The following is a 57,671-nucleotide window of genomic DNA, read 5'->3' as shown; positions in this document are numbered from 1 at the left end:
TGACGGAGGCTATCCCGGCCGCAAAGAGTTCCGGCAACAGACTTAAGGTATTGAGGCTGGTGGGGGATTCGAGCACATGGCTTGGCTGCGGTTGGGCGGTGTCCGGGGTTTCAAACCGTCCTTTGCACAGGGTCGGATAGCCGGCTTTTTCACCCGGTTGATAACGGTCAATCAGGATCCCGTTCAGGCGAGATTCCAGCCCTTGCGAGGTTTCCTGCCAGCGGACGTATTTTGCGGGCGAGCAGGCACCGGCTGTGTTCGGCGATTCCCCGGTCAGATAGGACGACAGATAGCAGCGACCCTCCGCCATAATGCACAGGCTTCCGAAGGCAAAAACTTCAAGCTCAACGTCGGCATTGCGGGCCAATTGTTTCACCTGATGAATGGACAAAACGCGCGGCAGGACAACGCGTTTCACGTTGAAGTGATCGCGGTAAAACGCAATGGCTTCGGTATTGGTGGCGGACGCCTGCACCGACAGATGCAGCTCGAGATCCGGATAGCGCCGGGATGCGTACGCCAGCACAGCCATGTCGGCGACAATCAGTGCATCCACGCCCAGAGCGGCTGCTTTATCAACCGCCTGTTGCCAGCGGGTGAAACCGTCCGGATGGGCAAAGGTATTGAGCGCGACATGGATTTTCCGGCCATGCGTGCGCACATAGTCGACTGCCTGCTCCAGTCGTTTTCCTTCGAAGTTTAAGCCTGCAAAATGCCGGGCATTGGTGTCGTCTTTAAAGCCGATGTAAACCGCATCGGCACCCTGATCAATGGCTGTTTTCAGGGCGGGCAGATTCCCTGCCGGGCAGAGCAACTCCATGGTGGGGTCCTGAGTGAGATGCAAATGAATGCGCCACAGCTTAATGATCTGATGAAAACCGATCTTGATATGACTCATTTTTTCCTGAATTGACAGCCGTTCGTCGTGACCAGCGGTGAAGAGTGTCCTGTTCTTTGATTTATCGCAGGAAAGGGAGCGCGCTGTTGGCCTAGGATGGCCGCCGACTGAATTGATCACGAGGAGAATTTGGTGACCCTGAACCCATTGAATCTGATGTACCGGATCGCGCCCCGGCTGCTGAGCCTGCACTGCCGGGTGGCACCATTCGCACTTCATCAAACTTGCCTGGAGCCGGTTTTGCGGCGGATTTTTGCAGACGCACTGGCCGCAGGTGAGCTCGATTTTCTGACCGACAGAACGGTCACGCTGGCGATACCGGATATTCAGTGGCAGTTTACCCTGACCCTGCGTGACGAAAAGCTGTGTATGCTGCCTGCAGTGACCGAACCCGATGCCGTGATGCGGGCCGACAGTACCGATTTGCTGCAAATCGCCGCCCGGCAAGTGGACCCGGATACGCTGTTCTTCCAGCGCCGGTTGTCTATGGAAGGCGATACCGAACTGGGACTGGCCGTGAAGAACCTGATCGACAGCCTGGAAGCGGAAACGCTGCCCAAACCCATGCTGCGAGCGCTGGAAATCGCAGCCAGCGGCATGAGCCAGCCCGGCTAATCTCCGGTCAGATGTTGTTCCCTGTACTCTCCGGCGGCAGGCTCTGGTGCGGACTGCCCGCCGGCGTGGTGTTCCCCCCATCTGCAGCGCGTTTCAGCGGAAAGACAGAGTGACTGTTTCTTTGCGTCTACTTTGCGTATAATTCGGCCATCTTAATCTCCGGGTATCCTGTCAGGGCCTGGAATTCAGTCATCCCATCGCCGTGATGGCACAGAAGCGCACAGAGGCCAGGATGTAACCACAGGTTAATCAGCCAACCCGGCTTGTACCGGGGCACACTCAAACGGATATACCGGGTGCGATCACATGAATGTCGCGTCTGGGCTGACTTAATTCGATAACTGGATCTTCACTGATTATGTCTTTTTTAACTGAAGTGGGTAAACGCCGTACGTTTGCCATCATTTCTCACCCGGATGCGGGTAAAACAACCATTACTGAAAAAGTCCTGCTGTTCGGAAACGCGCTACAGCGCGCCGGTACGGTGAAAGGCCGTGGCTCCAACCAGCATGCCAAGTCAGACTGGATGGAGATGGAAAAAGAGCGGGGCATCTCGGTGACCACCTCTGTGATGCAGTTTCCTTACAACGATTGTCTGGTGAACCTGCTGGATACACCGGGACACGAAGATTTCTCGGAAGATACGTACCGGACCCTGACGGCGGTTGATTCCTGCCTGATGGTCATTGATGCCGCGAAAGGTGTTGAGGACCGGACCCGGAAACTGATGGAAGTCACTCGTCTGCGTGACACGCCAATCGTGACGTTCATGAACAAACTGGACCGCGATATCCGTGATCCGATGGAACTGATGGATGAAGTGGAAAGCGAGCTGAGCATTGCCTGTGCACCCGTCAGCTGGCCGATTGGCTGTGGTAAAGAGTTCAAAGGTGTTTACCACATTCACCGCGATGAAACGATTCTCTATGCAACCGGCCAGGGCCACACCATTCAGGATGTGCGTATCGTGAAAGGTCTGGACAATCCGGAGCTGGATGACGCTGTGGGTGCCGAACTGGCAGAACAGCTGCGCGAGGAACTGGAGCTGGTGCTGGGTGCCTCACACGAGTTTGATCGTGAACTGTTTCTGAAAGGCGAACTGACGCCAGTTTTCTTCGGGACGGCACTGGGTAACTTTGGTGTTGACCATATGCTGGACGGCCTGACTGAGTGGGCGCCTGCGCCGATGCCACGTCAGGCAAACGAGCGTGATGTCGCAGCGACGGAGGAGAAGTTCTCTGGTTTCGTGTTCAAGATTCAGGCGAACATGGACCCGAAACACCGGGACCGGATTGCCTTCATGCGGATCGTGTCGGGAACCTACACACAGGGCATGAAAATGAACCACGTGCGAACCGGCAAGAACGTCAGCATTTCGGATGCCGTGACCTTCATGGCGGGCGACCGTGCCCGTGCTGAAAATGCGTATGCAGGCGACATCATTGGTTTGCACAACCATGGTACGATTCAGATCGGTGACACTTTCACGCAGGGTGAAAACCTGAAGTTTGCCGGTATCCCGAACTTTGCCCCGGAACTGTTCCGCCGTATCCGCCTGAAAGATCCTCTGAAACAGAAGCAATTGCTGAAAGGTCTGGTGCAGTTGTCGGAAGAAGGTGCGGTGCAGGTGTTCCGTCCGTTGCAGAACAATGATCTGATTGTCGGCGCGGTCGGTGTGCTCCAGTTCGACGTGGTGGTTGCCCGCCTGAAATCTGAGTACAACGTCGAAGCCATCTATGAAAGCGTGAATGTTGCCACGGCCCGCTGGGTTGAGTGTGACGATGCGAGGAAACTGGATGAGTTCCGCCGTAAGAGCGAAGTGAATCTGGCGCTGGACGGTGGGGATAACCTCACTTATATCGCGCCGACCATGGTGAACCTCAATCTGGCCAAAGAACGTTTCCCGGAAATTGATTTCCGCGCGACCCGCGAGCACTAATCACAGACAGCCGAGTTAACATGAAGCCCCTGAATGCAGGGGCTTTTTTGTGCGTGGGCGCAATCTGAAAAGCCCCTCAGAAATGAACCTGAGGCTGAATCAGACTGTCGCAGTATGCGCTGTTCGTTGCCGGGTTGAAAAACGCCTTGTCGACTGCGGCATAGCCAAAGGAAGCCACCTGACTGCTGGCTTTGCTGCTGTAGGGTTGCCCCATCAGATCCAGATACGGGCGGTAATCGAGCCCGGTCGCGTAACTCGCCGCAATCAACAGCCAATCATTGTTATCCAGGCTTTTCGCCTCGCTCAGCGAATAGGTACTGAACCCGATGCTGGCTTTTCGGCTCTGCCAGTTTTCTTCGCTGTTATCGGCATCGGCAAAGGCTTTATCCAGCAAATGCAGCCGGGCAATCAGATGCCAGCCGTTGCTCAGTTTTCCCTTGTGCTGCGCATGCATCATCATCTGAACGATCAAAGCCGCCCCCTGACTCCAGCTGCGGTCATTGCGTCTGGCCATATAAGCTGCCGGATCAGCGCTCAGCTGACTCTGACGAATATCGGCCAGCATCTGATCAAAAGGCAGCGACTGACACTGATGTGCATAACCGCTTTCCTGCACGGCTGCGAGGGATTTCGGGTAATAAGAGTAGAAGTTCGTGGTTGCGTGGCCTTCATATCCATTGAACTTGAAGCGACCACTCTCGACATTGTGTCCGACTTCATGCAGATCGCCGTGGCCGAGTACACTGAATGCCCAGCCCGCATCATAAGGATTACCGGAACAGCCATAGCCGCAGGTGGGCTGATCGGCGTTCATGTGCTGCACCTGATCCCACACCGGTTGTGTCAGCCCATGCTGGGTTGCAAAAGACCGGACTTCCGCAATCGGCGTGATGTTCTCCCCCTGATAGCCAGCCAGTGCCCGCAGGGCGCTGTGGTGATAACGGGTCAGTCGCGGCGCGACGTCACTGGCACTGTCCCAGCGGCTGTTTTCCGACAGCGTGGTCAGCATCCGGTCATTCCGGGAATGGATCTCGAAGTGCTCGGTTGTCAGTTCAGCCCAGTCGAACGCTTTGCTTTCCAGCGCGGCCTGAAAGGCTGCATCACTCATCCCCGGTTGCCAGTAAGGATGTTGTGCCACCTGACGGAAAGAGAACGTCATCGGGGTGCCCAGATCGGAGAAACCGATCTGAACCGGCCCCCCGTAAGGTGAGGTCAGGGTGATGGTTTCACCGGCCTGAATTGTCACCGGGTTGGACTGCAGATACTTCGGCCGGTGATAGCCGTTGGCCGGTGACATCGGCTTGGTTGACGTAGCGCGCTGGGTATTGATGAACACCGTCGCAGCCACGTTGGTGTGATTGTCGGTTCGTGTCACGGTAAACCGCTGGCCGGGCAGGGCATAGACACCGGCTGCCCGCCACGGACGACGGCTGGTCAGGCGGACCGTTTTGCTGATTGGCGTGACATGGCTGAAATTCGTCCGGCTGAAGTTGCCCAGATCTGACTGTGCCGGATTGATCTGACGTGAGTAATAGGTCAGATGATCAGCAAAATAGCTTTTCAGAAACGGGACCGTTGCCGTGGTGTTTTTCGACATCGGGAACTGCACCTGCTGACGGTACTGGTCGGCCAGCAGGATCAGGTGTTTCTCCAGGGGATATTCATGCGGCAGCGCAAAGATATCTGTACCGCTGGCATCGACTTGCCGCACGATCTGGCGCAGCGATGTCACGGGCGTCAGGAATTCCAGTTCAAAGGCCGTGATATTAGAACAGCTCTGATTGTCGTCTTCACAATCCTGAATGCGGAAACTGAAATCATGCTTGCGGAAGTGCTGGATCAGTCCCGCGATCCCAGACAGGACATCGGTACTTTGCCGCATGTCTGCGGCAGATGCCCAACTGGCTTTGTCCTGCGCAAAATAGTTCCCGGCACCGCCGACCGCTTGTGTCTGCACACCGAAGTAACTCAGGATCAGGTTGGTATCCGGGGTTGAGTTCCAGCTGTTGGTATGGACATACAACAACGGCTGTTTACGGGCCGCCACACCGTCCAGCGCGGCGGCAACGGATGCCTGACTGAACGGGCTGCTGGTTCCGGTAATCACCAGATCCGCCGATGACAGACAGTCAGCCAGATGAGCTTCAACCGTACACAGAGAAAACGTCATATGCGGGTAGCGGCTTTGCAGCCAGCGCTTCGACTGTTCGGAATGACTGTGGCTGATCAGCATCAAAGCCACATGCGGATTTGCCGGGCGGGACGACAGTAACCAGTCCATGACTTTGTTCATCTGGGGTGCAAATGCGCTGTGTTCACCCGCATCCAGTTCGCGCAGGATATTGGTGCCGAAGGCTGCACTGCGCCGTCCATCCTGTTCACTCAGGGTGGCCAGCAGATTGCCTTTCACACCGCTGAGCAGTGTCTGCGCACTGGTCAGATATTGCAGCGTGAAAAAACGGGAGTGTTGTCCCGGATCATATTCAATGCGTTCGTGACCGAAAATCTGGGCCTGAATTTCGCGCTGGCGGTGTTGTTCTGTTGCGATCAGGCTCGAAATTCGTTGTTCCAGCACGGATGGATCTGCGGGTAAAAGTCGGGGATCGCCCGCTTTGACTGCCCGTTGAATGGCATCTGAGGACTGGCCGTTGCCTGCATCACTGCTGCCGGAGTTACCGGCTGTTTGGTTGCTGCTGTCTGAGCCACCGCCGCATGCCGTGAGCGATAAACAGAGCAGAAAAAGACTGAATGGTTTCATGGGATTGTGTCTGTCATTTGTTTTTATCCTGAATAACATAAACGACAGATTTGAATGTGAAATGCGGGAAAAACTGGCATCCACAGAGAAAAAAATGCCGGTTTTGTCTGTGTGCTAGGCGCTGTGTCTCTGAACAGGACGAAACGAAGAGGGGATAGGATTCCACCTCAAACCCTGAAATAATCCGGACAGATGAAAATGAACAGGATTCCCGCATGCTGAAACACATCCGAGTCTGGGTCGCACGTTATGATGCCTGGTGTGGGCGAATGGGTTTTGTCCCAGAAAACCGCCGTTGTTGTGCGCCGGTCCGCTATGATGAAGAGGATGCCCGCCATCCGGCAAACCGGGCAGCCCGACGTCAGGCGACCCAGAAAACAGAGGACGAACAGGCCCGTGCACTTGATTGACAGTCATTGCCATTTTGACTTTGCGCCTTTTTCGCAGGCCCCGGCGGCTTACCTGAAAGATGCACAGCGGGCGGGTGTCAGTCATATTGTCATCCCGTCTGTCGGTGAGAAGAACTGGCAACGCATTCAGGCGATATGTGAGCAACAGTCGCCGGAAACACAACCGGCACTCTATTATGCGCTGGGGATGCATCCGTTTTTTGCTGCAGAGCACAGCCCGCAGACGCTCACCCGGTTGGAACAGGCATTGGCTCAGGCCGGACCACGCTGTGTTGCGGTGGGTGAATGTGGATTGGATTTTGCCATTGCGGATGCCGATCGCGCCCAGCAAGTCGAGTGGCTCTCGGCGCAACTGTCGCTGGCCAATCAGTTCAACCTGCCGGTGATTTTGCACTGCCGAAAAGCATTTCCAGAAATAGTGACCTGCCTCAAATCCTGCCCGCCAATTCGGGGAGGCATCTATCATGCTTTCAGCGGGAGTTTGCAGCAAGCCCATCAACTTCTTGATCTGGGTATCAAAATTGGCGTAGGTGGTACGATCACCTATCGCAGAGCAAACAAAACTCGCACTACAATAGCTCAGTTGCCACTTGATGCACTGTTACTGGAAACGGATGCGCCAGATATGCCACTGGCGGGTTTTCAGGGAGAGCCGAATCGACCCGACAGAGTGGCTTTGGTTTGTGAAGCGTTGGCCGAACTTCGGTCGGAATCTGCTGCTGACATATCGCGGGCCTCTAGCAAAAATGCCTGTGAATTGTTTGCACTGCCTTCTCAAAAATGAAGATTCTGACATTGATTTAGCTTTTTATTGTGCATCAGGTAGAACTATCGTGTGACCATTGTCACACTTGATGTTCAACTTTCACTCGGTTGCCAACCAAAGTGTGACGTGTGCATTACATGCTGTTAGTTGCCATGCGTATAATGCGCCCGACTCCTTGAGAGCCGAATTGTCGAGACGCCAAAATTTAACTATAGGGATGCCATAAACCATGAGCCTGTTTATGAGCCTGGTTGGGATGGTTGTGCTGCTGCTGGTAGCCGTGCTGCTGTCTGATAACCGCAAAGCAATTAATTTACGTACTGTTGGTGGCGCGTTTGCCATTCAATTCTTCTTTGGTGCATTCGTACTGTATGTACCTGTCGGCCGTGATGTGCTTTATGGTGCATCTCAAGCTGTTGCTAATGTGATTAGCTACGGTGACGAAGGGATTTCTTTCCTGTTCGGTGGCCTGGTTTCTGGCAAAATGTTCGAAGTTTTTGGTGGCGGTGGTTTCGTCTTCGCCCTGAAAGTTCTGCCAGTCATCGTGTTCTTCTCCGCGCTGATCAGCGTGCTGTACTACCTGGGTGTCATGCAGTTTGTGATTAACATTCTGGGTGGCGCACTGCAAAAAGCACTGGGAACGTCCCGTGCCGAATCCATGTCTGCAACAGCAAACATTTTCGTCGGTCAGACTGAAGCACCACTGGTTGTGCGTCCGTTTGTACCGAAGATGACTCAGTCTGAGCTGTTTGCGGTCATGTGTGGTGGCCTGGCATCTGTTGCTGGTGGTGTACTGGCTGGCTACGCGTCGATGGGTGTTCCGCTGGAGTATCTGATCGCAGCTTCGTTCATGGCAGCACCAGGTGGCCTGTTGTTTGCAAAAATCATCAAACCTGAAACCGAAACGCCAGTGGATCAATTGGGCGCAGATAAAGATGATGAAGGGCACGATGACAAGCCTGCCAACGTGATTGACGCAGCGGCAGCGGGTGCATCTTCCGGTATGCAACTGGCCCTAAACGTGGGTGCGATGCTGCTGGCGTTCATCGGTCTGATTGCGCTGATCAATGGTATCCTGGGTGGTATCGGTGGTTGGTTCGATATGCCTGAACTGAGACTGGAACTGATCCTGGGTTATGTCTTCCAGCCGCTGGCTTTCCTGATTGGTGTGCCTTGGAATGAAGCACAGATTGCCGGTTCTTTCATCGGTCAGAAAATTGTTGTGAACGAGTTCGTTGCTTACCTGAACTTCACCCCTTATCTGAAAGATGTGGCTGATGGCGGTCTGGTCGTTGCTGAAACGGGTGTCGCGATGTCTGAGAAGACCAAAGCGATTATCTCCTTCGCACTGTGTGGTTTCGCAAACCTGTCTTCGATTGCTATCCTGCTGGGTGGTCTTGGCGGTCTGGCACCAAGCCGTCGTCACGATATCGCTCGCTTCGGTATGAAAGCCGTTGCCGCAGGTACGCTGTCGAACCTGATGTCTGCAACCATTGCAGGTCTGTTCCTGTCTCTGTAAGACAGACACAGAACGCTTCATCTCTGAAACGCCGCGGCTGATTGCCGCGGCGTTTTTATTGGTTTTGCCTTGATACCAATCGCAGTAAATAACTGGTCATCCTAGCTTGCTAAAATGTTCGATATCTGCGTTAGATTTTTTGATTGTAGAATAACTACTTATCTAAAAAATCCGCCTTGTTCTCAAACATTTTTCCGGCGCTACTTCTGATCATTGACTTACTTTGATTGGTATGAGTCCCTCCCGCTGCAGACCCTGCCAACAGAATCAGTAACTATCTGGTTTATTTTCGGAAAAAAGTCGAAAAATGCCCACTCCCGGCCTTTCCTCTGCGGTATCAGACGCGCATCCTTAGCAGACACTTCATGGCCTTGGGTCTACACTCTGTGTGGGTTTATGGTGGGCGATTTGCAACGCGGCCACCGAATCAACAGGAGCAGGCAATGTACGAAGTGATGATCGCGCTGCTGGCTGGCGTTATTGTTGGTTTGCTGTTTTCCGCACTCAAGCTGCCTATTCCGGCGCCACCGGTTTTATCGGGGGTGATGGGGATTGTGGGTGTGTTTTTAGGCGGGCAGTTGTATCAGTGGATCCTCGAGCGATTTTTCTCCGGATAAATCGGACCTGTGCGGACAGAGACCGTCAATAGCACTGAAATCGCTCAGTCAAAGATTAGGGTCATTCAGTCAACACATTATCCACTCAGGGAAACGTTTAGGTGATGGTTTGGCTGATTTTCGCTTGGTAAGATGGCTGAGTAATGTCGCAGGAGGATGAAACCTGCGTGAATGCATTCTGATATTTTTGTGAATTAGGGTGTGTTTTGGATGGCTGGTAAGGGACTTCACTGCCCTTACGCGGTGAAAAGGATGTCAATCAGGTGCCGAAAGGTGAACCTGAGTCTTCACGGAGTCAAGTCCGCTTCTGTTTCTCTGTGGCTACAATCGCCGATTGAACATCGGTCAGCCAGGCGCAAACAGGACACTTGGTAGAACAATTTCGACTGGAGAAAGTCATGAGCGATTTAAAAACTGCTGCACTGCGTGCGTTAAAACTGATGGACCTGACCACACTGAATGATGACGATACGGATGCCAAAGTCATTGCGCTGTGTAAGAACGCAAAAACGCCAGTGGGCAACACCGCTGCGATCTGTATCTATCCGCGTTTTATCCCGGTTGCGAAAAAGCAGCTGCGTGAGCAGGGCACGCCGGAAGTCCGCATTGCAACTGTGACCAACTTCCCGCACGGTAATGACGACATTGAGATCGCCGTGGCTGAAACCAAAGCGGCCGTTGCTTACGGTGCAGATGAAGTGGACGTGGTTTTCCCCTACCGTGCACTGATCGCGGGTAATGAAGACGTGGGCTTCGCGCTGGTGAAGCAGTGTAAAGCTGCCTGTGGCGATATTCTGCTGAAAGTGATCATCGAAACCGGTGAGCTGAAAGATCCTGCCCTGATTCGTAAAGCGTCTGAAATCTCTATTCAGGCGGGTGCTGATTTCATCAAAACTTCGACCGGTAAAGTTCCTGTGAACGCGACCCCGGAATCCGCTGAGATTATGCTGACCGTGATCAAAGACATGGGTGTGCAGGACAAAGTAGGCTTTAAACCAGCGGGTGGTGTCCGGACTGCAGAAGATGCGGCGCAATACCTGGCCATGGCTGATCGTATTCTGGGTGCTGACTGGGCTGACAACATGCACTACCGTTTTGGTGCATCCAGCCTGCTGGCAAATCTGCTGCATACGCTGGGTGAAGGCGATAAAGCAGCGGAAGGCGGCTACTAAGTCATTCCGAGATCCTTACGGATACTGGTCTGCAGCAGTCGGTTGTCCTGACTGCTGCAGGAAACAGCCCAATACAGGGAGGGGCAGTGCTCGTCCGCCGAGCTGCTGATGAAGCGCGAGTGCCGCTCCCAAGCCAAGTCGAGGCACCTTATGTACTTACCTCAGGAAATCATCCGCAAAAAACGCGATAACATCGCGCTGACCCAAGAAGAAATTAACTTTTTTATTCAAGGCATTGCCAAAGATCAGGTGTCTGAAGGCCAGATCGCAGCCTTTGCAATGGCAGTGTACTTCAATGACATGACCATGGACGAACGCGTGGCACTGACTTGTGCGATGCGCGATTCAGGCATGGTGCTGAACTGGGACCACATGAACTTCGGTGGTCCGATTGTCGACAAACACTCCACCGGTGGTGTGGGTGATGTGACCTCGCTGATGCTCGGCCCGATGGTGGCCGCATGTGGCGGCTTTGTTCCGATGATCTCCGGTCGTGGCCTGGGCCATACCGGCGGCACACTGGATAAGCTGGAGTCCATTCCGGGTTATAACATCATGCCGTCGAACGAGGTATTTGGTCAGGTGACCAAGTCGGCCGGTGTGGCGATTATCGGTCAGACCGGCGATCTGGCACCAGCCGACAAGCGCGTGTATGCAACGCGCGATATTACCGCGACAGTCGATAATATTTCACTGATCACCGCGTCGATTCTGTCGAAGAAACTGGCTGCCGGGCTTGAGTCGCTGGTGATGGACGTCAAGGTAGGCTCCGGCGCATTTATGCCGACGTATGAAGCTTCGGAAGAGCTGGCGAAGTCGATTGTGGCTGTCGCCAACGGTGCGGGCACCAAAACCACAGCGCTGCTGACAGATATGAATCAGGTGCTGGCCGCCAGTGCTGGTAATGCAGTAGAAGTGCGCGAAGCCGTTCAGTTCCTGACCGGTGAATACCGCAATCCGCGTTTGTTTGAAGTCACGATGGCGTTGTGTGCCGACATGCTGCTGAATGCAGGTCTGGCTAAAGATGACCAGGAAGCGCGTACCAAACTGCAGGCGGTGCTGGATAACGGTTCGGCTGCAGAGCGCTTTGGCAAGATGGTCCACGGACTGGGTGGTCCGGCTGACTTAATTGAAAACTACAACAACTATCTGGCGACTGCCGAAATCGTGAAGCCTGTTTTTGCGGCGCAGAGCGGTTTTGCCGGTGCGATGGATACCCGTGCACTGGGCATGGCTGTGGTAGGCATGGGCGGTGGCCGAAAAGTGGCAACCGATACGATTGATGACGCTGTGGGTCTGACCGATATGATCCGTCTGGGTCAGTTCGCAGACAGTCAGACACCGCTGGCCGTGATCCATGCACGCAGCGAAGCACAGTGGCAGGAAACAGCCCAGGCAGTCCGTCAGGCAATCACAATGACAGAACAGGCACCAGCGGCAACCCCTGAGGTTTACCGCCGTATCCGTGCTGAAGATGTTTAAATTGGAGCAATGATGAAAAGAGCAATTATCCTGGTACTCGACTCGTTTGGTCTGGGCGCAACCGAAGATGCGCACAAGTTTGGAGATGTTGGCTCAAATACCATGGGTCATATCGCCAAAGCTTGTGCGGAAGGTCGTGCTGACAATGCTGATCGCAGTGGCTTGCTGAATCTGCCGAACCTGACCCGTCTGGGGCTGGGGAAAGCGGCGGAAGAGTCCTGCGGTGAGTTTCCTGCTGGTCTGGATCCTCTGGCTGAAATCACCGGTGCTTATGGCCATGCTGCAGAGATTTCTTCAGGCAAAGATACACCGTCCGGCCACTGGGAAATCGCCGGTGTGCCTGTTCTGTTTGACTGGGGTTACTTTACGGACACCAGCAACAGCTTCCCGCAGGAACTGCTGGATCGCATTGTGGCGCGGGCCAAGCTGCCGGGTTATCTGGGTAATTGCCACGCATCCGGCACACAAGTGCTGGATGATCTGGGGGAAGAACATATGAAAACCGGCAAGCCGATTTTCTACACTTCCGCAGACTCCGTGTTCCAGATTGCTTGTCATGAAGAAACCTATGGTCTGGATAACCTGCTGGCATTGTGTCAGATCGTGCGTGAAGAGCTGGAAGACTACAACATTGGCCGCGTAATCGCCCGTCCGTTTATCGGTCCGGCGAAAGGCCAGTTTGAGCGCACCGGCAACCGCCGCGATCTGTCGATTGAGCCGCCTGCAGCCACCGTGTTGCAAAAGCTGGTGGACGAGCAGCAGGGCCAGGTGGTGTCTGTCGGTAAGATTGCTGATATTTACGCTCACTGCGGCATCACCCGTAAAGTGAAAGCCACAGGCCTGGAAGCGCTGTTTAATGCCACGCTGGCTGAAATGGACACTGCGGGTGAGAAGACGATTGTTTTCACCAACTTTGTCGACTTCGATTCTGCCTATGGTCACCGTCGTGACGTTGCCGGCTACGCCGCAGCGCTGGAATATTTCGACCGTCGTCTGCCGGAGCTGCTGGCACAGCTGAAAGAAGACGATGTGCTGATTATCACGGCGGACCATGGTTGCGATCCAACCTGGCCGGGCACAGACCACACCCGCGAGCACATTCCTGTGCTGGTGAGTGGTCCGAAAATTCCGGCGGGCTCTCTGGGACGTCGTGAAACCTTCGCCGATATCGGTCAGAGTCTGGCAAGCTACTTTGGGACGTCTGCCATGGATCACGGGACTTCTTTCCTGTAACCGCGCGACCAGGCGGTGAAGTCTGACGCTGAATGCGCAATGTGCCCTGTCCGGAGACAGTCAGGGCACCTCAACAATGATTAAGGAGCGAACAGATGGCTACTCCACATATTAATGCCGAAATGGGTGATTTTGCGGATGTTGTCCTGATGCCGGGGGATCCCCTGCGCGCTAAATTTATTGCCGATACATTTCTGCAAGATGTGAAAGAAGTGTGTAATGTCCGCAATATGTTTGGTTACACCGGGACTTACAAAGGCCGCAAAATCTCTGTGATGGGCCATGGTATGGGCATTCCGTCCTGTTCTATTTATGCCACAGAGCTGGTGAAAGATTTCGGTGTGAAGAAGATCATCCGGGTCGGCAGCTGCGGCGCAGTGCGTGATGACGTGCACCTGCGTGATGTGGTGATTGGCATGGGTGCGTCCACCGATTCAAAAGTGAACCGTATCCGTTTCGGTGGCCACGATTTCGCAGCGATTGCAGATTACGGCATGGTGCAGAACGCGGTAGAAGCGGCGAAAGCCAAGGGCATCAAAGTGAAAGTCGGGAACCTGTTCTCGGCGGATCTGTTCTACAACCCGGATTTCGATTTCTTCAAGACCATGGATAAGTACGGCATCCTGGGTGTTGAGATGGAAGCGGCGGGTATCTATGGCGTGGCTGCAGAGTTTGGCGCCAAGGCTCTGACAATCTGTACTGTGTCCGATCATATTCTGCGTGGCGAAGCGACGACCTCAGATGAGCGTCAGACCACGTTCCTGGAAATGATGGAAATCGCACTGGAATCTGTGTTGCTGGGCGACAAAGACGCAGCATAAATTCGAATCGTTCACCCTTGAACGCAAAGACGACCCGCGGGTCGTCTTTTTTGTGGCTGTGAGGCAGAGTCGGCGGCTCATACCAATCAAAGTAAGTCAATGATCAGAAGTAGCGCCGGAAAAATGTTTGAGAACAAGGCGGATTTTTTAGATAAGTAGTTATTCTACAATCAAAAAATCTAACGCAGTTATCGAACATTTTAGCAAGCTAGAATGACCAGTTATTTACTGCGATTGGTATCAGTCCTTCGCGTTGGCGGTCAGCAGGAATGGGAAATGCCAGACATCTTTCCGGCGACCGAAGGTGTAGGCCAGAATAAAGCCAATCAACAGGGCGGCCAGAACCAGTCCGCGGACTGTGTTGGTCATATTGTCGATTTGATCCGCGGCATGCTGAACCAGCTTTCCGTGCTCCAGCGTCAGTCGCAGATAGCCCACGATCTGGCCGTCATCCGTCAGTACCGGCTGCACAATCTGCTGGCGGCCAATGCTGGCAGTCGACAGCGGTGTCGTCAGGCCGGACACCTGTTCCAGTGGCATGGCATCTTCGGTTTGTGCCAGCGGGGTGCCTTCCACATTATAAATGCTGGCATCGAGAATCAGCGGCTCGTCAGAAATGCGGTTCACCAGTGCCTGAAGTTTGTCCTGCTGATTTTCAAGAATATCGTCTGTTGCTGTGCTGGCGGCCTGCCGGGCAATAATGCGGGACAGCGACTGCGTCTGCTCACTCAGCATGTTGAAGTTGTTCTGATTCAGGCGGGCGCCATATTCCAGCATGGTGATGAGACCAGCAAAGCTGAAAACCAGTACCAGAAACTGCCAGATACGCTGCATGCGTACAGTTTTGAACTTAAACATAGTCGTGACTTCTTTGATCAGAATAACCAACCAATATTGGGACTTGCCCTGATAAATTGCAATAGGGTACTTTGTGGGGAGTTGAAAATGCATTGACATGGATGTGAGAGACCGTGCTGACGATAAAAAAACATACTTCGCTACATACCCGCTTTCCGGAAAGTGTTGCTGCAACCAATCTGGACGTGAAATACGTCTCGGCGGTGGTGTACAGCCAGGCGCTGACTCCGGAGCGGATTGACCGGATAGAACATCACTGCGGTGAGACGTTCTCGGTGATCGCCGCCTGGAAAGTGGGCCAATACGATGTCCTGCTGTTGCGTAATCCGTTGACCGCTCCTTTGATTGAGGCACTGGAAGCACATCGGGTGGATTATGCGCCCTTCAGAGATCTGCCTGATTTATCTCAACCCGGTCTGGCCGTGTTTGATATGGATTCGACCGCCATCCAGATTGAATGTATTGACGAAATTGCCAAACTGGCTGGCGTCGGTGAGCAGGTGGCGAAAGTCACCGAGCGTGCCATGCAGGGCGAGCTGGATTTTGAGCAGAGTCTGCGTGAGCGGGTTGCGACTCTGGCAGGAGCAAGTGACGACATTCTGGAACAGGTGCGTCAGCAACTGCCCCTGATGCCGGAGATACGTGAGCTGATTGCAGCGTTGCATCAGTACGGCTGGAAAACTGCCATTGCTTCCGGCGGCTTTACCTATTTTTCTGATTATCTGAAAGAAGAACTACAGCTGGCGCATGCGCAATCGAACCAGCTTGAGATTGTGGACGGCAAGCTGACCGGTCAGGTGCTGGGCAATATTGTTGATGCCCAGGCGAAGGCCGATATCTTACTTGAGCTGGCTGAAGCCTATGATATTGCACCTCACAATACACTGGCGGTCGGCGACGGTGCCAATGATCTGGTGATGATGTCTGCTGCCGGACTGGGTCTTGCCTATCATGCCAAACCCAAAGTGGTGGCCACAGCGCCTGCGGCTGTTCGCTTTGCCGATCTCGGCGGGGTCTTGTGCCTGTTGTCGGCTTCGCTCTGGCCTCAGAAAATTGGCTGGTAAGCAGCCACTGCTATTGAGCGATTGGGTCCCCGTTTGTGCGGGGACTCAATGGGTCGATAGAAACGCACGGGGTCACGTGCCTCCTGCACAACCGGGGTCTCGTCCCGTGTTACAGCCCCAGCCTCAGTAAGACTTCATCGGTAATATCGTAAAACTCACCAAAGCCCATCAGAGAAGTAAATTCGATTTCCAGCGAGCGTGCCCGGTGCATAGCGACTCTGGACAATTCGGCCAGTTCCTGCGCGATCAGCGCCGTGGTCGGATCCAGTAACGGCACCGCCGTGATCCGGACAGCCAGAAAATGCCCTTGTTCACGTGCCTGCCGGGCAAACTGACGACGGCTTTCTCCGGTCTGAAAATCACTGAACAATTTGCTGATCACTCTGGGCGTCTGGCCGGGTTGCGGCAAAATAGCCAGATACAGCTCATGAACATAGGGCTGCGTGACTGCGATGGGACGCATGGTTTCGCTTAACAGCTGTTTCACCCGGTGCTGGAAAATCGGGGCCAGTGACAGTTGTTTTTCGTCTCCGGATTGCTGCAGTAATTTACCCAGGGTCGGTAAGGGCTTGTTGGCCCCGATTGCCCGGACTTTGACCTGATTTTCAACCTTTTCGCAGAAATACGGCAGACAGTTCAGGCGGGTCAGCAGCATCTGGTGCATGGCCAGCAGCAGCGGACCGGCCGGCATGATTTCTTCACTGACTGGCAGCCTTGCTTCGTTGTGTTTGATTAACCGGCGCAGGAAATGCTCGCTGCGGGCGGCATCTTCGCCACGACCAGCAGTCAGCTGAACATTGCGGCAGTCCGGACTCAGCCTGATAACCTGATAAGGAATCCGCCGTAAAGGTGCCTCTTTGGCCATTTGCAGCAGTTCATCAAAAGTGACTTTGAGTTGATCTCCCCGTTTCGCCATCAGGGGTTCATCCAGCCGCAGGTTCAGGCCCCGGGTTGAAATATCAATGGTATGACCGACGAGCGTGCCTCCTTCCTGTTCTGGTGTGGCGGGCACTTCCAGCGCGACCGGGGTTTTGAACAGAAAACGGGACTCACTTCGCTGCGGTTTGGGATCGAAATATACCGCACGGGTTGCTGCAACCGGATTGCGCGGGTGACGGAACACTTGCAACTGCTTGCTTGGCAGTGCCGGTTTTTCGGTCAGGCGGTAATCGTTCTGGCCCGCGCGGTTGGTTAAATCCTGAAGCACCCCGATGTGCGTCAGGGTCGAGAGGGTATCCAGCAATTCCGGGGCAATTTCCTGTAACTGGTTCCGGTCATCCTGACTGATGGGATACAGCGATAGCCGAATCACCCGCCAGCTGTCGCGGGCAGCACCGATGTGCCAGAACAGCTGACGTTCTTCAACGCGCATTTCCGGCAGCGCGGCAGAATAAAAATAAGATTTGCCTTCATGCTGATGGGTAAAGCTGTAGATCAGCGTACTGCACTGACTCATGCCTGCTTTGCCCAGCGTTCGGATCCGCTCTTCCGACAACAAATGATTGATGACGGACTGATTCCGTTCGTCATGCCAGTGTTCCCAGACATGGCGATTGTGTTCGGTGAGTAAACAGTATTTCAGTTCAGTTCCGGCAAAAAACAAGGGAATACTGCTGGTGTGTTTCAGAAAACAGTGTTCATAGCCGCGGGCCCGCGTTTGAATAATTTTGTCTTCATAGTTACGCCGGGAGCGGTTTGCTGCTTGTTGTCTGCTGGCTTCAATGGCATCTTTGATGGCGTCATTGGGGGCCACCAGCACCAGTCGTAGCCAGGTAAAACTTTCATTGTCATGCGGCGTCACACCTAAGACCCGGTAATTCATGCCCTGCATTAACCGCTCGTCTTTCAGTTGCTTGGCCAGCTCCGGGAAATAGGCCGTTACCATCTGGCCTTCAACATACCGGAAGGCGGACGAGACCCGAAAACGGGCACCCGACGGTGAGATATCGGCGGAAATTCCGTTCACTTCCTGTGAATACGGCAGACTCAGCACCACCGGGGTCGAAATCTGGATCCGTTGTTCACTGCGGTTCAGATGGTAGCCAAACCGTAAAAGTTCGGCTGAAAAAGGGGGGGCGTCTTCAACCTGAGGCGCTTCCGGCTCTACGGCTTGCTGGGGCTCCGGCTGCTGTTGTCGCATCACCCGGAAATTGTTACGGGTGGTCATCAGCGATTCATAAACGCCGACCCGGAATTGATCGCCGTAGGCTTTGATCCGGCGACGATAGACATTCATCGCGACATCATCCAGCCAGTGCGTCATGCCGTGCAGTTCATAAGGGCGGCATTCGCCACTCACTTTGCCTCGCAGATCAACGGGTTGCCTGCACGGTGCCATCAAGCGGTTCAGTTCCATTTTGACCTGCAGCCGGGTCGGGCCGTTGAGATCATTGGTTAGATGCTGAAACAGATCGTTGAAATCCTCGCTGTCATAAGCGGGCAGCAGTTGTTCTATCAGTCCTTTGTATTCGTCCAGCAACATAGTGGTTTTAGCAACAGGTCTCTATCGGGTATGATTTCCAATTGTGCAGTAAAATTGAAAATTGTCATAAGTTTGTGGACGGAAAGTCTGGCCTGGCGCATGTCCTGGCGGTTTCTTCATCATTTTGTTGCTTGGATTCTCTTTTCCAAAGCAGCCATTCACAGGCTTAGGTTATGCAAGGGTTATCATGGCAAAAACCAAAAGAGCTTACGTCTGCAGCGAATGCGGCGCTGACTTCCCACGCTGGCAGGGCCAGTGCAGTGCCTGCGCCGCCTGGAACACCATTACCGAATTTACCATTCCGAAAACCAAATCGGCTCTGGGCGGGGCGGGCAACGGCAGTGCGGCAAACAGCTATGCGGGTGCGGCGACCAAAGTGCAGAAGCTTTCTGAAGTTGAAAGCAAAGATCTGCCCCGGTTCAGTTCGGGAATTTCGGAGTTGGATCGAGTGCTGGGGGGCGGGATTGTCCCAGGCTCCGTACTGTTGTTGTGTGGCGACCCGGGGGCCGGTAAATCGACGCTGTTGTTGCAGAGTATTGGTTCTGTGGCGGGCTCACGTGAGGCGTTGTATGTGTCGGGTGAAGAATCCATTCATCAGATTTCCCAGCGGGCAAAGCGGCTGGGGACACCAAACATCGACCGGATTCAGGTGGTGGCGGAAACCTCAGTCGAACAAATTCTGCATCATGTGCAGGAGCAGAAAGCTGAATTTGTCATTATCGACTCCATTCAGACCATGACAGTGGCGCACAATGAGTCGGCGGCCGGAAGCCCGAGTCAGGTCAAAGAATCAGCTGCTGCGCTGACCCGGTTTGCCAAGACGGAAGGGGTAACCTTCATGATTGTCGGCCACATCAACAAAGATTCCAACGTTGCCGGTCCGATGCAGCTGATCCACATTGTCGATGGCTTGTTCGCACTGTCGTCAACGTCCGATGAAAAGTTCCGGGTATTACGAACCTCGAAGAACCGTTTCGGGGCCGATTCTGAGTCCTGCTTCTTTGCCATGACAGAAACCGGCATGAAACAGGTGAAGAACCCGTCTGCGATTTTCCTCAGCCGCTCGAATAAGAACCATGCCGGGTCGGTGTGTACCACGCTGTGGGAAGGGACCCGGCCTTTGCTGGTGGAGATTCAGGCGCTGTGCAACCAGTCACTGACCGAAGTGCCGCGACGTTTGAGTGTGGGCTACGATTCCAACCGGCTGGCGATGTCGATTGCGGTGCTGGCCCGCCACGGCGGCGTGATGCTGTCGGATATGGATATCTTCGTCAATTGCGTTGGCGGGATCCGAATTGAGGAAACCTCGGCGGACCTTTCCGTGCTGCTGGCGATTTTCTCCAGCTTCAAAAACGCGCCGATCCCGCAGGATGTGCTGGTGTTTGGTGAAATTGGCCTCAATGGCGATATCCGGCCCTCGGCCAATGGTGTTGAGCGGATCCGTGAGGCGGCGAAGCAGGGCTTTACCCGGGCGATCATTCCGAAAGCGAACGCCAGCCGTCCGTTGCCGGGCATCGAGATCATTGCCGTTGAAGATCTGCAGGAAGCACTGACGGCGTTCGAACGGGTTGCCGTTTAAGCGCTATTCATCTGCAGCCAGATCGGTGAGATGTTCCAGCTCGCGATGCAGCAGGGCATCATCACCCAGATTGAGCTCAATCAAACGGCGCAGGTGCGACAGGCTGTCGATATCAATGTGGGCGATTTTCATCCGCAGCGTGGTTTCGTCCTGCTCGATCAGTTCAGCGGCCATGGTCAGATGAACATCGGTCTGCGGTAACACGATATCGACGTCAAATGTGTTGTCCTCGCGCTGTGGCCAGTCTACGGGGCGGGAGAGCAACACGCCATGCAGGGAAATATCTTTCAGTGTAGTGTGCCATGTCGCACCTGCCTGTTGCAGCGTTGCCGGTGCCTGATACACAATCCGGATAAACTGACGTCGTTCTTTCATCATCTGCGCGTCCTCTGGGGTCCATGCTTCGAGTGTAGGGCGATCCGGCCCGCTTACCCAAATAGAGAAAAAGCTTTGTTGAGAGTGCTCTCATACCAATCGCAGTAAATAACTGGTCATCCTAGCTTGCTAAAATATTCGATAACTGCGTTAGATTTTTTGATTGTAGAATCACTACTTATCTAAAAAATCCGCCTTGTTCTCAAACATTTTTCCAGTGCTATTTCTGATCATTGACTTACTTTGATTGGTATCACTCTGATGTCAGAACCAAAAAAAGGCTGCCCAGAGGCAGCCTTCGGTTCAATCTTTCTGGATTGTTTACTTGGCAATTCGCTTGTACTTGATGCGGTGTGGCTCTGCAGCCTGCGCACCCAGCGTCTTTTTCAGCCAGTCGGTGTATTCGGTGTAGTTCCCTTCGAAGAAGTTCACCTGACCTTCATCACGGTAGTCCAGAATATGGGTCGCGATCCGGTCCAGGAACCAACGGTCGTGCGAGATCACCATGGCACAGCCCGGGAATTCCAGCAGCGCTTCTTCCAGTGCACGCAGGGTTTCTACGTCCAGGTCGTTGGTTGGCTCATCGAGCAGCAGCACGTTGCCGCCAGCTTTCAGCAGTTTGGCCAGATGGACACGGTTCCGCTCACCACCCGAGAGTTCACCGATGCGTTTTTGCTGATCGCTGCCTCTGAAGTTGAAACGGGACACGTAAGCACGGGACTGGATCTCGAAGTTGTTGATGCGAATGACATCATTGCCTTCAGAGATTTCCTGATACACGGTGTTGTTGTCGTTCATGCTGTCGCGGAACTGTTCTACAGAAGCCAGTGTCACCGTGTCGCCCAGTTCAATGCTGCCTGTATCCTGCTGCTCGGTGCCACTCAGCATTTTGAACAGGGTTGATTTACCCGCACCGTTGGCACCGATGATGCCCACGATCGCACCTTTCGGCACGCTGAAAGACAGATCGTCGATCAGCACGCGATCACCGAAGGATTTGGTCAGGTTGCTGACTTCAATGACTTTGTCACCCAGACGCTCACCCGGCGGGATAAACAGTTCGTTGGTCTCGTTTCGCTTCTGATGATCTGTGGTGTTCAGTTCTTCAAAGCGGGCCATACGCGCCTTGGATTTCGCCTGACGGCCTTTCGGGTTCTGACGTACCCACTCCAGCTCTTTCTCGATGGTTTTCTGACGTGCTTTCTCCTGAGAGGCTTCCTGCTTCAGACGGGCATCTTTCTGCTCCAGCCAGGACGTATAGTTGCCCTGCCATGGAATGCCTTCACCCCGGTCCAGCTCCAGAATCCAGCCTGCGGCGTTGTCCAGGAAGTAACGGTCGTGCGTGATGGCCACGACGGTCCCGGTGTAATCAACCAGGAAGCGCTCCAGCCAGCCCACAGATTCTGCATCCAGGTGGTTGGTTGGTTCGTCGAGCAGCAGCATGTCTGGTTTTTCCAGCAGCAGACGGCAAATCGCAACCCGGCGGCGCTCACCACCGGACAGGTGTTTGATCTGAGCATCCCACTCCGGCAGACGCAGGGCATCTGCCGCACGCTCCAGGGTGTTTTCCAGGTTGTGGCCGTCTTTGGCCTGAATCAGGCTTTCCAGTTCGCCTTGCTCTTTTGCCAGGGCATCGAAATCGGCATCCGCATCTGCGTAAGCTGCGTAAACGGCATCCAGACGTGTCAGGGCATTAGCCACGTCAGAAACGGCCTCTTCGACCACTTCACGAACCGTTTTTTCTTCATCCAGCACAGGCTCCTGCGGCAGGTAGCCAACATTCAGGCCAGGTTGTGGACGGGCTTCACCTTCGATATCGGAATCAATCCCGGCCATGATACGCAGCAGGGTCGATTTACCCGAGCCGTTCAGGCCCAGTACACCGATTTTGGCGCCCGGGAAGAAGCTCAGTGAAATATCTTTCAGGATCTGTCGTTTCGGTGGCACAACTTTGCTCACCCGCGACATGGTATAGACGTATTCAGCCATTTCCGTAAGTCATCTCTGATTATTGGAGAAAGGGGTATTTTAACCATTCTGGGCCTAAGTTTAACAGCAATGTCTCAAAATGATGGTTAAGATGAATACAAGGTGACCTGAGGAAATGGATTGAATGGGGGGGGGGATTTTGTCTGCTGAATCATTGCCACAGTTTCGGTGCAATTTCAGTGATACAGTGCCAGAAAAACAGGGCCGCCTGTGCATTCTGACCTCCGCCTGACTTCAGGCTGACGCAGGTCATTCCCCCTGAGGCTAGGATATTGGCCTGCAGGGGCTTGAAGCCCACAGATTGAATGAGTTGATAAAGGGGACATATGCAGTCTGAAGTAGTGTTGCGCCATCCGAGTCGCTGGCTGTTGGGTCTGGGGCTGTGGATGCTGCTGGGAGGAAGCGCAGCGCAGGCTGCGACGTTGGAGCAGCAACGGGCGTGGTATGAGGCCGCAAAAGAAGCGCTGGAAAAAAATAATCAGTCCGCTTATCAATCTTACCGGAAAAAGCTGGATGATTATCCACTGACGCCTTATCTGGATTACCGTCAGTTTCAGGAAGGCCTGGCAAAACGCCAGCCGAAAGAAGTCCGGGCATTTCTCGACAAATACAAGGATCTCCCATTTACCATCAAGCTCGGATATTCCTATCTGGATGAACTGGCTGATGCCGGGCGTTGGCGCGATCTGGTGACATTTCAGACCGAGCCGCCTTACCGGGAAAGCTATCAGTGTCAGTACTATTATGCGCTGAGCAAAACCGGGCAAACGAAAGCCGCGTGGGAAGGGGCGGAATCGCTCTGGCTGACGGGGGCATCGCTGGATGATGATTGTGATCCGATGCTGGAAGCCTGGGAAAAAGCAGGCAAGCGGACCAATGCGCTGATCCTCGATCGCATGCTGTTAGTGTTTGAAGCCGGTAATCAGGGATTGCTGAAATATCTCGACAAACAATTGTCCGGTCAGGCCAGAGCGAAGGGCGATACGGTTTTGGCCCTGTTCAATCAGCCCGAAGGGGTGGCTGAATTTGCCAAAAAGAGCCAAGTGACCGACTTTAACCGTCAGCTCAGTACACTGGCGTATCAGCGTCTGGTGCGTGTGGATACTGCCGAAGCGCGGAAGCAACTGGAGCGGGTGGCGGATGGCCAGAAACTCACTTCAGATCAAAAACAGGCGCTGGCGAATTATACCGCCGCCCGGCTGATGGATTCCGATAACCCTGAGCAGATCCGCTGGCGGGATGCCACACTGCGGCTGAGCAAAGATGATGATCTGATCAGCCGACGGATTCGTGTGGCATTGCGTGAAGGCAACTGGACGGAAGCGCAAGCCTGGATCCCGGCGTTGTCGAAGGAAGAACAGGAGACGCTGCGCTGGAAATTCTGGCAGGCGCACCTGCTGGCGAAAACCAATCCGGTCGCCGCCAAACCGCAATATCAGGCGTTACTGGGGGACCGGAACTTCTACAGCGCTGCGGCTGCCACTGTGCTGGGCGAGACGATCGATTTCCCGGTGGAAGCTCTGACGGATGCGGAAAAAGATGTGTCGCCGTATCTGCCGGCTCTGAAGCGGATTGAGGAAATGCTGGCGACAGAGAAAGTTTATGATGCCAATCTTGAGTGGTGGTATTTGCTCAAAGATCTGGATCCGAAAGCCATCTGGCCATTGGCCGGCTATGCCGGTGAGAAGCAGTGGCATCATCTGACGGTACAGGCCACGATTTATGGTCAGATGTGGGAGCATCTGTCGCTGCGATTCCCGCTGGCTTTTGAAAACACGTTTCAGTCGTACGGCAAGCAGCGTGAACTGCAGACGACGACCATGATGGCACTGGCGCGTCAGGAAAGTGCCCTGAATCCACAGGCTGTTTCTCCGGTTGGCGCACGGGGACTGATGCAACTGATGCCTGCGACGGCAAAACATACCGCGCGAAAACTGGGTTACAAGTATCCAGGGGTGAGCAGTCTGTTCGAGCCGGAAGTGAATATCCGCTTGGGCAGCGGGTATCTGAAAATGATGCTGGAGCGCTATGACAATAATCGCATCTTCGCTTTTGCGGCGTATAACGCCGGGCCGGGCCGTGTGACCCGCTGGCGGGACATCAGCGGGGGTCAGTTGGATGCCTTTGCGTTCATGGAAACGATTCCTTTCGGGGAAACCCGCGGTTATGTTCAGAATGTGCTGATGTTTAAGGGATATTACGACAAGCTTCTGGGGCAGAATGTCCAGCTGCTGACGACGGAAGAGCTGAACGCAAAGTACTGATTCAGTGCTGAGAGTCGCCATTCAGGCTGGTTCAGGGTAGAATTCGGGAGTGTTTGTCAGCCTGTGCAGTCAACCGATTGCACAGGTTTCAGTTGAGGAAAACCATGTCATCTCAATCCGAAACGCCGGAATTCACCGAATGGCAGCAGATTGTCACGCTGTTTCGTCAGGCTTCTGCCGATGGTAAAGATGAGTTGCTGCTGCGTCTGTTATTAACCCCGGATGAGCGCGAATCACTGATCGCCCGCGTCAATATCTTCCATGAATTGCTCAATGGCGAGCGCAGCCAGCGTAAAATCAGCGAGCTGCTTGGCGTTGGCGTCGCCACCATTACCCGCGGCTCCAATGAGCTCAAACATCATGATGAAGACATCCGTCACTGGTTGTCGGCATTTCTTCAGGAACAGTCGAAAGGCTGACGCTCCTTTTTCCCTATTTGAATGTTCCCTCCCCCTTGAAGGGGGGATTGTCCGAGTTTGTTGTGAGTCCGAACGTTCCCTCCCCTTGGCAAGGGGAGGGCTAGGGTGGGGTTCGTACAGCGCGCTCAGATTTGGAACTGGCGCTGGTGATTGTTAACCCCCGCCTAACCTCCCCCTTGAAAAGGGGGAGGGACGGATCGAGCTTGCGGTGAGTACTGATTTTTCCTTCATTTTGGTAAGGGGAGGGACAGATCGAGTTTGTGTCGCGTTAATCTGTGGTGTATAAGGCCGGATTGATGAAGGGGATCAGGGCCAGGATCAGCGCCTGATGGTACACACTGCTGCGGCTGAGCCGATGAGCTGTCAGCATGGCGATGGCCCCGCCTTGTTGCTTCACATTTTGTTGCTGGAACATATCGTCCATCACATCTCCCAATTCTTCTCCCTCATGCAGGCGAGTCAGCGCCTGTGGTGGCAGAGGCAGTGACGCAGATCGTGATTCGCCGCGTTGCTGGCCGTTCTCAATCACCATCCAGGCAAAGGTTGCCCCGCCGTCCAGACCCGCTTCCAGGCTGACATAATAATCCGCTGCTGGCTGAAGTTGCTGAGCATGTGCCACCCGGTTGCGGGCACCTGTCAGCGTCTCATCGGCGCACATCGGCTGGGCACGGACGCCACTGTCGACAGCCAGACCTTCAATGTTCAGTTTTATCTCAGGGAATACGTCACGGAATGCAGCTTCGACAGCGCGGATTTTGGCCGGATTGGTTGAGGCCACAATAATTTGGATTGGGGAAGATGGGGTGTGCATGATTCGCTCCTTCAGTTCACGCCGCTATTGTACGTGTTGAAAGGGCGCTGTCACCCCTGATCTGCAACAAGGTGCGTTCACAGATCAGGAAGCGAGACAGGATCACCAGACAGGCGATCAGATCCGGTCGAAAGACCAGTCAGACTGAATGATATAACCGTGGATTTTGAACTCGTCGTGATTGACGAACAGGTTCGGGAAATCCGGCTGAGATGTTGAAAACACCACACCGTCGGCCAGTTGCGTCATGTGATAGAAGTCGGGCTCGCTGCCGCGAACGGATGCAAACACAGGCTGTTTCGGGCGATACGGCGCTTTGCGTGTGGCTAACGCATAGCTGCCCAGCGGCGCACATTGCGCAATATTTTCGTTATCCACCAACAGGCCCAGACAGTCTTCGCGGCTGAGATGGTGCGGGATCGCCCGCTTGCTCAACACTTCCACTGTGCCGCCATCCCGGTAAGACAGATAGTCTTTGCGGTGAATGATCGGAATGTAAGTCGAAGTGGTGTTATGACCGGTTTCCTGACTGATCGCCGTGGTTGCCTGAGTCCCGGAATCAATCTGCCCCGTCAGCAGATAGCTGATGGAAGTGTTCAGGGTTTGGGCAATCTTTTCCAGCTCACGGACTTCGATACCATACTTACCGGACAGCTTACGGCTCATGGTGCCTTGTTGCAGACCCAGTGTTTCTCCCAGTTGTTTTTGGCTGATCCCTTGGATTTTCGCCAGGCGTTTAATGCGCTCTAAATATTCCATATGAATGGCTTCCCGCTCGCAGAAAAAAAAGAATGCGAAAGGCATTCGCAAAAGTCATAAATTATTTTACTGATATCCTTGTCTAAAGGTTTTACTCAAGCTGAAAAGTGCGATGGATTTCGTCAAAGGAATATGCATTTGCACTCAATTGGGTAAAAAAAGGAACAATATTTTCTCAGTAAAATAAGCCAGCAGGAAAAATCAGTCTGCCACCCGCGCATAAAAATATCATATCAATCTCCCCACCGGAATAAATTTAGTGCATGAAAAGTGAGGTTTTGTGCATATTTTCTGTTATGCAACATCACGATATTCGGGATAATCCAAATGAGATGTGAGCTTGCTTCAAAGCTGTTTAGCGCATTATTTTTTGAAAACGATCTCATATCCCCTGAGGCGATGTGTGAAATCTCTATAGTTCTGTCTAAAAATATCCCGCCAGAGAATAGAGTGAGGCTGTTCTTGACTCATTCAAGCGATGGCAGCCCGAAAATGGGTAACGAAAGACCGAAATCTTCAGACAAAGATTCGGGGCGCAAAATAATTCGGTCGCCATTGGATAAACAGCGCTGTTTTCTTAGCCTTTTGACGACATCGGTAAGCGCCATCGCATAAGCTCAGAGGATGTTCAGTGATTGCTTCCGGTAGGTTCGAGCATGCAGCAACGGATGCGGCCTTTTGTCTGTGGGCTGGTCAGTCTTCTGGTGTCGTGGTGCGCTTTGGCTGAAGAAGCGGCACTGACGACTTTGCATCAAAAAGAGCCCTATCTTTCCTGGGATCAGACAGCATCAAACGCCCGGCAACTGCTGAGGGAGCCGTCTGCTGAAACGGCTGCGCTGGAGCAGCTCCGGGCCACGCTGGCGGATCAGCGTGCCGAGGCGTATCAATTGTCTCAGGATAAGTCGGTGGACGTTCGCTGGCTTGAAGCGCAGATCAAATCCCTCGGTCCGGAACCTAAAGACGGTGACAGTGAACCTGAAGTCATCGCCAGCCGCCGGGCGGAGCTGGAGAACGAACTGGCCACCGCCAGCGCCCCGATTTTTCTGGCCGATGCCGCCTATGAACGGGCAAATTTGCTGGTGGGAGAAATCGATCAGCAGATCCGCCAGCAACTGGCCGATAAACTGCTCACCAAAAGCCCGACACCGCTCTGGCCCGGACATTGGGGCGATGCCCTGCGGGAACTGAAGCGCTACGCCAGTCAGCTCAGGCAGGAATTCCGGGCCGTCCGGCAGGATGCCAAACAAAATCAGGCCATGACGGGGTCGATTCTGCCCTTCGTTGCCCTGACGGGGCTTGCGGTACTGATCATGCTGCTGGTGCAACCCTGGGCGATCAACCTGCTGGACAGGTTCAGCCGCAGTCTGACCCGGAAAAGTACGATTCTGGTCTGTAATCTGTTTTCCACCTTGCTCCGGCTGGTTTTTCCGTTACTGACGGCGATGTTATTACTGACTGCCATCAGCGTCCTGAAACTGCCGCTGGCTTCAGCGCAACAGACCCTACAAGCGTTGGGCGCTGTTGCTTTTTATATCGTGCTGAGTCACTGGCTGGGCTTTTTGATCTTCCGGCCCAAAGCGCCCGAACAGCGGATCATTCAGCTGGATAGCCCGTCGGCTCGGGAAGGGATGCGCATTTGCCAGTTGCTCGGGCTGTTTCTCGGCCTGATTGTACTGCTCACTGCGCTGAAAGGGGATTACTCTTTTTCGGCGGCCAGCTCAGCCATTTTGACATTACCGGCTATCCTGCTGGGCAGCTGGCTGATGTGGCGTCTGGCGCAACTGCTGAGCCAAGCGGCCCACAGCGCCGCATCACATGCGCAGGACAGCGAGCAGGGCAGCCATGTCAGCCGGGGGATCCTGAATGCGCTGATCTGGCTGATGAAAACCTCCAGTGTGCTGAGCGTGGTGTTTGTCTGTCTCGGCTATGACAGTCTGGCGCGGCAGGCCATTATTCCTATGGTGATGTCCATTGCGCTGCTGGCGTTCGCCATGGTGATCTATTACGGGCTTTTGAATCTGATGGCCCGGATCTTCACCCGGGATACCCGAGAAGAGGACGCAGGCCCCAGTGAAAGTCTGCTGCCGATTGTGCTGATTGTGATCATCTTCTTCCTGTTCGCCCCGGCACTGGCGCTGATCTGGGGCGCACGCCTCACAGATATTGCCGAAGTCTGGCGGTTGCTCTCTGACGGCATCGAGCTGGGCGACGTGCGTTTATCCCTGGATGTCATCATCACCTTTTTTGTGGTGTTGTTTGCCGGGATCCTGCTGACCCGCTGGATTCAGTATGTGCTGCGCAATTCTGTTTTACCGAAAACCAAAACTGACCCCGGTGCGCGTACTGCGATTGTGACCGGGCTTGGCTATGTCGGCTATACACTGTCAATCATCATTGCGGTCTCTGCCGCGGGACTCAATCTGTCCAGCCTGGCTGTTGTGGCCGGGGCGCTGTCGGTCGGGATTGGTTTTGGCTTGCAGACCATTGTGTCGAACTTTGTTTCCGGGATCATTCTGCTGATTGAGCGGCCCATCAAAGAGGGCGACTGGATTGAAGTGTCCGGCCATTCAGGATTTGTCCGCAAAATCGCAGTGCGATCCACCCGGATCGAAACCTTTGATCTGCAGGATGTTGTGGTGCCCAATTCCGATCTCATCGCCGGTATCGTCAAGAACATGACCCTGCGCTCCAACCACGGCCGACTGGTTGTGTCCGTTGGCGTGGCTTACGGCAGCGATCTCAACATCGTGAAAGAAGTCCTCATGGACGCCGCCAAGAACCACGCCATGGTCCTGAGCTACCCCGCACCCAGCCTCGTATTCACCAGCCTGGGCGACAGCGCCCTGCAATTTGAACTGCGATGTTTCATCCGCGACATCAAAGAATTCATGGTCGTTAAATCCGATCTCCTGTTCGACATCTACCAGACCCTGACCGACAAAGGCGTCAGCATCCCATTCCCGCAACGGGACGTCAGCATTAAAGGCCTCGAAGCGCTGGTCAAAGCGTGGGGGGGAGAAAGGGGCGTCGAGAGATGAGGGATAGCAGGATGTCTAAACTCCCATCTCGATTTCTTTCAGCGATCGGCCTTTGGCGTCGCGCCAATAGTCAGGCCCGCTGCAGGGATAACCAAGCAGAACAGCGGAGGCCTGAGAGGCACTGGTAAACAAAATATCGTCTGTTGCAATCAGCTTGTCACTGCTCTCGACTAACAGCCCTTTTTCTCTCAGGTTGGCTCTCAGATTGGTGTAGCCATTTGAAAGACTCTTTTGTACTTCAGGCAATGCCTGAGAGTTTTTGAGGACCACGATGCCTTCATCGGTTAACTTGGCAGTTGCGTCAATTTTTTTAACTTTCAGCTTTAACAGGCTTTTCTGTTGCGTTTCGGTTTCCTGAGGATCGAAGATGACTTTCGGCTCGAGTAATTTATGGCCCAGAGAGCCAATCACAACGCGGATGCTGTCGATAAATGTTTCCATCGCATCTCTGTCTCCACGGGGCAAAGAGGCCGTTGGTGGGCGTTTGTCGTTATCCAGGGCGTATCGGTTCGATGACATGACAATCTCGATGAGCCGGGCTTCCAGATATTTCACATGAGCTTTGGTCAGGTTTTCATCTTTGTTGGTAAAGCAGATGGCTTCATTCCAGAAATCTTTTGCCGCGATGTGTTGCTGCAATCGCCTCTGGATGTGCTCTGCTTCACCAATATAAACAAGGTTTTTGCCGGTGTCGGAATCAAACCCAAACAGAAAATAGACGCCCGGTCTTTGTGTCTCTTCCCAATCCGTCAGATCTTTGACATGAATGCGGGGAACAGCAATGGCTTGTCCAGTCCAATTAACAATCTCTGCATGGCGAATGCCGGTCACCGTTCCGTTTGCAAGATAAATCTTGAGCTGTGTGCCACGCGCCATCTGAAAAGCCTTTGAATTCGAAGAGATTAATTCAAAGCATGCTAATACGAATCTGTTGTTATTTCTATCGCTTACGCTGGAAATTGAGTTGGTCGTGGTTAACTCATTCAGGAACAGGATGGTTTCATGGGCGTCGATATCTAGCCCTTTCTGCTTCAACTAATGGGCAAAGTCGTCACACGCTTAAGTTTAAAAGCCGCGATGTTGACATTCTTGTCGATGGCTAACAGGTCAATACGGCGACGGCTGTCTTCCCAGTCTGAAAACTCTTCTGATATCACCAAACAATCTGGAGCGATGGCATCAATACAGCCTTTCAGCGCTTCTTGTAAATCGTGCCGCTCTTGCAGCCCTTCGGCTGCAAAAGTGGTTGGTGTCAGTGCGGTGAGATTTTTGTTTGCGATATTGTATAGGCTCATGGCTATATCATCTGATCACTAATAGCATCGGTTAGTTGCAGTTGAATTTGCAGTTTAACATTGATTTTCTGTTTTAATTGGTCGCAAACCATCATTAACTCTCCTACTTTTTTTACAATACAATGCTGTTTCTTTTGTGGAGGGATCGGTATTAGCAATGCTCTAATAACTCCCATGCCTAAATCTGGGACGCCAATACTTTTGACACCATGTTGGGCTTGTGACAGGGAACTCTCTGCCGCTACAACGAACCTTAAGTATTCATGATTTATTGATTTAACTAAGGGTGATATGACGCACAGCGCATGTGACATGCAGTAAGTCCGATCAGATGGTAAAAAACGAGTCTTACCTATGGTACCAATTCGACTCATAGCAAACGCACCATGAGTTAAGTCAAATTTAGATATTTGGCTTTCCAGTACATCAGGCATTACTTTTTTACCGATACGAAAGTCTATTTCCTCATCGCCAACAAAATTTTCTGTAGAAATAAAAGGAATGCCATCTTCTACATATTTAGGCATTCTATGTGATGGGTTCGGGTCAATAACGTTTGAGATGTCACTTAAACGGCACCACTCCCACCCAATAGGAAGTTCAAACGGCTTTTCATCTTCAGAAATCGGCGGTAGCGCATTTTCCTTTTTAATTTTCTTCTCTTTGACTAACTGCGCTTTTTCTTCCGCAATTCTTTTCAGTAGCTCAGCAGCAGGCTCATCACTTGGATCTTGCGGAACCAACTTACCCATCACTGCCAGTTGTAGGATGGTTTGCTTGAGCTGGTCGATATTCTCTTCGGTGGTGAATAAGGTATCGAAATGCTCACTGATTCGCGCCCAGTTTTGCATCAACTCGTCAGCATCGGCAGAGTTGGTGAGTGTGTCCAACAGTGTTGTTACCAGAACTTGATGCGCTTCGATACTGGCTTCGGTTTGTTGTTCTAGCTGGTCGCAGAGCGCCATTAGCTCATCGACTTTGGCGACGATGCGGCGTTGCTCAGCGCTTGGTGGTACAGGAATTAGACCGAAAAAAAACTGTTTATCATTGATTGCAGGATAAGCAATACCAGTTTGAACACTCTCAACATATTCAATAAAGCTTGGAGACCTAAGGTATCTATAAATATACGAACTAGAAATACCGCTCAAAGGATGGATAATTGCAAACGCAGTACTAGCTATAGGCTCAGGATTAAAGTCTCTGTCAATGACAGCAATATTTAGCAAATATGGTCGTACCGTTGAGTAAATAACAGTATTTTTCTGGACTAATTTTCTAGCTCGGGATGGCGCCTCAGAATGTTCTAAAATGCTTGGTTCGTCTATATAGCCTAACTCTTTATTAATTGAGCCAACATCCACGTAAGTGAACGTTTTATCTGGCTTTTTCTGACCAAGGTCATGGCCTAAATCCTCAATTCTTGCCCATTTCCAACTCGAAGGAATATTAAAGGGTAAAGAATTATCATCAATTGGTTCATACTTTCTTGGTTTCTTAATCTTCTTTTCTTTAACTAATTGCGCTTTTTCTTGCGCGATACGCTCAAGCAACACTGAAGCAGGCTCATCATTAGGATCTTGAGGAACAAGCTTGCCTCGCACAGCCAACTCCAGAATTAGCTCACGCAGCTTTTTAACACCGTAAAGCTCCAGTTTGTTGCTGCTACCGCGACCAGAGGTCGATTTGGTCTTTACTGCCGACGTCCAAATATCAATATGCTCGGTAATCAGGTTTTCGACTGCCATTATTGTGCTCCACCTTGCTTTTTACCTTGAATGGTAGAGCGAAGCGCATCACCGAGAATGCCTTTCAGTTGGTCACGCAGTGCTTTGATGTCTTGTTGTTGCTGCTGATAGTTCGCCAGTAACTCTTCAGGATCATGGCTGACGACTTCGTCCTGATACGGGTTTTTAATATCAAGGTTAAAGTTGCGCTCGATAATATCCTCAATCGACACTTTCCAAGCTTGCTTGGTCTCGATACGGCTAGCGAATCCATCGGCCTCGTTACCCCACCAATCGATCTCTTGCTGGAACTCCTCAAACTTCATCGGTTTGGTTTTGCTGTAGTTCTTCACGCCTTCTGGGTAAGGGTGCTCATAGAACCATACTTCTTTGGTTGGTTGGCCTTTGGTAAAGAACAGAATGTTGGTCTTAATGCCCGTGTATGGGTTGAACACGCCATTAGGTAAGCGAACAATCGTGTGCAGGTTACACTCTTCCGTCAGCATCTTTTTGATTTTGGTTTTTACGCCTTCACCAAACAAGGTGCCATCAGGCAATACCACACCTGCGCGACCCTCTTTATCCAATACTTCGACAATCAGCTGCAAGAACAGGTCAGCCGTTTCACGAGTCTGCATTTCGGCAGGGAAGTTCTTTTCAATCCCATCTTCTTCTGTGCCGCCAAACGGTGGGTTAGTCGCAATCACATTGATATTGCTGTCCCAGTTTGAAAGCGGCTTGTTAAGCGTGTTGCCGTGCTTGATCTGCACGGGGACTTCGATGCCGTGGAGCATCATATTGGTGATACACAGCAAATGTGGCAGTTGTTTCTTCTCTACACCATGGATTTGTTTTTGCAGCGTTTGGTGGTCGGCCGTGCTTGTCACGTAGTTCTCTTTGACGTGATCGAACGAGCAAGCCAGGAATCCGCCCGTGCCGCAGGCGGGATCCATAATCTGCTCACCCAGTTTAGGATCAAGACGATTGACGATAAAGCGAGTCACTGCGCGAGGGGTATAGAACTCACCCGCGTTACCTGCACTTTGTAGGTCGCGTAGGATTTGTTCGTAGATATCACCAAACAGGTGACGTTCTTTAGAGTCAGTAAAGTCGATTTCGTTGAGCTTGTTAATCACCTGACGCAGCAGTGTGCCATTTTTCATGTAGTTGAAAGCATCACTAAAGGCTTCTTTCACCACAAAACCACGAGGGTTGGTGTCTTTCGGTGCGGTTAGGTTTTTTAACGTCGGGAATAGGTCATCATTGATGAATTCCAGCAGCTCATCACCCGTAATGCCTTGGTTATCTGCCGCCCAGTGACGCCATAGGTACTTCGCTGGGATTGGTTCGCGGTAATCATCTAGCTCGAACTCCAGCTCTTCTTCTTGGGCATCAAACACTTTAAGGAATAAAAGCCAAGACATTTGGCCCAGACGCTGTGCGTCACCATCAACACCTGCATCTTTACGCATGATGTCTTGAATGGACTTAATCACTGAACTGATTGACATGGTTTACTACTGCTAACGGACAAAAAATTGGGTCGGATTATAGCAGATTTGATGCGAAATAAGTGAACTTAACATTATGACACTAAGTGAGTATTCGTGATTTAATATGTCGCTGTGAAGGTAAAGATAACCGACTTCATTTTTACCGCTGTATAAGAATGGATTCATGTATTTCCCAAGGAGAGCAATATGTATAAAGGACATTGGTATGACGTGATGGGAAAAAAGCGAACCGACCTGAGGGCGATGACTTTAGACTTTGAATCGCTTCAGCTAGCTTTAGATGAAGCAATGAGTGTCTTGCCAGATACTCGCTTGATCGTAATGAATGAGAACTTGAATTGGGGGCTGATTTCAATCGAAGGGACCAAGCGTATGTTGATATGTAAATTGTCTACCTCTGATTAACCACTTAGATATTAAGGTTATGCTACCTGACTCACTGTTTTGTTTTTAAGCTACTCGTATCATATTTTCCGTCTGAGATAGGAGATTAATATGACATGTAGCTGCTGTCACAAGCGTTTAAATATAGGGATGATTCATAAAAAAGATCCTTACACGGGTCAGAAGTTCAAATCATGTCCTCACTGTTCTGATGCTAATGGGGGAGAGCACATTTTTCACCCTTACCCATCGTCCTTTGGGAAAACACCTGCTAGAGTTACGGCTCGAAACCCAGAAGGATACCAAAGCTACTGCATTGATTGTCGTCGACTCGATAGAGGTATGCAATCTCAAACCTATATGAATGGGAAAACATGCGGTAGTCTTGTATAGGAATCTGATGAATTTATATCAAGACGATGCAGTAAAATGGTTATCAACGCTCGATTCTGAGAGCGTTGATTTAATCATCACAGATCCGCCTTATGAGTCTTTAGAAAAGCATCGAAAAATTGGTACGACGACCAGACTAAAAGTGAGCAAATCCTCAAGCAACCAATGGTTTGATATATTTCCTAACCAAAGGTTTGGAGAGCTTCTTCTCGAAATATATCGGGTACTCAAGAAAAATTCCCACTTTTACCTTTTTTGCGACCAAGAAACTATGTTTGTCATTAAACCTATTGCAGAGAAAGTCGGGTTTAAGTTTTGGAAGCCTATTATTTGGGATAAGGTTTGCATCGGTATGGGATACCATTACCGCGCACGCCATGAGTACATCTTATTTTTTGAAAAAGGTAAGAGAAAGCTGAATGATCTGGGAATGCCAGATATATTAACGCATAAGCGGGTATTTAAAGGCTATCCAACTGAAAAGCCAGTGAGTTTACTTGAAGTACTTGTTACTCAAAGCAGCAAGGAAGGGGAGTTAGTCGTAGACCCGTTTTTTGGCTCGGGTTCAACGTTGATGGCTGCTGATAATCTAAAAAGACGGTTTAAAGGGAATGATATCTCGTCAGCAGCACATGAACATTTTCGCCAGCGTATTTTGCCTGAAAGCAAGAAAGTCAGTTAAATTGAACGGCTACCTGATGGTAGCCGTGTGACGAAATTAAGTTAAGCGCTATGCCGACTGATAAATTGCAAACTCCAGTTCAGTGATGGCTTCCAAGTACTGCTCTTTACCACCAAAACCCTTTTTGATGATTTCGAGAGGGCGACCCATTTCATCAAAAGGTTTTACTTTCAGTACATGGATGTTCTCAATTTCTTGCACACCTTCGTCAGCATATTTATCAAGAAGGTTATTGAGCACCTGCTGAGCGGTTTCGCCATACTTCGTAAAGTAATTACGCTTTTTGACGTTTTCAGCGCGTTCTTTCCTTGTTAATGGCGGCTGATCGTAGACGACATGACAAATCATATCGAATGGATCGAGGTCCTTACCGACCTCCAGTTCAAGCGCCTCCCAGATGATACCTGCTTCAGCAAGCTCATCAATGATCGCTTGCTTCTTATCGGCATCTTGCCAACGCTTTACAAAGTCATCCATTGAGGTGAACTGTTTTGCCATCGTCTTGCGTGTGTAGTCTTTGAATGACTCGGTGACTAGCTTTCCATCTGCGTCATAGTACTGAACACGCTCGGCAATGGCTTTAACGGTGACACCATTGACATGGAATTTTCGAACGCGGTTTTCGTCTTGCCAATCAGTATCATCGTCAGAGTTGCTACCATCAGAACAGGTATTGCCAGACTCATATGAAGCTTCAGGTTCATGAATGCTGGTTGGATCGAGGGCTTCTTCTTCAAATGGGTTATATTGTTCAGACTCGTTTACATCATCAATGATTTCATTGAGCCCTTCATCAGTTTCAAAATCTTCTGGTGTTGTATCTTTGACACGTTCAGGAATGCCATCAAAGCGTTCATCAGCAAACAGCTCTGTGGCTTTTTTGAAGTCGAGAATGGTAAACCATAGCTTTCCGTAACGATCATCAATTCGAGTACCGCGACCAATAATTTGCTTGAACTTGGTCATCGACTGTATGCCTTGGTCAAGAACAACCAGCTTACAAGTTTTTGCATCGACGCCCGTTGTCATCAGCTCCGAAGTGGTTGCGATGACTGGATAAGACCTCTTCGGGTTGATGAAGTTATCGAGCTGTGCTTTACCGATTTCATCATCGCCCGTAATCTTCATGACGTATTTTTCGTTTTTGGCAACTTGCTCTGGGTTACAGTTGATTAGCGCTCGGCGCATGCGTTCTGCATGGTCAATGTCATTACAGAACACAATCGTTTTCGCCATCGGATCGGTGTGCTTGAGATAGTTGGTAATGGTTTTTGCGACAAGCTCAGTACGTTCATCGATGACCATGGTCCTATCGAAATCTTTCTGGTTATAGATTCTATCCTCAATGATTTCACCATGCTTATCGATTTGACCTTTGGTTGGTCGCCAACCTTGAAGATCCACATCAATATCCACACGAACTACTTTGTAAGGTGCAAGGAAGCCATCTTCGATGCCTTGTTTGAGGGAATAAGTATAAATGGCATCGCCAAAGTACTCAGTATTTGAAACGATATCGGTTTCCTTTGGCGTGGCAGTTAAACCGATTTGAGTAGCAGAACCAAAGTATTCAAGAATCTCTCGCCATGCACTGTCTTCGGAGGCGCTCCCTCTGTGACACTCGTCGACAACAATCAGGTCAAAGAAGTCAGGATCGACTTGTTTATAGGCTTTCTGATGCTCTTCTGGTCCAGTGAGCGCCTGATAAAGCGCAAGATGGATTTCGTAAGCTGGATCGACTGTTCGCCCCGTGACTTTTGTCATTGCGGTGCCAAAAGGCTGGAAGTCGTTGGTTTTGGTTTGATCGACCAGGATGTTTCTATCTGCCAAAAACAGGATGCGTTTTTTGGCTCGTGACTTCCACAAACGCCAAATGATTTGGAAAGCGGTGTAGGTTTTCCCTGTGCCTGTTGCCATAACCAGTAGCACTCGGTCTTGGCCTGTTGCCACGGCTTCGACCGTTTTGTTTATCGCTTGTAGCTGATAGTAGCGGGGAGACTTTCCGCTACCGTCATCATGGTAATCTTGAGTGATGACTGAAAGGTGTTCGGTTTTGTAGCCTTTCCAAACGCAGTACTTGTCCCACAGTTGCTGAGGTGTTGGAAAGTCTTCAAGTCGAATTTCTATTTCGAGTTGAGCTGAGTTAGTTTTGTCATGAAAAATGAAACCGTCACCATTTGAAGCAAAAGCAAACGGAACGTCGAGCAAGGTTGCGTAGTCCAGCGCCTGCTGCATGCCTTTGCCAATATCATGTTTGTTGGCTTTGGCTTCGACAACGGCTAAGGGCATGCTTGGCTTGTGGTACAGAACGATATCTGCTGACTTAACTTTTTTTCTTGCTGCCGCTTGGCCACGAACTATCACTTTACCGTCTCGGAGTTTTACTTCCTGACGGATCTGGGACATGTCATCCCAGTCAGAATCTTTGATGGCTGGTAGAATAAATTTCGTGATGATGTCTGTTTCAGACAGCTTTGCTTTATTTATTGTCGATTCCATGCGATTAGCCAGCTCATTACAAATGCATTTGCATGACTATATCAAACGATGAATAAAAGCAGAAAAGATACTGACTTATGAGTGATGCGGATAACGGAATGGCTATCCAAACAGTTTCACTACATCTTTAGTTAATCTTTGGATAACTTTAAAACGGGAGGTTTTGATGAAACAAACAAAAAGCCCGCCAGGTCAGGACCTCGGCGGGCTTTGTGACATCCGAAGATGTCGTCGTATATACGATTTGGTGGAGCTGGCGGGAGTTGAACCCGCGTCCAAAATCACTCTAACCAATGGCGCTACATGCTTAGTTTGTCTTTAATCTCGTCAGAACGCTGCGAACAAACACGCCACGCTAAGACACACCTGAATTAGATTTAACGCTTCCGCTCCCAGGTCAAAGCTTCCACGCGATCTCGTTTGGGTTTGACTACCCTTGATCCCCGTCCTACGAGCTAAGGCTAGGGAGGATAGGCTCTGAGCAGGTTATTAAGCTGCTAGTGCGTAGTTTTCGTCGTTTGCGACTATTTTTTTGCGGCTTTTTAAAGAGGCCAACCGCACCTCTGCATGCTCCACAGGCCTTCATGATCCTGTCGAATCCTGAATCAGCCCCAAAGAGGTGTTCCATACTAGCAGAAAATTCTGCCAGGTCAATGACTACCGCGAACTATGCTTCATAATTCGTGCCTTATCGCGCTGCCAGTCGCGGTCTTTGGCGTCGGCACGCTTGTCATGCAGCTTCTTACCTTTCGCGGTCCCTAATTTCAGTTTAACCCAGGATCCCTTCCAGTAAAGCGACAGGGCAACAATGGTTTCACCGTCGCGGTTCACGGCACCAATGATTTTGTCGAGTTCACGGCGGTTTAACAGCAGCTTACGCACGCGGCCCGGATCGGTCACAACGTGGGTTGAGGCGGCGTTCAGCGGTGTGATGGTCATGCCAGACACGAATGCTTCGCCGTTACGCAAAAAGACGTAACTTTCTGTAATGTTTGCTTTACCCGCACGCAGAGACTTCACTTCCCAGCCCTGGAGTGAAACGCCGGCTTCATATTCATCATGAATTGAGAATTCATGGCGGGCAGACTTATTCAGCGCAATGGTGTTGCTGCCCGGCTTGTTTGGTTTTTTCTTTGCCATAGCTTCTTATTATACGGATTCAAGTTGTTAGGGGAACGTTTTTCCCAGAGGCAATAGGCCATGGAGACACACACTCACTGAATCTTTGGCAGATCGCCGACTAATGGTATCATTACCAGCGATATTGGGTTAAGGAGAAACTATGCCTCAAATCAGTCGCTCTGCACTGGTCCCGTTCAGTGCCAAGCAAATGTTTGACCTGGTGAACGATGTCGAGTCGTATCCGGCGTTTCTGCCGGGATGCTCTGGCACCAAAATTCTGGAAAGCTCTACAGAACATATGATGGCGGCAGTAGACGTTTCCAAGGCTGGGATCAAAAAAACCTTTGTGACTCGTAACACGCTGGAAGGTATTCATAAAATCAGCATGCAGCTGGTGGAAGGGCCGTTTCGAAAACTGGTGGGTGGCTGGCACTTTACCGAGCTGGATACGGATGCCTGTAAGGTGGAGCTGAAACTGGATTTTGAATTCACCAATGCCTTGGTGGAAGCGGTGTTTGGCAGAGTGTTCCATGAGCTGACCAATAATATGGTCAACGCCTTTACCCAGCGAGCCAGAGAAGTATATGACATCTGAGCAGAATCACCTGAACCATGTCGAAGTCGTCTATGCGCTGCCGCAGACTCAGCGTGTGATTAAGCTGGCGATTACGCCGGAAACGCAGGTTCAGGAAATCATTGAACGGTCCGGTGTATTGGAAATGTACCCGGAGATTGATCTTAAGAAGAATAAAGTAGGCGTGTTCAGTCGCCCGGTCAAGCTCGATGCCACAGTGCATGATGGCGATCGGCTGGAGATTTATCGTCCGCTGCTGGCCGATCCGAAAGAGATCCGTCGTAAGCGTGCAGAGCAGGCCAAACAGGAAGCTTTGGCGGCCAAAAAAGCGAAGAAGGATGACAGCGCAGATTCAGCGGAACATGCTGCTGAATCTTCTGAGCAAAAGCCAGACACCGATGCCTGAGTCGAGCTCGATGTGAACGCGATAGAGAAAAGCTCGCCGAGGCGAGCTTTTTTGTGTCCGTTGATTGAAGCAGGTGACCGCTGAGGGGGATTAATTCAGCGGGTTTCTGAAGTTCGGACCCGGCTGGTAGTCACCGCTCATGCTGGTCAGCAGACGGCTGCCGTCAAACTTCAGAATCAGGTTTTTCTGTTCCGGTTCGTTATGACCGGGCTTGTGATAAAACACATAATACCAGGTGTTCGGGTATTCAGGCTCAACAAGCATTGGGGAACCCAGAACATAGCGTACTTGCTCCTGGTTCATGCCATACCTCAGATTGTCGATATCCTTTTCATCCAGGTAGTTCCCCTGATTGATATCGATACGGTAGACCAAGCGTTCAACCAAAGAGCAGCCGCCCAGCAGGCTGACACTCAACGCCAGCGCGGCAAAAGTTTTCCAGTTCATAGCATCCCGGCAAAATAATCAGTTCTGTCTGTGATGATAAGCAAGTTACAGACAAAGTGAAAGCACGATAAAAAAACTCGCCTCATCCGAAGGATGAAGCGAGGGTTGAGACGCATGAAATGTCAAAAAGTTGCATCTGAAAGCAGTAGAAAAGAGAGTTTGTGTTGAAACTATGCCGCGACCAGCAATTCTTTGGCGTTCGCCAGTGTACGTTCGGTAATTTCACTGCCGCCCAGTAAACGGGCCAGTTCACCAATTCGGGAGCTTTCGTCCAGCGGTTTCATGCTGGTTTCAGTCTGGCCCTTGCTGGTTTTCTTGGCGACAAACATTTGCTGATGGCCGCATCCTGCGACTTGTGGCAAGTGAGTCACACAGATAACCTGCGTTGAATCGCCCAGTGTGCGCAGCATACGTCCGACAATGGCCGCAGTCGGGCCACTGATCCCCACATCGACCTCATCGAAAATCAGGCTTGGGGTTTCCACTTTCTGCGCCGTGATCACCTGAATGGCCAGTGAGATTCGCGACAGTTCACCACCGGAAGCCACTTTGCCCAGCGGTTGCAGCGGCTGACCCGGGTTGGTGGACACCATAAAGGTGATGGTATCGAAGCCCAGTGGTGTCAGCATCCGCTCCGGATCGCTGTGAATGTCGATCTGGAACACCGCTTTCTCCATGCTCAGTTCGTGCATGCTGTGCGAAATTTTTTTGTTCAGTTCTTTGGCATAACGCTGACGACTCTTGCTGAGTTTTTCCGCGCTTTCCAGAAACGCCAGACGTTTCTTTTCAACGGCATCTGCCAGCGCATCCAGTTTTTCGTCGCTGCCGTCGAGATTATCCAGTTCTGTCAGTAAATCCTGATGCTTTTGCCAGAGCTCAGCGGGCATCACATAGTGCTTGCGTGCCAGCGACATGATTTTTGCCAGTCGTTCTTCCAGAAACACCAGACGCTGTGGATCCATATCCAGATGATCCAAATACCCCCGCAGTTCCTGGCTGGCCTCCTGGATCTGAATCATGGCTTCTTCCAGCATGGGCGCCAGTGTGCTGAGTTTGCTGTCCATCTCACCCAGATCTATGACCTGCTGGCTGGCTTGTTGCAGCAGTTGCAATGCATTGACTTCATCGCCTTCATAGAGGATGGACAGCGCATTCTGGCTGGTCAGTGCCAGATCGCCGGAATTCGACAGCCGCTTGTGCTCTTCTTCGATTTCCGCAAACTCTTCTTCCCCGAGGGCGAGATCATTGAGCTCTTTGACCTGATATTGGATCAGCTGTTTTTGTGCCTCGTTATCGGCACGGTTCTGACTCAGACGGCTCAGTTCGTTCTTGGCCTGACGCCAGGCCTGATAATCACTGCGGACTGAATCCATCAGGCCATTGTGACCGGCATAGTTATCCAGCATTTCTTGCTGGTGTTCCGGGCGCATCAGCATCTGATGTGCATGCTGACCATGGATGTTGATCAACAGCTGTCCGAGCGCTTTTTGCTGAGAGGCTGGGACCGGACTGCCATTGATAAAACCGCGGGAACGGCCTTCTTTAGTGATCACGCGGCGTAAAATACACTCGTCACCTTCTATCAGCTCATTATCTTCCAGCCAGCGTCGGGCTGCCTGATTGTTGCGCAGGGAAAAGGTCGCGTGAATTTCGGCTTTGCTTTCGCCGGGGCGCACCATGCTGGCTTCGGCGCGGTCGCCGAGGCACAGGCCCAGCGCGTCAATCGCAATCGATTTACCCGCACCGGTTTCACCTGTAATGGTTGTCATCCCAGGTTTCATCTCGAATTCGAGATCTTTAACAATAGCAAAATTAGAGATCGTCATATGAGCCAGCATGTGTGTTCACCTGTTTAAATCAACACCTGTTTATTTGAACAGTATATACTGTATCTACATACAGTAAAGTGCTGGTCGCTGAATTTCTTGTGAAAAATGTGATGTGAGGTAAGTTTTTGGCAGACAATAAAAAAGCCAGCAATGGCTGGCTTTGGCAGTGAGCAAAGGATGCGTCAGAACAGTTTACTCGACCAACCCAGTTTGCCCCGCAGAATGTTGTAGTAGCTGTAGCTTTTCGGGTGGATGAGCTGAAGCTGATCCGGGCTCTGATAAATGTGGATTTCATCGCCGGGATTGACCGGCAGCGAAACCTGGCCGTCGCAACTGACTTCCAGCGTCCGGCCATCGTCGGGCACAATCAGTTTGATCCGGCGATTCCCGTCGACCACCAAAGGGCGGCAGGACAAGGTATGCGGGAACATGGGCACCAGTGTGATGGCATTCAGGCTCGGCGATAAAATCGGGCCGCCGCCCGACAGGGAATAGGCGGTTGAGCCGGTTGGGGTGGCAATGATCAGGCCGTCAGAACGCTGCGAAAAAGCAAAGCTTTCATCAATATAGACTTCGAACTCAATCATGTGAGCGATTTTGTCCGGGTGCAGCACGGCTTCGTTCAGGGCGGCATTGCGGCTCTTGATCTGGCCGTGACGGTGAATCTCAGCTTCCAGCAGAAAACGGTGCTCGGTGACGAATTCGCCGTCCAGCACTTTTTCCAGTTCCTGCTCGAAATTGTCGGGATCCAAATCAGTCAGAAAACCGAGATTACCGCGGTTCACGCCAATGACCGAAATATCAAAGCGGGAGAGCACGCGGGCAGCGCCGAGCATATTCCCGTCACCGCCGACGACAATGGCCAGATTCGCGCGGTCACCAATGGTGAGCAGATCACAAAAGACCTCTGCTGGGACATCCAGATCATGGGCAAGCCGATGATCCACCAATACCTGATAGCCTTTGGCTGTCAGCCAGTGGTACAGACTGGTGTGGGTGTGAATCGCGTCAGGGTTTCTCGGTTTGCCAATCAGGGCAATGATTTCAAACGGGCGCGTCATGTCCTTGATCCAACGGGTAAGATTGGGGCCAGTATAGCCTCACGGATGACGAATTGTCGCCCTTTGTCGTCGATCTCGGGTTGAATCGTTGAACTTCATCCCCATAATATGCCCATCACGTTTTAAGAGTGGTCGATTTACTGCGTCTGCGCGGCGGGTCGGCCATGCATTCACCCTTTTTGAGCTTAGCGGAGTAGCGAAAGCATGAGCAAGAAAGACGAAATGTTAAAGGAAGAAGAACTGCAACAGGCACAGGCTGAGTCAGCAGAAGTTGAGCAAGCTGCTGAAAGTGCAGAAGAACTGACTCCGGAAGGACTGGCACTGGCCCGTATCGAAGAACTGGAAGCCGCTTTGGCAGAGAGCGAAGCCAAAGTGAGAGATCAACAGGATTCCGTTCTGCGTGCCCGTGCCGATGTGGAAAACATGCGTCGTCGCAGCGAGCAGGAAATCGATAAAGCACGTAAGTTTGCGCTGGAGAAATTTGCCGGTGAACTGCTGCCCGTGATCGACAACATGGAGCGCGCACTGGAAGTAGCAGACAAGTCTGATGAAACGATCAAGCCGATGGTTGAAGGCGTTGAGCTGACCCTGAAAACCATGACCGACACGGTTGAGAAGTTTGGCCTGAAAGCCATCAATCCATTGGGTGAAACGTTCAATCCTGAATTCCATCAGGCAATGTCTATGCAGGAAAGTGCGGAACACGCACCAAACACCGTGATGATGGTGCTGCAGAAAGGCTATGAGCTGAACGGCCGTGTGGTTCGTCCGGCAATGGTGATGGTCGCAAAAGCGGCACCGGGCAGCAACGTAGACACGCAAGCCTGATCGTCTGTTGGGGCAGAATGAAGACAAAGCCCACCCCGGTGGGTTTTATTTTTTTGAAATTTTTTTCAGTCTGACCCTTGAAAAGGTATCCGGTGGCCTTATTTAGTAGTCATACGATACCGTACTTGAATAAACCGTGGGCCTCGGCCCCATGCTCGTCGCTGTATCAAACGGGACGAAGCCAGTAAACCAACGAATTTCGGAGAAAGCCTGATGGGTAAAATCATTGGTATTGACTTGGGTACAACCAACTCATGTGTCGCTGTACTGGATGGTGATAAGCCACGCGTAATTGAGAACGCTGAAGGCGATCGCACAACGCCGTCTATCATCGCCTATACACAAGATGGCGAAACTCTGGTCGGTCAGCCTGCGAAGCGTCAGGCGGTGACAAACCCAGAAAACACTTTGTTTGCAATCAAGCGTCTGATCGGCCGTCGTTTTGAAGACGAAGAAGTTCAGCGTGATATCGAAATCATGCCGTTCAAAATTGTCAAAGCTGACAATGGCGACGCTTGGGTGGAAGCAAAAGGCCAGAAAATGGCTGCACCTCAGGTGTCTGCAGAAGTTCTGAAGAAAATGAAGAAAACTGCAGAAGACTACCTGGGCGAGACAGTGACTGGCGCAGTAATTACTGTTCCGGCTTACTTTAATGATGCACAGCGTCAGGCAACCAAAGACGCAGGTCGTATCGCGGGTCTGGAAGTCAAACGTATTATCAACGAACCAACGGCTGCTGCTCTGGCTTACGGCCTGGACAAGAAAGGCGGCGACCGCACCATCGCAGTCTATGACCTGGGTGGTGGTACGTTCGATATTTCTATCATCGAAATCGATGAAGTTGAAGGCGAGAAAACTTTCGAAGTTCTGGCAACCAACGGTGATACTCACCTGGGTGGTGAAGACTTCGACAACCGTCTGATCAACTATCTGGTCGACGAGTTCAAAAAAGAACAAGCCATCGATCTGCGTAAAGATCCACTGGCAATGCAGCGTCTGAAAGAAGCCGCTGAGAAAGCGAAGATCGAACTGTCATCTGCACAGCAGACTGACGTAAACCTGCCGTACATCACTGCGGATGCGACAGGTCCGAAACACATGAACATCAAAGTGACCCGTGCCAAGCTGGAGTCACTGGTTGAAGATCTGGTTCAGCGTTCTCTGGAGCCAATGAAAGTTGCTCTGGCTGATGCAGACCTGTCTGTCAGCGAAATCACCGACGTGATCCTGGTGGGTGGTCAGACGCGTATGCCAATGGTTCAGGCAAAAGTTGCTGAATTCTTTGGTAAAGAAGCGCGTAAAGACGTGAACCCGGATGAAGCAGTTGCTGTCGGTGCTGCGGTACAGGGTGGTGTTCTGGCTGGTGACGTGAAAGACGTACTGCTGCTGGACGTGACCCCGCTGTCTCTGGGTATCGAAACCATGGGCGGTGTGATGACCAAGCTGATCGAGAAGAACACCACGATCCCAACCAAAGCGGAGCAAGTGTTCTCTACAGCGGAAGACAACCAGAGCGCGGTAACGATTCACGTTCTGCAGGGTGAGCGTAAACAAGCGAACTTCAACAAGTCGCTGGGCCAGTTCAACCTGGAAGGTATTCAGGCTGCCCCTCGCGGTATGCCACAGATTGAAGTGATTTTCGACCTGGATGCGGACGGTATTCTGCACGTTTCTGCGAAAGACAAGCAGACCGGTAAAGAGCAGAAGATCACGATTCAGGCTTCGGGTGGTCTGAGCGATGATGAAATCGAGAAAATGGTTCAGGAAGCAGAAGCAAACAAAGAAGCGGACAAGAAGTTCGAAGAGTTAGTTTCTGCGCGTAACCAGGCTGACCAGCTGGTTCACGGGACCCGTAAGCAAATCGAAGAAGCGGGTGAAGCACTGCCTGCGGACGAGAAAGAGAAAATCGAAGCCGCTGTTTCTGAACTGGAAGAAGCACGTAAAGGCGAAGACAAGGAAGCGATCGATGCCAAAGTTCAGGCACTGATCGCGGCTTCTCAGAAGCTGATGGAAATTGCCCAGCAGCAAGCTCAGGCACAAGGCCAGCAGGCTGAAGGCGGTGAGCAGGCTCAGTCGAAAGACGACGACGTTGTAGACGCTGAGTTCGAAGAAGTTAAAGACGACAAAAAATAAGAGTGTGAATTCATAATCTTATTTGAGCACGGGCGTTTAGGGGGAACTCTTACGCCCGTAGCTGTATGAGGCAGGTGACAGTTTAACTATGTCAAAACGTGATTTTTACGAAGTGTTAGGCGTGGGCCGTGACGCCGGTGAGCGTGACATCAAAAAGGCCTATAAACGTCTGGCGATGAAATTCCACCCGGACCGTAATCCTGGTGATGAGACAGCGGCGGAAAAGTTCAAAGAAGTGAAAACCGCTTATGAAATACTGACGGATCCGCAAAAAAAAGCGGCTTATGATCAGTATGGCCATGCAGCCTTTGAACAAGGCGGTATGGGCGGCGGTGGCGGCTTCGGCGGCGGCGCGGATTTCAGTGACATCTTTGGTGATGTCTTTGGGGATATCTTTGGTGGCGGTGGTCGCCGTGGCGGACACCAGCGTGCCCAACGCGGTGCTGACCTGCGCTACAACATGGAACTGACCCTGGAAGAAGCCGTTCGTGGCTGTACCAAGGAAATTCGCGTTCCGACTCTGGTGAACTGTGAACCCTGTGATGGTTCTGGTGCGAAGAAAGGTTCATCGCCAACCACCTGTGGAACCTGTCATGGTTCCGGCCAGGTGCAGATGCGTCAGGGTTTCTTTGCCGTTCAGCAAACCTGTCCGCACTGTCATGGTCGTGGCAAGATCATCACCGACCCTTGCGGTAAGTGTCATGGTCAGGGCCGGGTTCAGGAAACCAAGACCCTGTCTGTGAAGATCCCAGCCGGTGTGGATACCGGTGACCGCATTCGCCTCAATGGTGAAGGTGAAGCCGGAGAATTCGGCGCACCAGCCGGCGATCTCTACGTGCAGGTGCATGTGCAGAAGCACGCGATCTTCGAGCGCGATGGCAACAACCTGTACTGCGAAGTGCCGGTCAGCTTTACCATGGCTGCACTGGGCGGTGAAGTTGAAGTACCGACGCTGGATGGCCGGGTGAGCCTGAAGGTGCCTTCTGAAACGCAGACCGGACGCATGTTCCGGATGCGCGGCAAGGGGGTGAAGTCGGTGCGCGGTGGCGCTGTGGGCGACCTGATTTGTAAGCTGGTGGTGGAAACCCCGGTGAATCTGAGTGCCCGACAGAAGGAATTGCTGCAAGAGTTCGAGCAAACGCTGACAGGCTCTGATGCCAAAAAGCATAAGCCCCGCTCTGAAGGTTTCTTCGACGGTGTGAAAAAATTCTTTGATGATCTGACCGGCTAATCGCCCGCCTGATTGGTCATACTGAAAGCCGACACTTCAACTTGATGTGTCGGCTTTTTTATATCTGTTTTTTCTTCAGGACTTATACCAATCAAAGTAATACCAATCAAAGTAAGTAAATGATCAGAAATAGCGCCGGGAAAATGTTTGAGAACAAGGCGAATTTTTAGATAAGTAGTTATTCTACAATCAAAAAATCTAACGAAGTTATCGAATATTTTAGCAAGCTAGGATGACCAGTTATTTACTGCGATTGGTATAAGTCAATGATCAGAAATAGCGTCGGAAAAATGTTTGAGAACAAGGCGGATTTTTTAGATAAGTCGTTACTCTACAATCAAAAAATCTAACGCAGTGATCGAACATTTTAGCAAGCTAGGATGACCAGTGATTTACTGCGATTGGTATTACCAGCACGAGGGCGGCAGCGATGTGCCGTCTGCTTTCAGGGTTAATTGAGCGCATGGACGCGCAATCTCCGCGCTTTCTGCCCGAAGGACGTAGCTGCCCTGAAGATTTTCCAGCCGATACCTGTAATCAGGGTTTTCAAAACGACAGGCCGGGCAGAGCTCAGGCGAGAGTGCTCCGGGGATTGCTTTGCCTTGTGTCAGCGCCTGCTCAATCGATAAGTGCAGCATGATGAGATCGGCCTGCGCCTGTCTGAAGTTGGCTTGCTGTAATTGTGTCTGATAAGCCGGATAAGCGATTGTGGCCAGAATCCCGATGAGGCCGAGCGCAATCAGCATTTCGATCAGAGTCACGCCTAGCTGACGGTGTTGTTTCATGTGTTTGATTTCCTTTCGATTGATCTCTCTTTCGGGCCCGTTTCCTGCTGCCATATCCTGAGGTTTTGCCAAGATGTGCGCCAGAGAATATCGATGGCAGGAGAAGCACTTTTGGCAGAATGGGAAACGACACAAAAAACGGCTGGGCTGCGCGGCGTAGCTTTGCAGCGATCTGCGAGGCAACGGGGATTGACGCTGCTTGAGCTGAGTCTTGTGCTGACGCTGATGATGATCCTCGCGATGTCGGTTGTGCCTTCATTTTCAGCCATGCTGGCTCAGCAGCGGCTTCAGCGGCTGGTCACCGAACTGGAGTGGTTGCTGGTGCAGGCGAAATCAGAATCTGTGATGCGGGGAGAGCCCGTTCAGCTGGTGATGCGAGGTGTTCATCATGTGGCGTCCGCCGGGCGAGAAGCCGAAGCCAACTGGCAGATCGCCGTGAATTCAGCCACGCAACAAAATCTGCTCAAAACACTGTCTGGGGAAGGGTATCCGGCGCTGCAACTCAGCCGGAGCTTTTCAGAGGCAGTGGTGCCGCTTGATCCCCTGACGGGCCGCCCGCATGCCGCCGGGAGCTTGTATGTTCGTCAGTCGGGTCAAGACGAAGTTGTCCGGATCACTTTCAGTAATGTGACCGGGCGGATTTATGTTTGTGCTTCCCGGACATTCGCTGACTATGCCGCCTGTTAGCGCGCCAGGTTCCGGCCGGGCTGAGGCCGGTTTCAGTCTGGTGGAAATGGCGGTTGCCAGTGCGTTGAGTCTGATGGTGTTGTCGCTGCTGATCCACCTGCTGGTAGCCGGGAAGCAGGCTGCACTCAGTCAGACACGCGCACTGATTCTTGCACAGGATGTTCAGGATACCTGGCGGATGCTGTCGGGCGATATTCGCCGGGCAGGCTACCGGAGCGATTCGGCGCAACGGGCGGCGCATGGGACACAGGAACCCGTGGTGTATGTGTCTGACGGGGATTGCGTCGTGCTGCACTATGCGTTGGCAGACACGCGGGTGACTAAAGCCTATTACCGGGATGGCGATGTGCTGAGGCTCCGCTCGACAACGGTCAGTTTTCCTGTGCCGGAAATGGCTTGTCAGGGCGGGCAATCTTTATTGGATTCCCGCTGGATGCGGGTGACGGACTGGCAGGTGCGGTCTGAATGGACTGAACGCGATGGACGAGGCGTTCAGCACCTGACGCTGAGTCTGGCTGTGACTGCGCAGGATGGCTCGCTGACTCACCGGGAGCGCATGACGCTGCGGGTTCGTAATTCATGAGGGATTACCAGAAATGCTCAGGCGTCGCCATCACCTGGCGATACAGGCAAGCGCTGAAAAACCAATATGGGGTTGCAACTTTACTGATGACCGGACTCGTGCTGGCTGTCGCGATGATGTTTGTGATGAGCCGGTACAGTACAACGCTTTATCAGGTGAAGCGGGCACAAAATACAGTGTTATCCCGGCAGGCGCACTGGCTGGCTGAAGGTGGGTTGGCGTGTGGCTTCGAATGGCTTCATGGCATGATTCAGACCCGGTTGCCAACGACATTGCCAGAACTGAAATCTGTCAGTCATCAGCCGAAACAAGTGGTTCACTGTCAGCAGGAATCAGAGCACAGACAGCGTAAAGTCTGGATTCGTGCACTGGGCGAAGGCGGTTATCAGATCACGGCAGAAGCGAAGGTTGCCGGAAAAGCCCGCGTCCGGCTGGGTTATCAGGCATTTTTATGGCTCTGTCAGAACGGGAGAGCCGGGGATTGTCAGCGGTTTACGGCAGAAATGTCGGTGAGCGACGGGGACAGGGTTGTCCTGAAATGGCGGGCGGGGAGCTGGCATGATTTTCCGGCGTAATCCAAATCATCAGAAGGGCGGTGGATTGCTGGAAGTGCTGGTGGCAATGGTACTGGTGAGTGTGGGGCTAGCCGGACTCATGAAGCTTCAGGCTTATCTGAATCTTCAGGCCGACAATGCATTGGTCACGCTGTCTGCGGTAACGCTTGCAGAATCAAGGCTGGAGCGTGTGTTGGCTCGTCAGCCAGAATCGATCTCCGGCAGCCGGGAGGCGTTGCGCATCCGGGGCACTGAGATTGAAATCACACAGGTGATTCATCCGCAGCCGGGAAGAAATGGACTATACCGAATCGGTGTTTCCGTGGCGTGGCAGGACCGATGGCAACAAGGGCATCATATTGAAATATATACGGAACACTATTTTCCTGATTCCCTCGCCGGGCTCTCAAACCGGAATGAATCACCATGATAATACTTCTCATTTCTGATATAAGTGCCCTCTGAATTGAGAATGGTTGGGAGGCCATCATGCAACGAATCGAAACAACAATCCTGAAGACACCGGATGGCAGTAAGTATTTGCGCCACTTGTGCAAACACTTCAATCATAAGGTGGAGGCAGAATGGAACGATACACAGGGGAAGGTCTTTTTTGATATGGGCACATGCGAATTTAACGCGACCCTATCTTCGCTGACGATTGCTTGTCGGGCAGACACTGACGATGCCCTGGCCGTGGTGAAAGAAATTGTGAAATCTCACTTTGATCGGTTTGCCCGGCGTGAAGACCTTGTCTTGATTTGGGGGCTTGCTGAATAAAGTTTAGAAATGATCAGCTTTTTGAGCTTTGGGGTTCCAATAGTCAAAAAGCTGTACATGCTGCACATCTTTGATAAATCAATAGGTTATTTTCTTTTGGGTTATAGCGATCCTTTTACCGGAAAAACCGTACAGCACTGAGGTGCACTTACCTTCGAATGCTGTACCTGTCCGTTTCTCGCGCCGGGTTGAGGATGTTCTGGCAACCGGTGGGAGGAATGTGCTGACGACTTTCTGTCTGGAACAGCAAATCAGGATTAATGATTCCCACAGTAAAATGATCCGGATGGTATAAACTTGTGTGATGAATATCTCAAATTTATTACAGGGTGACATCCGGTGTTTTATTTCATGAACCAGTATGCCGTCTTGCATTGGGCTTCAAGCAGGCTGCGTTGGCATTGCCTTCCATTCAGCAAACCGTCACGATGGCTGGCGTTCTTTTGCCTGACAACCTTGATGCCGCTCTCTGCCGGGGCAACCCCCTGGGAAAAGTTTAAACATCCAACCACAGCTCAGCCTCAGGCGATTGGCAGTTACAGTAATGGCTGTCTGGCGGGGGCTTCTGTGTTACCGGCACAGGGAGAGGGATATCAGCGGGTACGGGCTGAGCGGGGCCGATATTATGGTCACGAGAGCATGATTGCGTTTCTGGAAGAATTGTCGGGCAAAGCGCACAAGCTCAAGCTGGGGAACTTACTGGTCAGCGATATTGCCATGCCCAGAGGCGGGCGGTTCCGTTCGGGACATGCCAGTCATCAAACCGGACTGGATGCCGATATCTGGCTGACAACGCTGGCGCAGCCGGCGACAGAGGAAGAACTGTCGTCGCTTCAACCCTTGCCCATGGTGGATCTGAAAGCTTACCGGATTCTTCCTGAGAACTGGTCTGAAAATCAGGCGAACCTGATCCAACTGGCGGCCGCAGATGAGCGTGTGGCCCGGATTTTTGTGCATCCGGTGATCAAGGAACAACTCTGTGCTGTGCAATGGACCGACAGAGACTGGCTGAGAAAAGTACGTCCCTGGTGGGGGCACTATTATCATTTCCATGTCCGGCTGCATTGCCCGCAGGGCAACCGGGATTGTAAAGAACAGCGGCCGCCTCCATCGGGGGATGGCTGTGGCGCGGAACTGGCGTCCTGGAAGCCGAAACCCGCATCAGAACGCAAAGTCGCGGCTGCGAAGCCTGCTAAAAAACGGCCACCGTTGATCCCGGTACAGCACCCGGGATGTATGGCCATGCTGAATGGCCCGGTCGAGACGCAGGACAAGGACCACTACGCTGCCGGTGAGCCGATACGCCAATCCTCGCAACGGGCGCAGTAAATCTGCGTTTAAGCCATGCCTTGCAGGACGACGAATTTTTCCAGTAATGCTTCCTCGGTTTCGACATGGTCGGGATCGAGGATGATGCAGTTGGTGATCGGACAAACCGACTGGCAGGTTGGCTTCTCATAATGACCTTTGCACTCCGTGCAACGTGCCGGGTCGATCTCATAGATATCATCGCCCATGCTGATCGCATCGTTCGGACATTCAGGATCACACATGTCACAGTTGATGCATTTGTCGGTAATGAGTAAGGCCATCGTGTTACTTCCGCGTAAATTCAATGCGTTAGGAAGAGGGCAAGTGATCGGTGCACTTTGTGATATGCCCCCAAAAAATGAAAGGAGATACAGCGCCGCAAAGTCTAGCACAGAAGTCGTGAACGCCAAATAAAACGGGGAATATAGCCCTGATCGTGTCAGGAAACCCAGGTGTCCCGTTGATTTAACGTTATTTCCCTCATAGCCGCACATCATATGTGTTCAAGCAATGCGGATGCCGGGCTGTTTGTCGTCAATCGGATCAACTGATCCTGGTGAGCTGGCATCAACATTGAAGTGGGCGCCTGAAATGCCGGGTGCTGTGTGATTCCTGAATTTTACGGGGGAAGTGGTTAATGAAGGTGAGATTAGACCCCATAGCCTTAATCGTCGTCTCCATCTTACTGGGGTGGGGTTGGACTGAAATCACGACTGAACCAGTCTGTCAGCAGGAAATGATGCAACAGGGTGTGCGGTACACGATTCCGATCAAGTGCTCGGACATCCCGAATGTCACGGTGAAGGGTTAATCAGCCACCGTATTGCATCACTGCAGCAATACGGTGGTCTGATCTGGATTAAGCTGCGGTTGGGTTTCGGGTTGTGGCGCCGTCATTCAGTTGACGCATCAGCAACGCGAAGGACAGATCCAGCGCTTCAGGAACCGGAATAAAGACGAAATGGCCGCTGCCTTTGGCATCGTCAATGGACTCTGACTTACGGTTTTCCATGTGGTCCAGTTTGAAAATCACATTCCCGTTCGGTGTCATCAGCTCCAGACTGTCGCCCACTAAGAACTTGTTGCGGACTTCGACTTCTGCCAGTTCACCTCGGCGTTTGCCGGTGAACTCACCGACAAATTGCTGGCTGTCGGAAATCGAATAACCGTAGTCATAATTCTGATAAGCATCATGGGTATGACGGCGCAGGAATCCTTCGGTGTAGCCGCGGTGTGCCAGGCTTTCGAGCGTGGACATCAGGCTTTCATCGAATGGTTTTCCGGCAGCCGCATCATCAATGGCTTTTCGGTAGACCTGTGCCGTCCGGGCGCAGTAATAGAAAGACTTGGTCCGGCCTTCAATTTTCAGGGAGTGAACGCCCATTTTGCTCAGGCGATCAACATGCTGAACAGCACGCAGATCCTTTGAGTTCATGATATAAGTGCCGTGTTCATCTTCGAATGCGGCCATTTTCTCATCCGGACGGTGACTTTCGCTCAGCAGCATCACCTGATCCGTGGGTTTCCCTTCGCCCAGCGTTGGCGCAACGTCCTGCATCTGAACCGCCGCGCTGGCTGCCTGAACTTCCACAATCTGACCCGCGTCATTCTCTGTGGCCGTTTCGGCTTTGTATTCCCAGCGGCAGGCATTGGTACAGGTGCCCTGATTCGGATCGCGTTTGTTCATGTAACCGGACAGCAGGCAGCGACCGGAATAGGCCATGCACAGCGCGCCATGGACGAAAATTTCCAGCTCGGTATTCGGGCATTTTGCGCGGATTTCTTCGATCTCTTCCAGGGACAGCTCACGCGACAGGATCACCCGCTCGATCCCCTGGGTTTCCCAGAACTTGACCGTGGCCCAGTTCACCGCATTGGCCTGAACGGATAGATGGATCGCCATGTCCGGAAAACTCTCCCGAACCATCATGATCAGGCCAGGATCAGACATGATCAGTGCATCCGGACCCATGTCGATAATCGGAGTCAGATCGCGGATAAAGGTTTTCAGTTTCGAGTTATGGGGCTGAATGTTACACACCACATAGAACTTCTTCCCCTGCGCATGGGCTTCATCAATCCCTATTTTCAGGTTCTCATGGTTGAACTCATTGTTGCGGACACGCAGGCTGTAGCGGGGCTGACCCGCGTAAACGGCGTCGGCACCGTAAGCGAACGCATATCGCATATTTTTCAGGCTGCCGGCAGGCGATAACAATTCAGGTTTAAACATAACTCGGGATTCCCCTTTTGGGTCAACGTCTGATGTCAGATCAGGCCGTACTCCTGTTCACTGTGCTGTGAAGTCATGGGAGACGGAAAAACAGAGGCCCGGATTTTACTGCGAAGCGCATGCGCTGGCAAATAGCCTGGGATTTTTTAAGGGTATTATTGGCCCATTTCTGCAATCAGGAGACATCGTGATGTGAGGTGACTTCTCACCGCCCTATCGGGCGAGGGTTTACGGCGAGATTGCTAAGTATCATAATTTTTTGGTCGTCTATATGAATATGAGCGAAACTGGTTTATTTTCTTACTGTTTAACCTATTGCATATCATTGGAAATTAAGAATGGATTATATCTCGTCTGTGTTCAGTGTCTGGGTCGTTCTGGCGATCCTGGTGATTATTATTCTTCGCTCGGCGATTAAGTTTGTGCCGCAAAATACTGCGGTTGTGGTGGAGCGTTTTGGCAAATATCAAAAGACCATGGAAGCGGGTCTGAATTTTCTGGTGCCCCTGATCGACCGTGTCGCGTATTCGCAAACCCTGAAAGAGCAGGCTTATGATGTTCCGAGTCAGTCTGCCATTACCAAAGATAACATTTCGCTGGTTGTGGATGGCGTGCTGTATCTCAAGGTGATTGACCCGTACAAAACCAGTTATGGCGTCGATGATTACATTTTCTCGGTCACTCAGCTGGCTCAGACCACGATGCGGAGTGAAGTCGGTAAGATGGATCTGGACAAAACCTTTGAAGAACGTGAAAACCTGAACACGGCGATAGTTTCAGCGATTAATGATGCGGCGCTGCCATGGGGTGTTCAGGTGCTGCGTTATGAAATTAAAGATATCGAGCCACCGCGCTCTGTACTGGATGCCATGGAGCGTCAGATGAAAGCGGAGCGGGAAAAGCGTGCGGTCATTCTGGAATCTGAAGGGAAGCGCCAGAGTGAAATCAACATCGCAGAAGGGATGAAGCAGGCTCGCGTCCTGGCGGCCGAGGCAGAAAAAGCCGAGCAGGTATTGAAAGCTGAAGGTGAAGCGCAGGCGATTCTGGCGGTTTCAAAAGCTGAAGCGGATGCCTTGTCCATTGTGGGCCGGGTGGCTGTGACGGCAGAAGGCCAGAAAGCGATTCAGTTGGATCTGGCAGACAAAGCCATTCAGGCCAAAGCTGCGATTGCGAAAGAATCTTCTGTGGTTCTGCTGCCAGATAGCAATGCCTCTGCAACCAATGTGGTGGCAGAAGCCATGACCATCATTCATCAGCTGAATCGACAGCAAGGCGGTCAGCCGCAGTCGCCAGTTGAGGAGCATTCATGATCAATGACCTGTTTGGCCTCAGTCCTGCGCAATTCACCATTGTCGTCGGGCTGATCCTGCTGGCAGTGGAAGTGTGGATGCTGGGGTTATCGACCATCGTATTGCTGGCGCTGGGGGTGTCAGCGGTGCTGACCGGTACTCTGGCGCTGGTTGGCGTGGTTCCGGAAACCCTGACAGCACTGGCCAGCGTCAGCGGGATTGGTGCCGGGTTGCTGACGTTCCTGTTGTGGAAGCCGATGAAACGTTCGCAGCGAGCACAGCGGCCGACGCAAAATACCAGCAGCGATTTCATTGGTTTGAAGTTCAGGCTGGATGCCCCTTTGAGTCATGAACAGCAGGGTACTGTGAAATATTCAGGCATCAGCTGGACGCTGGTGCTGAGTCATGATTATCAGGGAGATGTGGTCGAAAAAGGGCAGGAAGTGGAAGTGGTCGCCGTCGATGTTGGCCGTTTTACTGTCATGCCACGACATTTGGATTAATCTGAATGACCTCCCCCTGAACAGGGGGAGGTGTGTTCCGCGAATCCGGTTGTCTGAACGATCAGACGCGCTCTTCCAGCCCGCCCATTTCCTCAAACAGATTCGGCAAAATCGCAGACAGTTCACCGCACATCAGCGACAGATCCGCATCCAGACGCTGTGCCATATCTTCACGGTCAATATCGTCGTTTTGTTCTCTCAGTTCATCCGAGAATTTCAGACGCTTGAGCGACAAATCATCCCCCAGCACGAAATCCAGACGGTCCTGCCAGTTGATTGCGAGTTTAGTCACGACTTTATCGGCTTCAATGTGTGCCAGAATTTCATCACTGCTCAGATCCTGCTGCTTGCAGCGAATCACGCCGCCATCTTCCAGCACAGCTTTCAGCTCGGCTTCCTCACCCACGGTAAAGCCGTTCGGTGACTCCCCTGAGCGCACCCACTCCGTCAGCGTTTGTGCCGCAGGTTTCGCTGTGGTGACCGGAACAACCGGCAGGCTGCCGATACTTTTGCGCAGCAGACCCAGCAGATCTTCGGCTTTCTTAAAGCTGCCCGCATCAACCAGCAACAGTCCCTGAGCGGGCATGATCAGCGCATAGGTGTGGCTCTGGCGACTGAAAGCACGCGGCAGTAAATCCATCACGATTTCATCTTTCAGGGTGTCTTTTTCGCTTTTCTTCAGCTGGCGGCCCTGTTCTTTTTCCTGCGCCTCAACTTTGGCATTCAACGAGTCTTTGATCACAGAAGCCGGCAGCATTTTCTCTTCTTTCCGGGCACAGATCAGAATGTTGTCACCGGCCACATGAGTGTACATATCGCCGTGTCTGCCCAGTGCGGAAACCCAGCCAAATTTCTGAATGTCCTGGCTGCCGCAAGGCGTGAAGCGGAACTCTTCCAGTTGTTTTTCAAGCTGATCCGGATTGATTTCGGTTTCGCGGCTGAAGCGATAAGTC

The 57,671-nt window shown here is 52.0% G+C and carries 50 protein-coding genes, 1 other RNA gene and 1 pseudogene (2 of these 52 running past the window's edge); 30 read left to right on the top strand and 22 right to left on the bottom strand.

The features are described 5' to 3' along the window. A protein-coding gene (locus Q4579_RS00745) for a peptidase U32 family protein (RefSeq protein ID WP_303561153.1) crosses the window boundary here: on the bottom strand, positions 1-820 show its 5' portion. The gene continues 188 nt to the left of window position 1, outside the view; the window shows 820 of its 1,008 coding nt (coding positions 1-820); it begins with the start codon at positions 818-820; the stop codon falls past the left edge of the window. Positions 821-1,030: 210 nt separating this feature from the next. Between Q4579_RS00745 and Q4579_RS00740 the strand changes: the two genes are divergently transcribed. Together Q4579_RS00740 and prfC are read left to right on the top strand one after the other, a co-directional pair. Then, positions 1,031-1,513 (top strand): SCP2 domain-containing protein, encoded by a 483-nt coding sequence (locus tag Q4579_RS00740; protein ID WP_303560876.1) that lies wholly within the window; start codon positions 1,031-1,033, stop codon positions 1,511-1,513. 358 nt (positions 1,514-1,871) lie between these two features. Beyond that, positions 1,872-3,452 (top strand): peptide chain release factor 3, encoded by a 1,581-nt coding sequence (prfC, locus tag Q4579_RS00735; RefSeq protein WP_303560875.1) that lies wholly within the window; start codon positions 1,872-1,874, stop codon positions 3,450-3,452. A 76-nt stretch (positions 3,453-3,528) separates the two neighbouring features. On the opposite strand, the gene Q4579_RS00730 is transcribed toward prfC, so the two are convergent. Further along, a complete protein-coding gene (locus Q4579_RS00730; RefSeq protein ID WP_303560873.1) occupies positions 3,529-6,210 on the bottom strand; it encodes an ImpA family metalloprotease in 2,682 nt (893 codons plus the stop codon). Positions 6,211-6,425: 215 nt separating this feature from the next. Here Q4579_RS00730 and Q4579_RS00725 point away from each other — a divergent pair, with 215 nt between their 5' ends. The 8 genes from Q4579_RS00725 to deoD all read left to right on the top strand — a co-directional run bounded on the left by Q4579_RS00725 (position 6,426) and on the right by deoD (position 14,230). Next, positions 6,426-6,620: a hypothetical protein gene (locus Q4579_RS00725; protein WP_303560872.1), complete on the top strand. Its 195-nt coding sequence runs from the start codon at positions 6,426-6,428 to the stop codon at positions 6,618-6,620. Then, the gene (locus Q4579_RS00720) at positions 6,607-7,404 is read left to right on the top strand and encodes a TatD family hydrolase (protein ID WP_368501946.1); all 798 of its coding nucleotides are present in this window, start codon (positions 6,607-6,609) and stop codon (positions 7,402-7,404) included. Before Q4579_RS00725 ends, Q4579_RS00720 begins: the two co-directional genes overlap by 14 nt. Before the next feature lie 211 nt (positions 7,405-7,615). Beyond that, the gene (locus Q4579_RS00715) at positions 7,616-8,905 is read left to right on the top strand and encodes a NupC/NupG family nucleoside CNT transporter (RefSeq protein WP_303560870.1); all 1,290 of its coding nucleotides are present in this window, start codon (positions 7,616-7,618) and stop codon (positions 8,903-8,905) included. 443 nt (positions 8,906-9,348) lie between these two features. Continuing rightward, positions 9,349-9,522, top strand: a complete 174-nt coding sequence (locus tag Q4579_RS00710) for a XapX domain-containing protein (protein ID WP_303560868.1) — start codon at positions 9,349-9,351, stop codon at positions 9,520-9,522. Between the two features lie 398 nt (positions 9,523-9,920). Then, positions 9,921-10,694 carry a deoxyribose-phosphate aldolase gene (deoC, locus tag Q4579_RS00705; RefSeq protein WP_303560866.1) on the top strand — a complete coding sequence of 258 codons (774 nt, stop codon included), beginning with the start codon at positions 9,921-9,923 and terminating at the stop codon, positions 10,692-10,694. A gap of 150 nt (positions 10,695-10,844) precedes the next feature. Next, the gene (gene deoA / locus Q4579_RS00700) at positions 10,845-12,176 is read left to right on the top strand and encodes a thymidine phosphorylase (RefSeq protein ID WP_303560864.1); all 1,332 of its coding nucleotides are present in this window, start codon (positions 10,845-10,847) and stop codon (positions 12,174-12,176) included. 12 nt (positions 12,177-12,188) lie between these two features. Next, entirely contained in the window at positions 12,189-13,409 is a 1,221-nt protein-coding gene (locus tag Q4579_RS00695; protein ID WP_303560863.1) for a phosphopentomutase, read from the top strand. A 95-nt stretch (positions 13,410-13,504) separates the two neighbouring features. Beyond that, positions 13,505-14,230, top strand: a complete 726-nt coding sequence (gene deoD, locus Q4579_RS00690) for a purine-nucleoside phosphorylase (RefSeq protein WP_211647257.1) — start codon at positions 13,505-13,507, stop codon at positions 14,228-14,230. A gap of 240 nt (positions 14,231-14,470) precedes the next feature. On the opposite strand, the gene Q4579_RS00685 is transcribed toward deoD, so the two are convergent. Next, positions 14,471-15,088, bottom strand: a complete 618-nt coding sequence (locus Q4579_RS00685) for a YtjB family periplasmic protein (protein WP_303560862.1) — start codon at positions 15,086-15,088, stop codon at positions 14,471-14,473. 113 nt (positions 15,089-15,201) lie between these two features. On the opposite strand from Q4579_RS00685, the gene serB reads away from it, so the two are divergent. Next, the gene (gene serB, locus Q4579_RS00680; RefSeq protein WP_303560860.1) at positions 15,202-16,152 is read left to right on the top strand and encodes a phosphoserine phosphatase; all 951 of its coding nucleotides are present in this window, start codon (positions 15,202-15,204) and stop codon (positions 16,150-16,152) included. A 109-nt stretch (positions 16,153-16,261) separates the two neighbouring features. Here serB and Q4579_RS00675 read toward each other — a convergent pair whose 3' ends face one another. Continuing rightward, positions 16,262-18,634, bottom strand: a complete 2,373-nt coding sequence (locus Q4579_RS00675; RefSeq protein ID WP_303560858.1) for a PilZ domain-containing protein — start codon at positions 18,632-18,634, stop codon at positions 16,262-16,264. Positions 18,635-18,821: 187 nt separating this feature from the next. Between Q4579_RS00675 and radA the strand changes: the two genes are divergently transcribed. Further along, on the top strand, positions 18,822-20,213 hold the full coding sequence (radA, locus tag Q4579_RS00670) for a DNA repair protein RadA (RefSeq protein ID WP_211647261.1): 1,392 nt from the start codon (positions 18,822-18,824) through the stop codon (positions 20,211-20,213). 3 nt (positions 20,214-20,216) lie between these two features. On the opposite strand, the gene Q4579_RS00665 is transcribed toward radA, so the two are convergent. Together Q4579_RS00665 and ettA are read right to left on the bottom strand one after the other, a co-directional pair. Continuing rightward, positions 20,217-20,588 (bottom strand): PilZ domain-containing protein, encoded by a 372-nt coding sequence (locus Q4579_RS00665; RefSeq protein ID WP_303561149.1) that lies wholly within the window; start codon positions 20,586-20,588, stop codon positions 20,217-20,219. Between the two features lie 321 nt (positions 20,589-20,909). Continuing rightward, positions 20,910-22,577: an energy-dependent translational throttle protein EttA gene (gene ettA / locus Q4579_RS00660; protein ID WP_303560857.1), complete on the bottom strand. Its 1,668-nt coding sequence runs from the start codon at positions 22,575-22,577 to the stop codon at positions 20,910-20,912. Between the two features lie 326 nt (positions 22,578-22,903). On the opposite strand from ettA, the gene sltY reads away from it, so the two are divergent. Continuing rightward, positions 22,904-24,841, top strand: coding sequence for a murein transglycosylase (gene sltY, locus Q4579_RS00655; protein ID WP_303560855.1), 1,938 nt, complete (start codon positions 22,904-22,906; stop codon positions 24,839-24,841). A 104-nt stretch (positions 24,842-24,945) separates the two neighbouring features. Beyond that, the gene (trpR, locus tag Q4579_RS00650; RefSeq protein WP_303560854.1) at positions 24,946-25,260 is read left to right on the top strand and encodes a trp operon repressor; all 315 of its coding nucleotides are present in this window, start codon (positions 24,946-24,948) and stop codon (positions 25,258-25,260) included. Positions 25,261-25,528: 268 nt separating this feature from the next. Here the strand turns inward: trpR and yjjX are convergent, their stop codons facing one another. Continuing rightward, positions 25,529-26,071, bottom strand: a complete 543-nt coding sequence (gene yjjX, locus Q4579_RS00645; protein WP_303560852.1) for an inosine/xanthosine triphosphatase — start codon at positions 26,069-26,071, stop codon at positions 25,529-25,531. A 117-nt stretch (positions 26,072-26,188) separates the two neighbouring features. Beyond that, on the bottom strand, positions 26,189-26,830 hold the full coding sequence (locus tag Q4579_RS00640) for a helix-turn-helix domain-containing protein (protein WP_303560850.1): 642 nt from the start codon (positions 26,828-26,830) through the stop codon (positions 26,189-26,191). A 656-nt stretch (positions 26,831-27,486) separates the two neighbouring features. Here Q4579_RS00640 and Q4579_RS00635 point away from each other — a divergent pair. Continuing rightward, complete coding sequence (locus tag Q4579_RS00635) at positions 27,487-29,868, top strand: DUF3772 domain-containing protein (protein ID WP_303560848.1); 2,382 nt, start codon at positions 27,487-27,489, stop codon at positions 29,866-29,868. Positions 29,869-29,883: 15 nt separating this feature from the next. Here Q4579_RS00635 and Q4579_RS00630 read toward each other — a convergent pair whose 3' ends face one another. The 4 genes and pseudogenes from Q4579_RS00630 to Q4579_RS00615 all read right to left on the bottom strand — a co-directional run bounded on the left by Q4579_RS00630 (position 29,884) and on the right by Q4579_RS00615 (position 34,401). Then, positions 29,884-30,744, bottom strand: a complete 861-nt coding sequence (locus Q4579_RS00630; RefSeq protein ID WP_303560846.1) for a GIY-YIG nuclease family protein — start codon at positions 30,742-30,744, stop codon at positions 29,884-29,886. 162 nt (positions 30,745-30,906) lie between these two features. Then, positions 30,907-31,163 (bottom strand): annotated as a pseudogene (locus Q4579_RS00625) (hypothetical protein); the annotation flags it as partial. A gap of 2 nt (positions 31,164-31,165) precedes the next feature. Beyond that, positions 31,166-32,911, bottom strand: a complete 1,746-nt coding sequence (locus Q4579_RS00620; protein ID WP_303560844.1) for a restriction endonuclease subunit S — start codon at positions 32,909-32,911, stop codon at positions 31,166-31,168. Beyond that, positions 32,911-34,401: an N-6 DNA methylase gene (locus tag Q4579_RS00615; protein WP_303560842.1), complete on the bottom strand. Its 1,491-nt coding sequence runs from the start codon at positions 34,399-34,401 to the stop codon at positions 32,911-32,913. The genes Q4579_RS00620 and Q4579_RS00615 overlap by 1 nt, the downstream gene beginning before the upstream one ends. A 189-nt stretch (positions 34,402-34,590) precedes the next feature. Between Q4579_RS00615 and Q4579_RS00610 the strand changes: the two genes are divergently transcribed. Next, on the top strand, positions 34,591-34,809 hold the full coding sequence (locus tag Q4579_RS00610; RefSeq protein ID WP_234203411.1) for a hypothetical protein: 219 nt from the start codon (positions 34,591-34,593) through the stop codon (positions 34,807-34,809). A gap of 379 nt (positions 34,810-35,188) precedes the next feature. Further along, positions 35,189-35,863, top strand: coding sequence for a site-specific DNA-methyltransferase (locus tag Q4579_RS00605; protein WP_303560838.1), 675 nt, complete (start codon positions 35,189-35,191; stop codon positions 35,861-35,863). Between the two features lie 48 nt (positions 35,864-35,911). Here Q4579_RS00605 and hsdR read toward each other — a convergent pair whose 3' ends face one another. The 3 genes from hsdR to smpB form a co-directional block, all read right to left on the bottom strand. Then, on the bottom strand, positions 35,912-38,362 hold the full coding sequence (gene hsdR, locus Q4579_RS00600; RefSeq protein WP_303560836.1) for an EcoAI/FtnUII family type I restriction enzme subunit R: 2,451 nt from the start codon (positions 38,360-38,362) through the stop codon (positions 35,912-35,914). A 245-nt stretch (positions 38,363-38,607) separates the two neighbouring features. Beyond that, positions 38,608-38,975: a transfer-messenger RNA gene (ssrA, locus tag Q4579_RS00595) on the bottom strand. 44 nt (positions 38,976-39,019) lie between these two features. Continuing rightward, positions 39,020-39,502 (bottom strand): SsrA-binding protein SmpB, encoded by a 483-nt coding sequence (gene smpB, locus Q4579_RS00590; RefSeq protein ID WP_303560834.1) that lies wholly within the window; start codon positions 39,500-39,502, stop codon positions 39,020-39,022. A gap of 142 nt (positions 39,503-39,644) precedes the next feature. Between smpB and Q4579_RS00585 the strand changes: the two genes are divergently transcribed. Continuing rightward, the gene (locus Q4579_RS00585) at positions 39,645-40,079 is read left to right on the top strand and encodes an SRPBCC family protein (protein ID WP_303560832.1); all 435 of its coding nucleotides are present in this window, start codon (positions 39,645-39,647) and stop codon (positions 40,077-40,079) included. After that, positions 40,069-40,464, top strand: a complete 396-nt coding sequence (locus Q4579_RS00580; protein WP_303560831.1) for an RnfH family protein — start codon at positions 40,069-40,071, stop codon at positions 40,462-40,464. The genes Q4579_RS00585 and Q4579_RS00580 overlap by 11 nt, the downstream gene beginning before the upstream one ends. 90 nt (positions 40,465-40,554) lie before the next feature. Here the strand turns inward: Q4579_RS00580 and bamE are convergent, their stop codons facing one another. The 3 genes from bamE to nadK all read right to left on the bottom strand — a co-directional run bounded on the left by bamE (position 40,555) and on the right by nadK (position 43,801). After that, positions 40,555-40,911 carry an outer membrane protein assembly factor BamE gene (gene bamE / locus Q4579_RS00575; RefSeq protein WP_303560829.1) on the bottom strand — a complete coding sequence of 119 codons (357 nt, stop codon included), beginning with the start codon at positions 40,909-40,911 and terminating at the stop codon, positions 40,555-40,557. A gap of 170 nt (positions 40,912-41,081) precedes the next feature. Further along, a complete protein-coding gene (gene recN, locus Q4579_RS00570) occupies positions 41,082-42,749 on the bottom strand; it encodes a DNA repair protein RecN (RefSeq protein ID WP_303560827.1) in 1,668 nt (555 codons plus the stop codon). A gap of 173 nt (positions 42,750-42,922) precedes the next feature. Continuing rightward, on the bottom strand, positions 42,923-43,801 hold the full coding sequence (nadK, locus tag Q4579_RS00565; protein WP_211647280.1) for an NAD(+) kinase: 879 nt from the start codon (positions 43,799-43,801) through the stop codon (positions 42,923-42,925). A gap of 204 nt (positions 43,802-44,005) precedes the next feature. Here nadK and grpE point away from each other — a divergent pair, with 204 nt between their 5' ends. The 3 genes from grpE to dnaJ all read left to right on the top strand — a co-directional run bounded on the left by grpE (position 44,006) and on the right by dnaJ (position 47,993). Next, positions 44,006-44,629 carry a nucleotide exchange factor GrpE gene (gene grpE / locus Q4579_RS00560; protein ID WP_303560825.1) on the top strand — a complete coding sequence of 208 codons (624 nt, stop codon included), beginning with the start codon at positions 44,006-44,008 and terminating at the stop codon, positions 44,627-44,629. A gap of 213 nt (positions 44,630-44,842) precedes the next feature. Beyond that, positions 44,843-46,762, top strand: a complete 1,920-nt coding sequence (gene dnaK, locus Q4579_RS00555) for a molecular chaperone DnaK (protein WP_303560823.1) — start codon at positions 44,843-44,845, stop codon at positions 46,760-46,762. 88 nt (positions 46,763-46,850) lie between these two features. Further along, entirely contained in the window at positions 46,851-47,993 is a 1,143-nt protein-coding gene (gene dnaJ, locus Q4579_RS00550; protein WP_211647283.1) for a molecular chaperone DnaJ, read from the top strand. A gap of 407 nt (positions 47,994-48,400) precedes the next feature. Here the strand turns inward: dnaJ and Q4579_RS00545 are convergent, their stop codons facing one another. Then, positions 48,401-48,778 (bottom strand): type IV pilin protein, encoded by a 378-nt coding sequence (locus Q4579_RS00545; RefSeq protein WP_303560822.1) that lies wholly within the window; start codon positions 48,776-48,778, stop codon positions 48,401-48,403. 111 nt (positions 48,779-48,889) lie between these two features. Here Q4579_RS00545 and Q4579_RS00540 point away from each other — a divergent pair, with 111 nt between their 5' ends. The 6 genes from Q4579_RS00540 (at position 48,890) to mepA (ending at position 52,711) form a co-directional block, all read left to right on the top strand. Continuing rightward, positions 48,890-49,465 (top strand): Tfp pilus assembly protein FimT/FimU, encoded by a 576-nt coding sequence (locus tag Q4579_RS00540; protein ID WP_303560820.1) that lies wholly within the window; start codon positions 48,890-48,892, stop codon positions 49,463-49,465. Beyond that, complete coding sequence (locus tag Q4579_RS00535; protein WP_303560818.1) at positions 49,452-50,048, top strand: PilW family protein; 597 nt, start codon at positions 49,452-49,454, stop codon at positions 50,046-50,048. Before Q4579_RS00540 ends, Q4579_RS00535 begins: the two co-directional genes overlap by 14 nt. Then, positions 50,045-50,623, top strand: a complete 579-nt coding sequence (locus Q4579_RS00530; RefSeq protein ID WP_303560816.1) for a hypothetical protein — start codon at positions 50,045-50,047, stop codon at positions 50,621-50,623. The genes Q4579_RS00535 and Q4579_RS00530 overlap by 4 nt, the downstream gene beginning before the upstream one ends. Next, the gene (locus Q4579_RS00525) at positions 50,607-51,032 is read left to right on the top strand and encodes a prepilin-type N-terminal cleavage/methylation domain-containing protein (protein ID WP_303560815.1); all 426 of its coding nucleotides are present in this window, start codon (positions 50,607-50,609) and stop codon (positions 51,030-51,032) included. Before Q4579_RS00530 ends, Q4579_RS00525 begins: the two co-directional genes overlap by 17 nt. Before the next feature lie 59 nt (positions 51,033-51,091). Beyond that, positions 51,092-51,382: a DUF2218 domain-containing protein gene (locus Q4579_RS00520; RefSeq protein ID WP_303560814.1), complete on the top strand. Its 291-nt coding sequence runs from the start codon at positions 51,092-51,094 to the stop codon at positions 51,380-51,382. 351 nt (positions 51,383-51,733) lie between these two features. Beyond that, positions 51,734-52,711, top strand: a complete 978-nt coding sequence (mepA, locus tag Q4579_RS00515; RefSeq protein ID WP_368501945.1) for a penicillin-insensitive murein endopeptidase — start codon at positions 51,734-51,736, stop codon at positions 52,709-52,711. Positions 52,712-52,719: 8 nt separating this feature from the next. Here the strand turns inward: mepA and Q4579_RS00510 are convergent, their stop codons facing one another. Both Q4579_RS00510 and yegQ read right to left on the bottom strand, forming a co-directional pair. Further along, positions 52,720-52,974 carry a YfhL family 4Fe-4S dicluster ferredoxin gene (locus tag Q4579_RS00510; protein ID WP_303560811.1) on the bottom strand — a complete coding sequence of 85 codons (255 nt, stop codon included), beginning with the start codon at positions 52,972-52,974 and terminating at the stop codon, positions 52,720-52,722. A gap of 578 nt (positions 52,975-53,552) precedes the next feature. Beyond that, on the bottom strand, positions 53,553-54,926 hold the full coding sequence (gene yegQ, locus Q4579_RS00505) for a tRNA 5-hydroxyuridine modification protein YegQ (protein ID WP_303560809.1): 1,374 nt from the start codon (positions 54,924-54,926) through the stop codon (positions 53,553-53,555). A 338-nt stretch (positions 54,927-55,264) separates the two neighbouring features. Here yegQ and Q4579_RS00500 point away from each other — a divergent pair, with 338 nt between their 5' ends. Further along, positions 55,265-56,236 (top strand): SPFH domain-containing protein, encoded by a 972-nt coding sequence (locus Q4579_RS00500; protein WP_303560807.1) that lies wholly within the window; start codon positions 55,265-55,267, stop codon positions 56,234-56,236. Then, entirely contained in the window at positions 56,233-56,718 is a 486-nt protein-coding gene (locus Q4579_RS00495; RefSeq protein ID WP_211647293.1) for an NfeD family protein, read from the top strand. The genes Q4579_RS00500 and Q4579_RS00495 overlap by 4 nt, the downstream gene beginning before the upstream one ends. A 61-nt stretch (positions 56,719-56,779) precedes the next feature. Here Q4579_RS00495 and rdgC read toward each other — a convergent pair whose 3' ends face one another. Then, on the bottom strand, positions 56,780-57,671 hold the 3' portion of the coding sequence (gene rdgC, locus Q4579_RS00490; RefSeq protein ID WP_303561146.1) for a recombination-associated protein RdgC. 20 nt of this gene lie beyond the right edge of the window; only the last 892 of its 912 coding nucleotides appear in the window; its start codon lies off the right edge, out of view; it ends in the stop codon at positions 56,780-56,782.

It is taken from the genome of Photobacterium sp. 1_MG-2023 (assembly GCF_030547945.1).
Classification (GTDB): domain Bacteria; phylum Pseudomonadota; class Gammaproteobacteria; order Enterobacterales; family Vibrionaceae; genus Photobacterium.
This window is presented reverse-complemented; position numbering and strand designations above follow the sequence as displayed.

Bases quoted from the DNA above. Each gene is read 5' to 3' on its own strand.
- prfC (WP_303560875.1), top strand. From the start codon at position 1,872: ATGTCTTTTTTAACTGAAGTGGGTAAACGCCGTACGTTTGCCATCATT.
- Q4579_RS00730 (WP_303560873.1), bottom strand. From the start codon at position 6,210: ATGAAACCATTCAGTCTTTTTCTGCTCTGTTTATCGCTCACGGCATGC.
- Q4579_RS00725 (WP_303560872.1), top strand. From the start codon at position 6,426: ATGCTGAAACACATCCGAGTCTGGGTCGCACGTTATGATGCCTGGTGT.
- Q4579_RS00715 (WP_303560870.1), top strand. From the start codon at position 7,616: ATGAGCCTGTTTATGAGCCTGGTTGGGATGGTTGTGCTGCTGCTGGTA.
- Q4579_RS00710 (WP_303560868.1), top strand. From the start codon at position 9,349: ATGTACGAAGTGATGATCGCGCTGCTGGCTGGCGTTATTGTTGGTTTG.
- deoC (WP_303560866.1), top strand. From the start codon at position 9,921: ATGAGCGATTTAAAAACTGCTGCACTGCGTGCGTTAAAACTGATGGAC.
- deoA (WP_303560864.1), top strand. From the start codon at position 10,845: ATGTACTTACCTCAGGAAATCATCCGCAAAAAACGCGATAACATCGCG.
- Q4579_RS00695 (WP_303560863.1), top strand. From the start codon at position 12,189: ATGAAAAGAGCAATTATCCTGGTACTCGACTCGTTTGGTCTGGGCGCA.
- deoD (WP_211647257.1), top strand. From the start codon at position 13,505: ATGGCTACTCCACATATTAATGCCGAAATGGGTGATTTTGCGGATGTT.
- Q4579_RS00685 (WP_303560862.1), bottom strand. From the start codon at position 15,088: ATGTTTAAGTTCAAAACTGTACGCATGCAGCGTATCTGGCAGTTTCTG.
- Q4579_RS00675 (WP_303560858.1), bottom strand. From the start codon at position 18,634: ATGTTGCTGGACGAATACAAAGGACTGATAGAACAACTGCTGCCCGCT.
- radA (WP_211647261.1), top strand. From the start codon at position 18,822: ATGGCAAAAACCAAAAGAGCTTACGTCTGCAGCGAATGCGGCGCTGAC.
- Q4579_RS00665 (WP_303561149.1), bottom strand. From the start codon at position 20,588: ATGAAAGAACGACGTCAGTTTATCCGGATTGTGTATCAGGCACCGGCA.
- ettA (WP_303560857.1), bottom strand. From the start codon at position 22,577: ATGGCTGAATACGTCTATACCATGTCGCGGGTGAGCAAAGTTGTGCCA.
- sltY (WP_303560855.1), top strand. From the start codon at position 22,904: ATGCAGTCTGAAGTAGTGTTGCGCCATCCGAGTCGCTGGCTGTTGGGT.
- trpR (WP_303560854.1), top strand. From the start codon at position 24,946: ATGTCATCTCAATCCGAAACGCCGGAATTCACCGAATGGCAGCAGATT.
- yjjX (WP_303560852.1), bottom strand. From the start codon at position 26,071: ATGCACACCCCATCTTCCCCAATCCAAATTATTGTGGCCTCAACCAAT.
- Q4579_RS00640 (WP_303560850.1), bottom strand. From the start codon at position 26,830: ATGGAATATTTAGAGCGCATTAAACGCCTGGCGAAAATCCAAGGGATC.
- Q4579_RS00635 (WP_303560848.1), top strand. From the start codon at position 27,487: ATGCAGCAACGGATGCGGCCTTTTGTCTGTGGGCTGGTCAGTCTTCTG.
- Q4579_RS00630 (WP_303560846.1), bottom strand. From the start codon at position 30,744: ATGGCGCGTGGCACACAGCTCAAGATTTATCTTGCAAACGGAACGGTG.
- Q4579_RS00620 (WP_303560844.1), bottom strand. From the start codon at position 32,911: ATGGCAGTCGAAAACCTGATTACCGAGCATATTGATATTTGGACGTCG.
- Q4579_RS00615 (WP_303560842.1), bottom strand. From the start codon at position 34,401: ATGTCAATCAGTTCAGTGATTAAGTCCATTCAAGACATCATGCGTAAA.
- Q4579_RS00610 (WP_234203411.1), top strand. From the start codon at position 34,591: ATGTATAAAGGACATTGGTATGACGTGATGGGAAAAAAGCGAACCGAC.
- Q4579_RS00605 (WP_303560838.1), top strand. From the start codon at position 35,189: ATGAATTTATATCAAGACGATGCAGTAAAATGGTTATCAACGCTCGAT.
- hsdR (WP_303560836.1), bottom strand. From the start codon at position 38,362: ATGGAATCGACAATAAATAAAGCAAAGCTGTCTGAAACAGACATCATC.
- smpB (WP_303560834.1), bottom strand. From the start codon at position 39,502: ATGGCAAAGAAAAAACCAAACAAGCCGGGCAGCAACACCATTGCGCTG.
- Q4579_RS00585 (WP_303560832.1), top strand. From the start codon at position 39,645: ATGCCTCAAATCAGTCGCTCTGCACTGGTCCCGTTCAGTGCCAAGCAA.
- Q4579_RS00580 (WP_303560831.1), top strand. From the start codon at position 40,069: ATGACATCTGAGCAGAATCACCTGAACCATGTCGAAGTCGTCTATGCG.
- bamE (WP_303560829.1), bottom strand. From the start codon at position 40,911: ATGAACTGGAAAACTTTTGCCGCGCTGGCGTTGAGTGTCAGCCTGCTG.
- recN (WP_303560827.1), bottom strand. From the start codon at position 42,749: ATGCTGGCTCATATGACGATCTCTAATTTTGCTATTGTTAAAGATCTC.
- nadK (WP_211647280.1), bottom strand. From the start codon at position 43,801: ATGACGCGCCCGTTTGAAATCATTGCCCTGATTGGCAAACCGAGAAAC.
- grpE (WP_303560825.1), top strand. From the start codon at position 44,006: ATGAGCAAGAAAGACGAAATGTTAAAGGAAGAAGAACTGCAACAGGCA.
- dnaK (WP_303560823.1), top strand. From the start codon at position 44,843: ATGGGTAAAATCATTGGTATTGACTTGGGTACAACCAACTCATGTGTC.
- dnaJ (WP_211647283.1), top strand. From the start codon at position 46,851: ATGTCAAAACGTGATTTTTACGAAGTGTTAGGCGTGGGCCGTGACGCC.
- Q4579_RS00545 (WP_303560822.1), bottom strand. From the start codon at position 48,778: ATGAAACAACACCGTCAGCTAGGCGTGACTCTGATCGAAATGCTGATT.
- Q4579_RS00535 (WP_303560818.1), top strand. From the start codon at position 49,452: ATGCCGCCTGTTAGCGCGCCAGGTTCCGGCCGGGCTGAGGCCGGTTTC.
- Q4579_RS00530 (WP_303560816.1), top strand. From the start codon at position 50,045: ATGAGGGATTACCAGAAATGCTCAGGCGTCGCCATCACCTGGCGATAC.
- Q4579_RS00525 (WP_303560815.1), top strand. From the start codon at position 50,607: ATGATTTTCCGGCGTAATCCAAATCATCAGAAGGGCGGTGGATTGCTG.
- Q4579_RS00520 (WP_303560814.1), top strand. From the start codon at position 51,092: ATGCAACGAATCGAAACAACAATCCTGAAGACACCGGATGGCAGTAAG.
- mepA (WP_368501945.1), top strand. From the start codon at position 51,734: ATGAACCAGTATGCCGTCTTGCATTGGGCTTCAAGCAGGCTGCGTTGG.
- Q4579_RS00510 (WP_303560811.1), bottom strand. From the start codon at position 52,974: ATGGCCTTACTCATTACCGACAAATGCATCAACTGTGACATGTGTGAT.
- yegQ (WP_303560809.1), bottom strand. From the start codon at position 54,926: ATGTTTAAACCTGAATTGTTATCGCCTGCCGGCAGCCTGAAAAATATG.
- Q4579_RS00500 (WP_303560807.1), top strand. From the start codon at position 55,265: ATGGATTATATCTCGTCTGTGTTCAGTGTCTGGGTCGTTCTGGCGATC.
- Q4579_RS00495 (WP_211647293.1), top strand. From the start codon at position 56,233: ATGATCAATGACCTGTTTGGCCTCAGTCCTGCGCAATTCACCATTGTC.